This window comes from Ruegeria sp. CE12 (assembly GCF_056537525.1).
Map to the genome: position 1 here is coordinate 110,939 of NZ_JBQFRS010000008.1, position 55,723 is coordinate 166,661.

Here is a 55,723-nt window from a genome sequence, read left to right on the forward strand (position 1 = left end):
AACTTGTTGTCCCAACGTTTGAAACGACTGATGGAATGGGGATTGGTCGAGCGCGAGGCCTATCAGGACCGGCCTGTTCGCTATCGATATCAGCTTACACCCCGGGGGCGAGAGTTGGAGCCTGCCTTGTTGCAGATTATGCGCTGGGGTCATGCGCATTTGGGTGGCGGGCTTTATGATCCGGACGAAGGTGCCACAGTGGCAAATGCTTCCAACTAAGGTCGCTTTGTACGGCTATGACAGCCTGACAGCCTCTGGCGCGGTGTAATCAGCTGACAGTGCCACTGGAACCGACAGTTCTGATTGCAGCGCGCGTACCTCATAGGGTTTCAGGACCGGCAGCACAGTCGGACCGTAACTCTTTGCATTCAACGTCAATTCGGGGAAAAGCTCGAAAAGCTCGCGCCTGGTTGCAGGTGAAACCGCACTCATCGTGGTGTCACCGGGATAGAATGACTCAGACCAGACGCCTTCAACTTTGACCAGCTCGTGACTGTCGAACAGCAGATGGATGTATATGACATCCTGATCGGGCGGCATCTGCGTGATATCCCGGCCATCGACCATGCCCTTTGCAGGGGCCAGCATCATGCTGTCGGCATAGTACAACTCCATCGACGCGGATGTGACCGCGATCCGATGTTGAGGCGAGACAAGCAAGTCGCGCTGGGGGCAGCCTTTGGAAAAACTGTTTGCCCGAATGCGAATGGGGCAAAGATGAGAGTCGATCTTCAGCTCCTGTGCTGACAACCGGCGTTTGCCGACCCAGCGCAGGGGTTTGCAGCTGCCATCAGCGGTTACCACGTGGTCACCGGGTTTCAGTGTTTCTATCCGGCGCAGACCTGTCGGGGTCAGGATTCTTGAGCCAGCAGTGAAACATACGAAGGTGGGTATGGTGTCGTATTCGGTTGGCGGCGCAGTAACGATCGAGTTGTTGGTATTCGCAATCGTGTCCCCAACCGCCACTTCGCCAGAAGTGACGACGACATATTGGGGATTTGAGAACTGAAGCAGCGTAAAGGTAACCGGATTCCCGCCGACGTTGCCGCTGTAGGTCTCAAACACCTGAAAGTTCGTAGAGTTGCCGATGAACCCGGGAACACCGCTGACATCCAGCTGCGGGTTTCCATCCGCATCCGGGTCTTCGAGGCTGCTATCAGTATCGATGATTTCGACCTGATAAGCGTTCAGCACCACGACATTGGTGTTACTCAGTGGATCGCTGTTGATCTCGTAAATTGTGATAAATTCCATGGCTGAAAGTCATCCAATCACAACAAGAGGTTAAATCTATAATGAAATGATACACTTTTTGCGTGTGTCTTCCTAGGGACTTTCACGGCTCGTTGGGTGCGGCGTGATCTGCAGACGTGCAGTACAGCTAAGTCGCGAAAGGTCGTGCTGGCACAAAAAAGGCCCCGGTGGATACACCGGGGCCTCCGTCAGTCAAAGGGTGGGCAGATTATTCTGCGCCTTCCTCTTTCTTTTCTTTCTTCTCAGGAATGATCTCTTCGCCGGTTTCCTGATCGACGACTTTCATCGACAGGCGGACCTTGCCGCGATCGTCAAAGCCCAGCAGTTTGACCTTTACTTCCTGACCTTCTTTCAGAACATCCGACGGATGGTTCAGGCGGCGGTTCTCGATCTGGGACACGTGGACCAGACCATCGCGCTTGCCAAAGAAGTTCACGAAGGCACCGAAATCGACGATCTTCACGACTTTGCCGGTGTAAACCTGACCTTCTTCTGGCTCGGCCACGATCGAATAGATCATGTCATAGGCCTTCTTGATCGATTCACCGTCAGGCGAGGCGATCTTGATGACGCCGTCGTCGTTGATGTCGACCTTGGCACCCGAGGTTTCCACGATCTCGCGGATGACCTTACCGCCCGAGCCGATCACTTCACGGATCTTGTCGGTCGGGATGTTCATGGTCTCGATGCGCGGCGCGTGGACCGAGAATTCATTGGTCTCGGACAGGGCTTTGCCCATCTCGCCCAGAATGTGCATCCGGCCTTCTTTGGCCTGTGCCAAAGCGGTTTCCATGATCTGTGGCGTGATGCCTGCGACCTTGATGTCCATCTGCAGCGAGGTGATGCCGTTCTCGGTACCCGCCACTTTGAAGTCCATGTCACCCAGGTGGTCTTCGTCACCCAGGATGTCGGTCAGAACAGCGTAGTCACCGTCATCTTCAAGGATCAGACCCATGGCCACACCGGCAACCGGTGCTTTCAGCGGTACACCCGCATCCATCATCGACAGCGAGCCGCCGCAGACAGAAGCCATCGAGGACGAGCCGTTGGATTCAGTGATCTCCGACACCACGCGGATGGTGTAGGGGAAGTCGGTCGGTGCGGGCAGAACAGCCTGTAGCGCGCGCCATGCCAGCTTGCCGTGGCCGATTTCGCGGCGACCGGGCGAACCAACGCGGCCAACTTCACCAACCGAATACGGAGGGAAGTTATAGTGCAGCAGGAAGTTCGATTTGAAGTTGCCGTGCAGTGCGTCGATGAACTGTTCGTCGTCACCGGTGCCCAGCGTGGTCACGGCCAGTGCCTGTGTTTCACCACGGGTGAACAGGGCAGAACCGTGCGTACGCGGCAGCAGCGAGGTTTCAGCATCGATGGCACGGACATCGGTGGTCGAGCGACCGTCGATGCGCTTGCCGCCTTTGACAACGTCGCCGCGCAGGATGCCGGCTTCCAGCTTTTTCATCGCCGAACCCAGGTTGCCGTCTTCCAGCTGTTCCTCGGTCAGCGCTTCCTTGATCGCTTCACGGGCAGCGGCAACAGCGGCGGTGCGCTCTTGCTTGTCGGTGATTGCGAAAGCGGCGCGCATCTGCTCTTCACCGGCGGCTGCAACGGCAGCGTACAGTTCCGAGTAATCGGGCGCTTCAAACTCAAACGGCTCTTTGGCGGTTTCTTCGGCCAGATCGATGATCAGGTCCAGAACCGGCTGGATCTGCTCGTGTGCGAAATTCACGGCGCCCAACATCTCTGCCTCGGACAGCTCGTAAGCTTCGGATTCAACCATCATCACGGCGTTCTTGGTGCCAGCGACAACCAGATCCAGACGCTGTTCAGGGTTCAGTCGCAGGTCCTGCATGTCGTCCACGGTCGGGTTCAGGACATATTCGCCATCCACGAAACCAACGCGGGCACCTGCGATCGGACCACGGAACGGTGCGCCCGAGATGGTCAGGGCAGCCGAAGCGGCGATCATCGCAACGATGTCAGGGTCGTTGACCAGATCGTGGCTCAGCACGGTGCACATCACCAGAACTTCGTTTTTGAAGCCGTCAACGAACAGCGGGCGGATCGGACGGTCGATCAGACGCGCGGTCAGCGTCTCTTTCTCGGTCGGGCGCGCCTCGCGCTTGAAGAAGCCACCCGGAACCTTACCGGCGGCATAGTATTTCTCTTGATAATGCACGGTCAGCGGGAAAAAATCCTGACCGGGCTTTTGTTGCTTGGCAAAGGTTACGTTCGCCATGACGCTGGTTTCGCCCAGCGTGGCAATCACGGTGCCGTCGGCCTGGCGCGCAACTTTGCCAGTTTCCAGTGTGAGCGTCTCTTCGCCCCACTGCATCGATTTCTTAGTTACATCAAACATATGCGTATCCTAGATGGGAGCACTCCCGGCCCTCCGGGTCTCCCGTTTGCATGGCGGCCCCATTGCCGCCGACCCCAATTTATCTTCCATTCGAGTGCCGGGGTCAGGGCACAACGTCTCAGATACCGCGCGCATACATGAGAATGGGCCGAATTAAAAGAGGTCTCACTTTCGTGGGCGATCATCAGCCTCGACAGATCGAAAATCAGCCGAACACCTGCCCAAACTCAAAACGACCGCTCGCGAGATTTGCGCAGCGCGCGAATGTCAGTCTCAGTTTCAGGGCCTGTGGGTGGCACTGGTTTCCTCTGGGCCTCTGGGCTTCCGTCAAACTTCAACAGGGCCAGAGCCGATGCCGACCAGATCCACGAATTCAGCCATAAAAGCCCGGCTAAGGCGGCTATGCCTTGGAGTATGATATCCAGGTCAAAATCCGGCAAAGCCTGCCCCGTAACGATGGAAATTATGGATACGACGAGTGGTAGAACCGCGAACAGAAGCGTTAACAGTTCAAAATAGAACTGCAGGAAGAAAGACACGAAAAAGATGCAGAACAGCGGCAGAAAGCTGCGTCCGAGGCCATAAAAGAAACCATTGCTTGGCGTTCTGTGGCCCGCTTCTCTGGCAGCATTTGCCAGCGGCACCGCCATGATGGCGTAAGTAACCGTCAGAACCACGACGACGACGGCTATCTTGATGCTCACCGCGATCAAGGCAAAGGCAACTTGGGTGGATTGCGGTGTGTTCTTGAACGCATCCAACGAAATGGGTACGCCGACCTGCCACATGGCGACCAGAACAGCGATGGCGTTAGCAAGCAAGACCAAACCGCCCACCACGACAAAAAAGAAGACCCCGTACATAAACGAGTTCAGTGCCAGAATCTTGAAGTCAGTCTGGCGTAAATCACCCTTTACTGCCAACGCCACGCGAATGCCGAACAGGCTGATGAACATGGCTGTGACTGGTCCGCTGACGTAGCTTGCGAAGCCGAGTGTAACGATACCCAGTACAGCCCAAACCACAAACGAAGCGGCGCTGATCAGGATCACGGGAACAACCATTCGCGCAAAAACGCCAAATGACAGAAGTAACGAACTGAATATAAGGGTCATTGGTAGGCGCCTTTGAAAGAAGGGTGGTACGCGCGCCAGACAGCAATCCGGTCCGGCCGACGGTTTTATAAGTTTTGAGTAATAGCCTGAGTGATCGAATTCTTGTTTTGCGGGAATCTACCTAAAGGAGATTTGTTTGCAAGATCAACCAAACCCGAAGTTGGTGAAGAAGCTACCCTTCTCAACAGTAAAATTAACATATGGAATTTTAAAAATATGATCTACCATCCGATCAGGGATCGGAGGGAGTTAGATGAAAGCACGTGCAATCGGACTTGCGTTTGGCCTTTTGGCATCCGCCGCTGCGGCACAGGATGCGCCTGAACAAACATTGTTTACCAATGTCCATGTATTTGATGGTGTAAATGAGCAACGGATTGAGAATGCAAGCGTTCTGGTCGAAGGCAACCTGATCAAGACCGTTTCGACAGATGCGATCGATGCGCCGGATGCCACGGTGATTGATGGTGGTGGGCGCACCCTGTCACCGGGTTTTATCGAAACACACGCTCATCTGATGCTGATGGGGCCAAGCATTCCCGCGATGGAGGCAAACGCCACTTGGGAAGATTTCGGCATCCACGGTACCCGCATGGCTGAGATGTATTTGATGCAGGGTTTCACGACCGTGCGGGATGCCGGTGGTGCAAACGGCGGATTGCGACGGGCAATTGACGCAGGCCAGATCCTCGGCCCACGCTATTATCCCTCTGGCGCATTTCTGGGCACGCGTGGTGGTCACGCTGATTTCGCCAGCTTCACCTCGCCACCCGGCGCATCGACCAATTTCGGACGCCTGAATATGGCGCAGGAGGTGGACAGCGTTGCGGATGTTCAGAAGTTCGGTCGCAACAATTTCCGCATGGGTGCAACCCAATTGAAATACATGCAGTCAGGTGGTGTGGTCTCGGCCTTTGATCCGTGGCAACTGCTGGCCGGTTCCCCCGAGGAAATCGAGGCCGCCGTGCAGGTTGCGAATGAGTATGGCAGCTACGTGATGGCCCATTCCTATCGGAAAGAAGCGATCATGAATGCCCTGAATGCGGGCGTCAAAAGTATCGAACACGGGTTCTCTTTCGACTGTGAAATCGCGGCACTGATGAATGAGAAAGGGGCTTATATCACAACTAATCTGACGGCCTTTGATCCCGGTCTTCTGGAAATCCCCGCTGTAGCAAGCGTTCCTTCGAGCCTTGCCAAGGCCAAGTCCGCGTCCGAAACCTTTGCCGGGTATATCGACAACATGCGCGAATGCCCCGTCAAACGCGGTTTCCAGACGGATTGCGTCGGCTCGGTCGAGGCGTGCAATATTCAGATTGCCTATGAGAAGAAGCTCAACAATGACTTCTTCGGGCCTCTCACTTCGATGGTCACTTTGACCTCTACAGGGGGTGAAATCGTTGCACTGTCCGGTGACTTCATGAACCCTTATCCCGCAGGCAAGCTCGGCGTGATCGAAGAGGGGGCTTATGCGGATATCCTGCTGATCGACGGCAACCCGCTCGAGGATTTCTCGGTCGTGGGAACAGGCGATCAGTGGTTTGGTGCCGATCCAAGACCTGAAAGCCCGGAAACGATCCGGCTGATCATGAAGGATGGCGTGATCTACAAGAACACGCTGCAATGATCTAAGGTGGAACTGCCGCTATACGCGATGCGACGGAGAATGCAGATGAATACCCTGTTTCGGCTGATTACGGTGGCTGCGCTGCTTTTGGCGGGGCAAGCCTCTTTTGCCGCGCCAGGTGTCGCGCTGGACTGGTCCGATCTCCCGGACCCGTCAGTGCAGGTCTTTGAGGATCCGTATCGCGACCTCAGTCCGGAACAGTTTGATGATCTGCTGTTTGTCGTCCGGCTGCGGGGCAGGTTGGCTCAGGATACCGGCAGCGCGGAAGAGCGGCAGAAGTGGCAGGAGTTGCTGACTGAGACCGAAGAGGCGCTGGCGGCGGATAATATCGATGTCGACTGGCTGTTGGACCAGCGGCAGGTGGTGACCGAGCGCCGCAAGAAAGCCGGAACCGCAGGTAACCCGGAATTTGATGGTCAGACCATTACGCTTGCGGGATTTGCCATTCCCGCCCCGCCTGATCCGGATGGTCAACCGGTCGCCTATCTGGTGCCCGAACGTGGCATGTGCAGCCACATGCCACCCCCACCACCCAACCAGATGATCCGGGTGCGTCTGAACGGTGACTGGGCGCCCGCATACTTCCACGAACCCGTGCGTCTTACCGGGCGGCTCACCATCGATCCCACGGATCAGAAAATGGTCGTCGTTGACGGGCTGATGCCGATGCGCGCGACGTTTCAACTTAATGCGGACAGTGTCGAGACACTGGAAACCCGTGGGGATCAGCTCGAGTGGACTCAAAGCGTTGCTGATCGCATTCGCGCTGCGGGCAATCGTAAAACCGGTGGCCCTAAGGTTTCTGAATGATCAGATCTCTGGCCCTTGCACTGCTGTCGTTGGTGTTTCTGGACAAAGCGGTTGCGCAAGGTTTGTCCGGCCCGTCCTCGGTCGAAGCTGAACTTGAACCCGGCGATGGGCTGACCGATCCGCAATACCGTTCCAATTTCCCGCGCAATATCGCCCCCGGTTGGTTCGCTTGGAAAGATCGGCTGGCTGAAAGCGGGTTCCGTTTCAACATCGACTATCTGGCGCTGGGCCAGACTACAAATGCAGATCTAGGCACTGGTGAGGCTGCCAGCGGTATCGCCCGGTTCTACGGCAGTTGGCAGGCCGCCGAGAGGGGTTCATTGACCTTCAAGATCGAGAACCGGCACAGCTATACCGAGGTCGCACCGCAATTTCTGGGTCTGAACGGTGGCGCACAATCGATCACCGGAACGGCTTTTAACGACAACGGGTTGCTGCTGACCAACCTGTTCTGGACCCAGCGGGCTGCGGACGGATCCTGGACGTTGCAGTTTGGTCAGATCGATGTGACAGACTTTGTCGATGTTTACGGTCTGGTCAGTCCCTATAGCGGGTTTCAGAACCTCGCATTCAACACCAACCCAACGATCAACGCTCCGAATCCGGGGCTGGGGATTGCGGGGGGGCTCAAGCTCAGAAGTAATTTCTACGCTGTGGCCAGCGTCGCGGATGCCAATGCAGATCCTTCGGACCCGAATTTCGATGTCTTCAGCGACGGAAACCTCTTCAAGTCACTCGAAATCGGATACACCTCGGGTTTTGATCGCATCTATTTCGACAACGTGCACCTGACGCTCTGGCATGCAGATGCTGCCAATGATGGCAGTCGCCCCGAAGACTATGGTGGTGCATTTTCTGCCGCGTGGTTCGTGGACAACAAATGGATGCCCTTCTTTCGTGCAGGCGCAGCCAAGGGAACGGCTGCTCTGTATCAGCGCTCGGTTTCGGCCGGTTTGGGATATTACGGGCGCAATACCGACCTTGCCGGGCTGGGCCTGAACTGGGCAGAGGCACGCGGGGTCGATGGGGATCAGTTTACGCTCGAGGCGTTTTATCGATTCTCGATTTCGCCCGGCTTGCAGATCACGCCGTCGGTACAACTCATCTCAAACCCGTTGCTCAATCCCGATCAGGACAGTATTGCCCTGTTCGGATTGCGGACCCGGATCGTGTTCTGAGCCCGCCTCTCACATCGCCAGCTTACGTAATTGCTGCCACAGCAAATCTACGGCCGGCTGATCCAGATCGGTTTTTCGGGCAGCGCAGATATTCCATGTAATCTGCGGCTCGGTTTCGATCAGTTTTACCGAACCGGAAGAGGTCAGTTCGCTGAAAGTCTCAGGCATTCCACCAACCACGAAAGCACTGTCATCCAGCAGCGAGGCCAGAAAGGCATAGTCGTCACTTTCGATCTGGGGCAGGGTTCTGACCTTTTGTGCTGCCTCTTCGTTTCCACCCAGTGCCTTGGTCAGTGCCGCGCGCCAATGTTTGTGCAGATGCGGTGAGGCAAAGGGATACTCAAACACGTCACGCAATTTGCGAACGGGGGTGTCGTGCAGCGGATGACTGACATGCGCAGCAAATACCACGGCGCGTTTTTCGAACATCATCAACTCGATGTTTTCGGTTTCCGGCGTATGGGTCAGATCACCCACATAGATATCGATTTCGCGGTTCTCCAGCATTTCGATCGGCGCCTGCCGCGCGCTGACCGACACACTGACCCGCATTCCTGGAGAAACTTGCAGCGCTGCTTGCATCGCAGGTTTGATCAGGGTCCGGGGTGTCAGCGGCCCGCACCCGATCCGCACGGCTTGCCCCGCATCTGATCGGATATTCGCAATCTGCAGCTCGCAGGTCTGAAGTTCCGACTGCAGTTTTCGGGCAATGGGCAGAAATTCCTGTCCCTTGCGTGTCAGACCACTGTTGCCACGCTTTCTGTGAAACAGGGGAAACCCCACCTGGTCTTCCGCCATTGCGACATAGCGTGACAAAGACGCGTTCGACACGCCCATACGTTTGGCAGCGTCCTGAAAGTTACCGGTATCGGCAAGATTCAGGAAGGCGGACAGGGATTTCTCATTCAGCATCGCGGTCTCGCAAATTTCAGATTTCGCGTATTACGTTTCAAAATTTGCAAAAATGTAAACCCGCATTGCGAGATGAACGAGCCTGCCGCTAGGAAATATCTAATCTGGCCGTTTGGTCATTTTTCATCGTTCTCAGGAGTTTAACCCGGTGCTTCAGATCAAATCGATAGCGTATACCGCTGCTGCCGCATTCTGTGCGCTCGCGTCGGCAGCCGTTGCAGAAACCGAAAAACCAAACATTCTCGTCATCATGGCCGACGATGTCGGCTGGGCCAGTCTTGGCAGTTATCATCAGGGCATCAAAAGCATCCAGACCCCCAATCTTGATCAGCTTGCGGCTCAGGGTGCGCGTCTGACTGATTACTATGCGCAACCCAGTTGTACGGCGGGCCGGTCAGCCTTTATCACCGGCCAATATCCTGTTCGAACCGGTATGCACACCGTTGGTCTGCCGGGTGATCCGGTAGGTCTGAGCGACGAAGACCCGACACTGGCCAATATCCTGAAATCTTTGGGTTATACGACCGGGCAGTTTGGCAAGAACCACCTGGGTGACCTCAACAAGTTCCTGCCAACGGTCAAAGGCTTCGATGAATATTGGGGCTGGCTCTATCACCTCAATGCAATGGAATACACGTCCGACCCGGATTGGCCCAAGGACCCGGAATTCGAACAGCAATTTGGTCCGCGCAACATCATTCATTCTTTTGCGACAGACACCGTGGACGAAACCGTCGATCCCCGTTGGGGCGTGGTTGGCAAACAGCGCATCGTTGACGATGGTCCCGCCCCACCGGAGCGCCAGAAAACGCTGGATGACGAGGTCACGGCCCATACGATCGACTTCATCGATCGTGCGGTTGAAAGCGAAACACCGTTTTTTGTCTGGATGGCCCCGGCACGCGCGCATGTCTGGACCCATCTCAGCCCCGAATACGAGGCGATGCTGGGCGATGGTCGTGGGCTGCAGGACGTCGTGATGAAAGAGCTGGACGATAATGTTGGCAAGGTCACCGCTCATCTCGAAGAACTGGGGATCGCAGACAACACCATCGTCATTTTCACTTCGGATAATGGTCCCGAAACGATGACATGGCCCGATGGCGGTACCACGCCGTTCCACGGCGAAAAGGGCACGACGTGGGAAGGCGGATTTCGCGTGCCGGCCATCATTCGCTGGCCCGGCAAGATCGCGGAAGGCCAGGTTTTGAACGGTATCTTCGACGGCATGGACTGGATGCCTACACTGGTCGCCGCAGCCGGTGGCCCGCAGGATTTGCCTGCTGATCTGCTGGACGGGTTCGAAGGCTACAAGGTGCATCTGGACGGCTACAATCAGCTTTCCTATCTGACCGGTGACACGACAAGCAACCGCAAGGAAATTGTCTATTATGAAGGCACGGATCTGCAGGCAGTGCGCTACAACGACTGGAAGGCACATTTTACCATTCAGGAAAAAGGCTGGGCCGGCCCCAAAGAAGAACTGAATGCGCCGCTTCTGTTCAACCTGCGCCGCGACCCCTACGAAAAGGCAGCCGAGGAATCCGGCATGTACACGCGCTGGATGGGCAACAAGATGTGGGCATTTGGCCCCGCAGCCCGTCTGGTTCAAGCGCATCTGGGCACCTTTGCAGAATTCCCACCGCGTGGCGCCACCGTCGGCAACGAGACGCATGTTCAGGAACAGGTCAGCAGCGAAGGCGGGATGTCTCAGTAGCGGCCGACTTAGAACCTACAATGCAGAAAGCGCCCGTCGAAAGATGGGCGTTTTTTTCTTACTTATTCTGTAAAACGAATGCATTTGGTGAAATTATGCTGTCAGTGTAAGCTGTTACCACAAAGCCCGCGGTCGATATGACGGTAACGCGCCAAGGGGGTAATACACTCATAACCGTCCGCTGACCGAATACCTTGGCGTTTGCACTTGGCGAACAGAAGGGCAAACGAATGGCGGAATCAAAGAAAATGCTGGATCCGGACCCGCGGATCTATGACTTCGAAACGGAATATGAGCTGGGGCAGGATAACGTCCGGCCTTTTGGCTTGGACATTCACAATCCGGTTTTTCTGATCTCGAGTATCGTGATCTTTGCATTTGTGCTTATCGCGCTTGCAAATCAGGAAGCGGCGGCCACATTCTTTGGATGGCTAAGACCTTGGCTAACCAGCACTTTTGACTGGTTTCTGGTGCTTTCGGTGAATGCAATCACCTTGTTCTGTCTGGTCCTGATCGTGCTGCCGGTCGGCAGCGTTCGGATCGGCGGCAAAGACGCTACACCGGACTATTCCTATCCCGGATGGATCGCGATGATGTTCGCAGCCGGTATCGGTATCGGTCTGCTGTTTTTCGGCGTGATGGAGCCTGTCTATTACAACTTTGCCGAAGATGGCGGTGCGCGGCCTCTGGGTCTGGATATAGCGGTGCCCGGCAATGAATATGTGGGTGTTGTCGGTACCATCCACCACTGGGGTCTTGAGGCATGGGCGGTCTATGCCGCAGTCGGTCTGAGCCTTGCGATATTCGCCTACAACCTTGATCTTCCCCTGACATTGCGCTCGGCTTTCTATCCAATCCTCGGCGAGCGGGTCTGGGGTTGGTGGGGCCATATCATCGACACGCTGGCCGTATTTGCCACGCTGTTTGGCCTGACAACCTCACTGGGTCTGGGTGCTCAGCAAGTTGCGGCAGGGCTTTATGAAGTGTTTGGTATCGAACCCAGCCCGACGGTTGTTGTTCTGCTGATCATCGGCATCACCATGATTGCATTGGGATCGGTGCTGATGGGTATGGATGCAGGCGTCAAGCGACTGAGCGAGATCAACATGATCATGGCGGTGGGATTGTTCATCTTCGTCATCGCAGTGACAGGAATTGGAACAGCAGTTAGTCGCTATTTCAGCGTAATGGCTGATTATGTGCGCCACCTGCCAGCCCTGTCCAACCCGTTCGGTCGTGAAGACACCAGTTTCTTCCACGGCTGGACGACGTTCTACTGGGCATGGTGGATTGCATGGTCGCCCTTTGTGGGCATGTTTATTGCGCGTATCTCGCGTGGTCGCACGGTGCGTGAATTCATCATCTGTGCGTTGCTGGCTCCTACCGCTGTCTGCGCCCTTTGGATGTCGACATTCGGTGGTGCGGCGATCGACATGTTGAACGCTGGCGGTGCCGAAGGCGTCCGCGCAACGGTCATCGATAGCTATGCACCCGAAGGTGCCTTGTTCGGCTTCCTGAAAGAGCTGCCGCTCTATGGCATCGTCGCCCCAATCGCGCTGATCCTGATCGTGGTGTTCTTTGTGACGTCGTCAGACTCGGGCTCGCTGGTCATCGACACGATCACGGCAGGCGGCAAGATGGATGCACCGGTCGTGCAACGCGTGTTCTGGTGCACCCTCGAGGGTCTGGTGGCCATCGCCTTGTTGCTGGGTGGCGGGCTTAGCGCGCTACAGGGTGCTGCGGTCTCGACCGGAATTCCGTTCACGCTGGTTGTTCTGATCATGTGCTATTGCCTCTGGCTGGCGCTGAGGTCGGAACGGTCGAAGATGTAGCTTAGCGGCAGAGAAACGCGAAACACCCGCCTTCGGGCGGGTGTTTCCATGCTTATGAGATTACAGGCCTTTGATTGTTTGAATCTGCAGGCAATCAGCGGACCACCACCCAAATCTTCGTTACACAATGAATATCGTGCGGTTTTGAGCTTCTCCCGCAACACTAGGCCCCTGCTTTTCACGTTCTGTAAGAGCAGAGCCTAAGTAGATATTGAAACAGGAAAAAACTCGGTTTACGCAAAATGAAATTGATCTGTACGAGCCAGTTGGTTCTGTTCGCAGCGGTCGCAAGTATATTAGTGATTGGATGGATAAATGGTCGCAATAAACTTCGTTACACTGCTGCAAAATGGCTCGCAAACTGTTGTTGACGCGGATGGTGACACGGTTGTTGTCACCGCAACTTTCACAGGCGATTTTTTCGTCAACGGGTCCGGTGCTGTTCAATCCGACAATGCTGTAGATACGAGTGCAGACTCATTTACCCTATCGTTTTCAAAACCTGTCGAGGACTTCACATTTACGGTCGGTGACGTCAATTCCAATGGATTTGCGGGCGGGTTCAATGATCGCATTGTGGTTGAATCTACGCTTAATGGGACACCGGTTGTCACCAATCTGAACTTCGGGACCAGCGGCACCACGGCAGAATATGAAGCGCCCTTTAACACCAATGTCACCGAAACCGTCACGGTGACAGGGCCCTTCAACCAAATCACACTGACGAATTTCGACCCGGACCGGCAACACGGCTGGCTGTTCCTGACAACCGGTGATATCGGCGATGTCGTCTGTTTCGTCAGTGGCACGCAGATTGAAACGGAAACCGGGTTGAAAGCAGTTGAAGATCTTTCGTCGGGGGATCTGATTTTGACCCGCGATAATGGCTACCAGCCGCTCCGATGGATCGGGAAGAAAAAGGTATCGGCCGCACGTCTCGGCGAAAATGAGAAACTGCGCCCCGTCCGGATCAAGGCCGGGGCACTGGCATCTGGGTTGCCGCATCGTGATCTGGTTGTTTCCCGCCAGCACAGGATGCTCGCCGTTTCCGATGTGGCCAAACGCATGTTCGGAAGTTCGGAGATTTTGGTTCCCGCTCACAAACTGACCGCGCTACCTGATATCGAGATTGAAACCGCGGAAGAGCCAGTTACCTATTACCATCTTTTGTTTGATGATCATGAGATCATCTATGCCGAAGGGACACCAACCGAAAGCTTGCATACGGGTCCGGAAGCCCTCAAGACGCTTTCATCGGACGCGATAGAAGAAGTTCTGATGCTGTTCCCGGAATTGGCCGAGCGTGGCAATTCACAGGATCTGGCGCGCTATACCCCGCCTGGGCGTCGCCAGAAGAACTTCATTGCCCGACTCGGAAAGAACAATCGACCGTTTGTCGCGCAGAATTGAAACACCCACACAGGCCGATACGCTCTCCTCAAGGGTCGGCGAACTCGGTCTGGAGAGCTTTGCCACCTGCGAAGTTGCGCTGCCGTTCGTATGAAGGGCAATTGAAAGCCTGTACTCAAAATAGGTGAACGCTTTCAGAATTCGTCGACAACCCGGATCGGTCGCGAGAAATGGTTGTTGGCGATCTGCAAATAAATACGCCCACCAAAATGGCGGGCGTACAAAGACGTACTAATTGTACAAACTGGGTTTCAAACCCGGTACAAATCACACAAAGGCGCTTAGCGGCGGATGCCCAGCTTTTTGATCAGGTCCTGGTAACGCGCTTCTTCTTTGCCCTTCAGGTAGTCCAGCAGCTTACGACGCTGGGCAACCATCTTCAGCAGACCACGACGACCGTGGTTGTCTTTTTTGTGGGTCTTGAAGTGCTCGGTCAGGGTGGTGATGCGCGAGGTCAGGATTGCAACCTGTACTTCAGGCGAACCGGTGTCGCCGTCTTTGGTTGCGAATTCTTTCATGACGCGTGCTTTTTCAGCGGCAGTGATCGACATCGGGGTCTCCTTTAAAGGTTAGAGTTGATGGCGCAGGCCGGGATGTCGTCCAGCACAGGCCCATGGAGAAAACCGCACCGATTCCGATGCGGATGCGCGCGTATAAGCGTATTTCGGGTAAATGGCAAAGGGATTCTGTGTCCCTAACCCTACACGCTAAATCGCGCAAGTTCTGCCTGAGTGATGAGTTGGATGTCGTCGAGCGTCATACCCTCGGCCCCGAAAAGATGCGCCACCTCATGACCATTGACCGTCACCCGGGTGAGGGTTTCGTTTTCGTCGTCCCGTTGGATGCTGATTTCCGGATCAGCCTCTTCTTCCCAAGTGATCAGCAGTTTGTCTTCACCCGGCTGGAAACCCATGACGGTGACTTCTTCGTCGTCGGTGTCGGTATCCAGAATAATATCGTCAGCGCCCGCACCGCCCGTGGCCACATCTCCGCCATTGGCAATTATAGTGTCATCGCCGGAACCCCCATTCAGGAAATCTCTCGTCTCGGTTCCGTCGCCGTCGTCACCCGACAATGTGTCATTGCCATCTCCGCCGAACACTGAGTCCGCGCCCTCACCGCCTGCCAGAATGTCGTTACCTGCGCCCCCTTGCAGGGCATCGTCATCACCGCCTCCTAGCAAGGTATCGTCGCCCTGCCCGCCAAACAGCTCGTCTTCGCCTTCACCGCCGTTCAATTCGTCGTCGCCAGAATGGCCGAAGAGTTGATCATCCCCGGTTTCGCCCGCCAGCAGGTCGTCACCTGCCTCTCCGTGCAATAAGTCATTGCCGGTGCCACCGGTCAGTGTGTCCTCGCCATCTCCGCCATGCAGGATGTCATCCCCAGCGGCGCCATCGATGGTATCGTCACCGCCATATCCATTGATTTGATCGTTCCCGTCCTGTCCTGACAGAGTGTCTGCTTCATCCTGCCCAACCATGACGAGATTTCCGTTACATTCCGAGATCACATGTCCGGTGTCATCGGCTGTAGGTTCATCGACATTCTCATCAATTTCGAGAAACTGACCGTTTGAAAAACCGTCCTCTGGCGCATCGTCGTCTACGTCGTCAGAATCGCTTTCATCAGTGATGAAGACATCGCTGAGTGCGTAGGCCGCGCCACCAACAGCGGCCAGACCAAGAAACCCGATCAGAAACATGGAACCCCTCCGAAAGCACAGTGCTTCTTGAGTAAAATGTTCCATGTGTTCAGTGGGTTGGTCAAAGCCAACCTGACTCTGTGGTTAACCCTTTGTCACCCGTCCCAGCGTTCGGGTTGCTGAGTGTATGCGATATAGAGGGGGTGCTTGGGGTGGCCATCCTTGGTCAGTCCAAGATGGTATAGCGGGTGCCCCGTTTTACGCAACAGATGCTCTACGGCAGGACCGCGATCCAGATGCGCACCATGGGTGCCCCATGCTGCGATGACCTGATCAGCCCATTCGACACCGTCCAGAATAGCCGTGTCATTCTCCGGCCCAACCGGATCGCCGGCGGCACGCATCTTGCGGGGGTCGGTGTCGCGCCATGCAAAGATGTTGGTCACCTGAAACGCGCCAAATCCCAGCGCACGCGCGCGGCGTTCGCAGCGTTCGACCGTGGGGTCGTTCTGCACCTCGGTCGCGGTGGAGGGGTTCAGCATGACGAATAACGCCTTGCGCCCGGCCGGGTCCCAGATGCGGGTCAGGCTATAGCGATAGTTCTCGCAATCGGAGTATATGGCGGTCGAGGGCGCGTCGCCCTTGGTATGCGTTCGGGTGATCATGCCCTTCGCCTAACACGCCGTTTAATCGACGAACACCCGGTTGGGATGCAATTCGCCGGATTTGTAGATACCTACAGCAACGGCCTTGCCGTCCAGCGAGGCCCAGGCCTCGTCGCCGTATTCCACGTTCGAAGCCAGGACCATACCGGGATTGCCATTACGCAGACGGGTGGCACCTTCGGGTGTGCATTTCAGTTCCGGTAAATCTGCAAGCCCGGTTTCCAGCGGGTGCAGATACTCGTCCAGCGCAGTGGTCTTGGCCATCTCGTCGATCTGTTCGATGCTCAACCCGTCTTCGACTTCGAACGGGCCGGACCAGATACGGCGCAGTTCCCTGACATGGCCGTGGCACCCCAGCGCCGCGCCCAGATCGCGGGCGATAGATCGCACATAACCGCCTTTACCGCAGGTCATTTCCAGCACCACGTGATCTTCGTCGGGGCGGTCAACGAGGATCAGCTCTTCAACCCACAAGGGCCGGGCGGATAGCTCAATATCCTCGCCATCGCGGGCCAGCTTGTAGGCACGCTGCCCATCGATCTTCACGGCCGAGAACTTGGGCGGGACCTGCATGATGTCGCCCAGAAACGGAGTCAGCGCCTGTTTGATATCGTCGTCCGATGGGCGCGCATTGCTTTCCGCAATAACTTCACCTTCGGCATCGTCAGTGTTGGTCGCCTGACCCAGCCGCACAGTGAAGGTGTAGGCTTTCAAGGCGTCAGTGATATAGGGAACGGTCTTGGTCGCCTCACCCAAAGCCACGGCCAAAACACCGGTTGCCTCGGGGTCCAGCGTGCCTGCATGGCCTGCTTTCTTGGCGTCCATAGCCCAACGCACCTTGTTGACCACAGCGGTCGAGGTCATGCCCGCGGGCTTGTCCACCACCAGCCAGCCTGAAATGTCACGACCCTTGCGTTTGCGTCCCATCTTGCACCTTGCCCTTTGCTGAGGCGCGCGAGTTAGCGGATCACCTTCGCCCTGTCAATTTCAGGGTGCGTCTTCAACCACGCCCACGATTGGTCCCAGCGAAAACCCGACATCGGACCGGTTGCTCGCACGGTCATACATACGAGAGATATTGCCATCAAAGAACAGCGCATTCGGAGTGTTGAGCACGTCGCGGAAAAGGCTGCCGAACTCGTGGAATGTGACGTAGTCCTCTGAGATCGCGAACACGGCGCGGGTGCCGTCGTTGCTGGTGCCTACCCCGTTGCGGACATAGCGCGATGTCGAATCGGGCAGAAAGCGCGGATGCAGTTCACCATCAATGACCAGCATCGGGCCAGATTGGGTGGCAAAGCGGCATTCGGGCGTCTGGTCGACAAAATTCAGCGTTTCGAAGACGTCAGCGCGACCTTCCCGGATGCAGAACACCCCGTTCGGCAACAGGCCGAAATTGCCGGGGCCAGGGTTCGGGATCACTCGCATGACCTCCTGACCATTCTCAACGTAGTGGCCCACAGGCGAGCGGTCGTCGTGATACATTCCCGCGTTCATCGCAAACGCCAGGCGTTTACCTCCAGGTTCAAGCGCCTCGTTTACCGAAGAGAAATGTCCTAACAGGTCACCGTTTCCATCGTTGAGAAACAGTTGCAGGTCTTCGTTGGCGGCATCCACCTCGCAGACAGTGTACCGCTTGTCCTCATGGGTCAGCTTTTCACAGGTGACCGCAGAAGCTTGCGCAGCCCAAAGGACCGCGCCCAAAGTGACAAATGCTCGGATCACTCGTCCAGATCGCGGCGCACCGCGTCCTGATTGAACATGCGTCGCGTGTCGTCCAGACGGTCAAACGTGTCATCCAGACGGAATCGCAGATCGGGTGAAAACTTCAGGCCGACCTTTTTGCCAACCATGCGTCGCAACTCGCTCTTGTTTCGGGCCAGCAGCTCGATCACGTCCTCCTGCCCTTTGCCGCCCAGCGGCAGCACATAGGCGGTGGCGATTTTCAGATCGGGCGAGGTGCGCACCTCACCCACGGTGATCGACATACGGTTCAGGTCGGGGTCGTGGACATCTCCGCGCGCCAGAACCTCGGACAGGGTGCGGCGGATCAGTTCGCCGACGCGCAGCTGTCGTTGGGACGGGCCGGGGCCATCGTGGAATTTGTTCTTTGCCATATCCCCGATCTAAGCCCAAAGCAGGGCTTTGCCAAGCGGGCGCGAACGGGGTAGGAGGCTTTGAGCCGACTTATACAAAAAGGACCAGCGCAATGACCCATATTCCGGGGATCGTCATTACAGGGGCTTCGGGCCGCATGGGCCAGATGCTGATCAAGACCGTCACGGACAGCGATCAGGCACGTCTGGTGGGCGTCGTCGAGCGCAAGGGCCACGACTGGATCGGGCAGGATGTCGGCGAAGCGATGGGCGGTCAGGCGCTGGGCGTGAAAGTCACCGATGACCCGCTGGAGGCGTTTGCGCAAGCGCAGGCGGTGATCGATTTCACTGCACCCGAAGCGACGTTGGAATTTGCCGCTCTGGCTGCGCAGGCGCGTTGTGTTCATGTGATCGGGACGACTGGCATGACCGAAGAGCAGATCGCCGCGCTGGAACCGGCTTCGCGCCACGCTGTCATCGTGCGGGCAGGCAATATGAGCCTCGGCGTGAACCTGCTGGTGCAACTGACCAAAAAGGTCGCGGCTGCACTGGATGAGGATTTCGATATCGAAGTGATCGAAGGGCACCATCACCATAAGGTCGATGCTCCGTCGGGCACCGCATTGATGCTGGGCGAGGCCGCTGCCGAAGGGCGCGGCGTGAAGCTGGAAGATGTATCCGACCGGGGCCGTGACGGCATCACCGGCGCGCGTCAACGTGGCAATATCGGTTTCCATGCTATTCGTGGCGGCGACATTGTGGGTGAACACGATGTCCTGTTCGCCGCTCCCGGAGAACGCATCGTTCTGCGCCACCTGGCCACCGATCGAGCCATTTTTGCCCGCGGTGCGCTGAAGGCGGCACTGTGGGGACAGGGGAAAGCACCCGGTCAGTATGACATGGTGGATGTGCTGGGGCTGTAGTCTGTAGTCCCTGCTACTGGAACGCAGTAAGGCCAGGCGGCTCTGCGCCGTTTTCCTCCGCCGTCGAAAAGAGCAGCCCTAACCGCTGGTCCCAAGTCGGAAACTTGCCGGTCACCGCAAAGGTCAGGCGCTCGGCCCCGATTGAGATGCCAAGAGGCGCGGCGGTGCCCTCGATCACGATCTCACCGATCTCGGTCCAGTTGGATGACGGCGGATAGACCGTCGGCGCTGGCTCATCGGTTTCGCCGACGCGGTAATAGACGCCCATCGTTACGATGTAGTCTTCGCCAAACGGATCAGGAAAGAAATAGCCCGAGGCGTCGCGGGCGGCCAAAGCCTCGGCCTCATCGCGCAACAGGACTTTTTCCGCGAAAGGCAGGCCCATCTCGTCCAGCACCGGGCGCATGGTGTCGGCTTGCGGCACGCTGACAAAGGCTATGCGGGATGGATCGAGACCAAAGCTTTCGGTCAAAAGCCGTATCATCAGGCGGGTTGTGGTTTGGCCATTGGCGTCACCCTCCGGATGGCAGCCAACTTCATGAAACAGTGGTAAAACATCTACTCGGGATTTTTCACCGACATCTCCTACTCGGGCCAGCGGCTGGATCACGAAGGCATTTGTGGGGAGCGCGTCTTGATCAAAATCGTGCCGCAGGCCTCCGTTATAGCCGTCGGTGCCGGTCGCAATTGAAAGCGGCGCGGCTTCTTGTAGCCCAAGTTCGGAAAATGCGGATTTCAGACGGTCCAACGTTTTCCTGAACTCCAGTTCAAACGCCTCATGTTGATCTGTTGCTGCGATTGCAATCCGGGGCAGCATTGCCCCAACCGAAGCAGCGGTTCCAAGTTGCACAACTTTGCGCCTGTTCAAGCCCATAAGATGCCTCCCTGACATGACGTTCGCGAACGATATGTCGAGAGTAACACAGAAGAACCGGTCAGGGGTTAAGGGATTCTTAAGTCCGCGCGGCCAGCCCTGCGAGCAGGTAGTCAGTTGCCGTTTCAGCGTAGATTGCCAGTTCCTCTTCGGTCGGGATGCCGCGCCCCAGCATTGCGGCTTCTTGATGCGCAAACAACATGGCCGTCCACAGGCGCATCGGGATTTCCGGTTGATCTACACCAAGCCTGTTTTTGAAGAATTCGTTCAGACGTTCCTTGGTGTCGCTCGGTCCCATCGCAAAAAATGAACGTACGATTCCAGGTGCTTTTGGGGCCTCGGCGATCAGCAGGCGGATTGTATCCAGATGCTCTTGTCTCAGGTGCGATCGCATGAAACCGGTGGCGAATCCGATAAGGGCTTCACGCGTGTCTGGCACTTCCAGACTCTCCAGAAAATCCGCCTTGGGTCCTGGGCCCATGTGCCTGAGCGTTGCTTCAAACAGCTCAAGTTTCGATGGAAAGTACCGATAGATCGTCTGTTTCGTGACCTGCGCCCGAGCTGCGATCGTGTCCATGCTGGCCAGAACGTAACCTTCTGTCAGAAAGACAGATTTCGAGGCATTCAGGATTGCTTGGCGGGTCTTTTCTTTGCGTGTTTCCTGCTTGCTCATGCTTGCACCCTAAAATCATACTATTTGGTATGATAATCTTGAAATCTTCGCAAGCGGGTAATAATCATACCGATCAGTATGATTCTATTCGGTGGCTATCATGAAACCTTCCTCTACCCTCGCTCTGCGATCCCAAAACCCACGTATGACCGGCATTGCGATTGCCCTTCTTGGCGCTTTGCTGATGAGCTTTGATCCCATTTTTATCCGCCTCTCGGGTGTCAGTGGATTTGACACCGCCTTGCTGTTCGGATTGTTCACGGCGATCTCGATGACGGCGTTCATTCAATTGCGGGGTGAGCGTGGATTGTTCGAAGTCCTTAAGGCCGGCGGCTGGCCAATCTTGCTGTCGGGCCTGTTGATGCTGGGCAGCGCCTCGGCCCTTGTTCTGAGCATCAAGAACACGTCGGTCGCCAATACGTTTGTGATCCTCAGCACCTCGCCCGCGCTGGCCGCGCTGTTTAGTTGGTTCTTCTTGAAAGAAATCACACGACGGTCAACGTGGATCTCGATCGTGTTCGTCATGCTGGGGATCGCGATTGTGGTGTCGGGGTCTTTTGGCTCCGGGAACCTCAAAGGCGATTTGCTCGCGTTCTTTGCGGTAATCTGCCTGTCGCTGAATCAAACTCTGTTGCGCAAATATCAGGACGTCAGCCGCATGGCGAGTGTCGGGCTGGGCGGGTTGTTCCTTGCACTTGCGATGGCGACAGTGGCGGAACCTTCGGGGTACAGCCTCAGCACATGGCTCATCATGGGGGTCATGGGACTGTTCACCGCGCCGTTTGGCCGTGTGATGTCAGCGGTTGCGACCCGCTATATCACCGCGCCGGAAGTTGGCATGATCCTGATGACCGAAGTGGTCTTTGCGCCGTTATTTGCCTTCGGGTTCTTTGGAGAAATTCCGCCTGTCGCAAGCTTTATCGGGGGTGCAATCATTCTTGTGACTGTGCTGATCTATGCCGGGTTGTCCGCTAAGCAGGAATAATAATCGGTCAGTGGATATCCGATCGTTTGCAGGGCCGGTTCCAAGTGGAGTCGGCCCTGCCAAGACTTTGTCTTGTCAAAGATCCCGAACCTTGTCCGCGCGCAGCGGACAGGCGAGGTAAACTCCGAATTCCTTGCCGATATCGGCGCTGACCCGGGCATGCACCCGGCCTTGCCGGTCAAGGAAACGTTGATTGTCTTCGACGGGGAAAATCCCCTCATGCCAGATGCCGGGATGAATATAGAGACCGCGTGAGCCATCACACCAGAACGCCACAACCTTGTCCGGGGTCAGGTTGTCGCCGGGTAGCGCAGCGGGCACGATGAACGGCTTGTTGTCCAGCGGCCAGAACATTTGCCCACCATCGGGGTGGTAGTTCATATGCCACAGCAGCACCTGATCGCGCGGTGCAGATTGCCTGTCTGTCTGTGCCTTTTGCGGATCGGCAGACCAACCCAGCACATAGTGGCCTTTGACTGCTTCATTCTCTCCATAAAGCATGTCACCCTGCCAGTCGCATTTGAACGTACCTTCGACCCAGCCCGCTTCGTCGCCGGTGCCTTCGTCAATCGGCCGCCAGCCCTGTTGGGGCCAACGGACGATTTCGATTTCCAAGCTGTCAGGATCATCGACCAGACAGCCATAGCCTTTGACCGACTCTTCAGTGGCCCGGATCAGTGGAACCTCATGCCACGGTAGAGATGGTTTTGAACTGGCTTCAAAGATGTACTCTGGCGCGCTCATGCCGACCCCAGATGCTTGTCCACCATACGCTGCACCATTGGTGCGAAATGGGCAAAGTCCGGGGTTTCCATGTCCGCGCGTTTGCCTGCCTCGTCCAGATAGCGGACCTGAATGATCTCTTTCAGGTTCGGGTTGCTTTCGAACTCAGCGACTTCTTCGTCGCTCATCGGCCCACCCTGCAGTTCAAGTGTATGGACTGAAGCAGTGGACAAGCGTTTGAAGTACTCGGGCTTGGTTGCGCAGAGATAGCGTTTGGCTGCCACGTGATATCGGCAGCAGTCGGTGATGACCGAGGGGAAGAACTGTTCCAGTACTTCCGCGCCCGCATCCTCGTGATGACGGTCTTCAGTATCATCCGGATGGTACGTGCCAAACTCGGATGTGAAATGACCGATGTCATGCAGCAGGGCACCAACGATGATCTCTTCGGACTGACCGTTCTGCTCGGCAATGGTGGCGCCTTGCAGCATGTGCTCGGCCATGGTGACGGGTTCCCCCAGATATTCTTCACCGCCACGGCGGTCGAAGATATCTCCGATGAAGGCAACTATGTTGTCTCGGTTCAGGGTCGAGAAATCGGGTTTCATTCCGCCGCCTCCGGCTGGGCCATTTCCATCGCGGCCAATGTGGACAGCAACCCGTCTTTGTCGGCATAGCAACCCTGCAGCCAGCGTGAACCCGCGCCGGAATAGCCCAGACGCGCATGCAGAACACGGGTGTTGTCGACGATGAAGCTCTCACCCGGCTCCAGCTTGAACGAAACACCCATGGCTGGATCGTCGATGATTTCGCCCAATTGGCGATAGGCAGCGTAGTAGGCCTCCATCTGGTCGAAGGGCACATCTACGAACGGCGCGGAAGAGCGGTTGTTGAAACGGATGCCAATCAGCTCACCATCCGGCGACAGTTCGATCATCGGGCGGCGCGAGCGCAGGCACACGCCATCCGAGCCTTTGTATTCGAAACGTGCGGGATAACCTGCCAGAAGGGCAAAACCCTCTGGGTTCTGATCACGTAGCTTTTCAGCGGCTCGGAATCCATCCACTACGATCGAGTCACCACCCTCGGCACTGTTTTCCAGGCAATAGAGGATTTGCAGCGTTGGCACCGGATCGCGATAGGGATTGTCAGTGTGGGCCTGCAAACCAAGGCCGGTATAGGCGAGGTTGGTCGGGTTCACTTCGGTCCGAACCTCAAAGTAGGGGCCGTAGTTTGTTTGACGGACATAACCGAACAGATCAGCCACCTTCAGCAAAGACTCCGGCTCGGTTGGGCCATTGGTAAGCTTGGCAAAGCCAAACTCTGCGACAGCAGCCAGCCAATCGCGTTTGGCGGCAGGATTTTCATGAACCTGTGTCCAGTCACCGCTTGGGGCGTCGATGCCGCGCTCCCATGAAGTGATACCGGGCGCAAGCCTGCCTGCCTGCTGGGTGTGATCGCGATCGTACACGTGACCTGCCAGCCAATCGGCCGGGAAGGTGACGGTTTTGTCTTCGGGTGCAAAGGTGATTTGCAGATCGCCATTCACGACCTCAGCAGCGCTGACCGAGATATCTGTAGGGATATCGCCGATGGTGATCAGGCGCTGACCGTTCCCCGTTGCGCGGGTTTCGGGGTCCAGCGCGTTATCGCGCAACCAGATTGCATGGAAACGAGCCTTCGTGCCGTCGCTGAAGTCTACGGTGACGACCGACGAGTCATGGGTGGCGAGGCGCAGCATGGGGATTCTCCTGTTCAGCGCGAGCTTTGATTGAGGAGATACGCTGGTTGTGGCATTACGACAATTAATCCTTCTTTCTGCTGAGGCTTGGAAAATCTAATGGCTAAGAAAAAGGTCGGACTGCCCCCGCTGGATTGGTTGCGTGTATTTGAAGCCGCTGGGCGGCTTGGTGGCTTTTCCGCGGCCGCGCGCGAGTTTGGTCTGACACAGGCGGCGGTCAGCCAGCGCATTGGAAACCTCGAGGTCTGGCTGGGCCGGTCGCTGTTTGTCCGCGAGGCGCGTGGTGTGTCGCTGACGGTCGAGGGCGAAAGCTATCTGCCGCTGGTTCAGGACAGTCTGCAGGCGCTGGAGCGAAATACCGAGGATCTGTTCGGTAAGTCGCCGCGTGAGTTGCGGGTGGCGGGTTTGTCTTCGCATATCCACGCGCTTGTTCTTCCGTGCCTTGCGGCGTTTCACGCGGAAAGGCCAAATGTGCAGGTGACAACGGATTCGGTCGCCCGCCGGACGTCATTGGATGAGGAACGCACATGGTTGCAGTTACGGTATGGTCGCGGGGCGTGGTCGGGCCGGGATTCGGCCCTGATCGCGCCTGAGGTTCTGGTGCCGATGGCTGCACCCGGTATCGAATGGGGGACGCCCGTGATTGACCTGCGTGGTGAGCGGCCTGGCTGGCGCGAGTGGGCGCGTCAGGCGGGCGAAGGCGAACCACCTCTCACCAAATTCAGTTTTGACTCGATGGAGCACGCGATCACTGCGGCGCGGCATGGGCTGGGTATTGTTCTGGGGTCTATCCCGCTGGCTGCAGGTGATTTGCAGACGGGCAGATTACGCAGGCTGGATCTACCGGAGCTGAAAACGAAGGACGGATATTGGCTGACCTGGCCAGAGGAACGCGCGCAGTCAAAGAGACAACACGCCCTTTTAACGGATTTTCTAAAGACCCTGCGAGAGGTTGCCTGACAGGTCAGAAATCGATCGCGATTCCCTTTTTTTCCCAATCGCCAAAGCGTGCTGGATCCGGGCCATCGCGACCGCCGAGTTCTTTGGGTAACGCCTTTGCATCCGCTTCGGCCTTGCGACGACGTTCTTCCGCTTCGGCAAGTGCGCGCTGTGCGGCAGGTGGCAGGTCTTTGCGGTCGTCACTCATGACTTCGGGTTCCTTTCCGTGCACAGCCTTGATATACGCCCCCGTCCGCCAAACGCAATGCGGGCACAAGTCACAAAGGCGGTTTCATGTCCAATAACGCAACAGCAGCACGGCGCAGCACAGTATATCTGCTGGATCAGATTCTGGGCGAGGGGCGACTGTTGTCCGAATGTCTGGCTGCGGGTGCGCTGGATCGACTGACGCCCGAGGATCGTGCCCGAGCACAACGCCTGACCCTGGAAACCCTGCGTGGTCTGGAACGAGCGGACCGGCTGCTTGAAAGCCACCTGAAGCGCACCCCGGCATTGACTGTTCAAAACGCGCTGCGCCTTGGCACTGTTGAGCTATGCCATGGTGAGGCTGCGCATGGCGTAGTGAATTCGATGGTCGAGATCGTTGGAAGGTCGCGCAAACACGGTCGGCTTAAAGGGCTGGTGAATGCCGTGCTGCGCAAAGTGGCTGACGAAGGCCCGGACGCCTGGCCCAAAATGCGTGTTCCCCGCTTGCCGGAATGGTTGCGAGAGCCTTTGATCGCCGCATGGGGTCAGGATGCCATCAAAGGGATGGAACAGGCGCATTTCACAGGCGCACCATTGGATGTCACGCTGAAGCCGGGCGCCAAGGCTCCGGGAGGAGACGCCCTACCAACAGGTTCGGTCCGGTTGCAGGACGCAGGCCAGGTTTCTGCCTTGCCCGGATACAAAGCTGGCGATTGGTGGGTGCAGGATGCAGCGGCCGCCTTGCCGGTTCGCATTCTTGGGCCACAACAAGGCGAGCAGATTTTGGATCTATGCGCAGCGCCGGGTGGCAAGACGCTGCAATTGGCCGCTGCAGGTGCCGATGTAACAGCACTGGATGTTTCCGAGGCCCGAATCGCCCGGGTGCAGGAAAACCTCAAGCGTACCGGCTTGAAGGCGAATGTAGTCACTGGCGATGCGCTGGAGCATCAGAGGCAATACGACGCCATCCTTCTGGATGCGCCTTGTTCTGCCACCGGCACAATTCGCAGGCACCCGGATCTTCCTTTTGCCAAGGACGGGTCCGAGTTTGGTGGACTGATCGAGTTGCAGGCCCGGATGCTCGCCCACGCATGGTCCCTGTTAAAACCCGGCGGGAGGCTGGTTTATTGCACCTGCTCACTGCTGCCGGATGAAGGCGAAGTGCAGATCGAAGAGGCGCTGGAGATGTATCCGGACATGCGGGTAAACCGTGAAGCTCTGGATGTTCCGGGTGTCGAAAGTGACTGGATCACCGAAGAAGGAGGCCTGCGTCTGCGGCCGGACTATTGGCCAGAACGCGGTGGAATGGATGGGTTCTATGTCGCCTGTCTCAACAAATCGGTCTGAGCAGGCCGCTTTTCGGTGACTTGACCTTCGTCGCTCGCTATCGTTGGTTCAAGCGCCAGCAGAGCGTTAGGGGCAGAGTAACGAGCGTCATGTCGAATACGGACACCATGGCCAGCCGGTGGATACGGTTTCAGAACCGTCTTTATGCGCGGCTTAGTCAGCGCCGAAAGGCGGTGACGGGGTTCGTTGGACAACCCGAACCGCGCACAATTGGTTCCTATGCCCGAGGACGGCAGCTGGTTGCAGGAAACTTGCTGTTTGCGGGGTATCTGGTCGAGGCTCAGGATACCGATCTTTGGGATGTCATAGCTCCAAACGCCCCTTTTGATGATGAACGGCACGGTTTTGCCTGGTTGGATGATCTGGCCGCTGTTGGAGACATGCGTGCGCGGGAAAAGGCGCAGCGCTGGGTTTGGGGCTGGATTGAGACGCATGGGCGAGGGCAGGGCCCTGGCTGGGCGCCCGATCTGACAGGCCGGCGGTTGATCCGCTGGATCAATCACGCTCTTTTTCTGTTGCGTGGTGCGAACGATGCGCAAAGCAAACTGTTCTTTCGTTCGCTAGCACAACAGACTTGGTTTTTATCCAAACGCTGGAACGCGGCGACACCAGGACTGCCCCGGTTTGAAGCCTTGACCGGGCTGGTACAGGCCGGACTTGCGCTCGAAGGGCTCGAAGCGATGTCAGATCCGGCCTTGCGCGCACTGGCCCGGGAATGTGACCGGCAAGTGGATGAACAAGGGGGGATACCGACGCGGAACCCCGAGGAGTTGCTTGAAGTATTCACCTTGCTGGCGTGGACCTCTGCAGCGTTGCACGAGGTGGGCCGGGGAACGCCCGCAGCCCAGACCAGAGCGATCAAACGGATCGCCCCAACCTTGCGCAGCCTGCGTCATGCGGATGGCGCACTGGCTCGGTTTCATGGCGGCGGCCGAGGTGTCGAGGGACGGTTGGATCAGGCATTGGCGCAAAGCGGTGTGAAACCGCAACTGTCGACAGGGCTGTCGATGGGGTATGCCCGATTATCCGCCGCGCGCACAACTGTGATTGTCGATGCCAGTGTTCCGCCGAAAGGGGCAGCCTCGTATAATGCACATGCCTCGACTCTGGCTTTCGAACTGACGTCGGGACGCCGCCCGCTGATCGTGAATTGCGGATCAGGCGAGAGTTTCGGGTTGGACTGGCGTCGGGCGGGTCGGGCCACACCCTCACATTCGACTCTATGTCTTGATGGCTATTCCAGCGCTCGTTTGACCGAGCCGCTCAAAGGTACGGCGCATGAGGCGCTTGTGGATGCGCCGCAAGATGTACCCCATGAGTTTGAGGAAGCCTTTGAGGGCACCCGCTTTATGGTGGGGCATGATGGATATACCACGGTCTTTGGCCTGACTCATGCCCGCACATTCGAGCTGCGCTTTGATGGGCGTGAACTGGCGGGCGAGGACATTTTGTTGACCGCCACTGAAAAGGCGAAGCGGCAATTTGACCGGGCAATGGACAGCTCGGGCCTGAAAGGCATCGCCTTTGACATCCGCTTTCACCTGCATCCGGACGTGGATGCGGCCATCGATTTGGGTGGTGCGGCCGTGTCGATGGCGCTCAAAAGTGGTGAGATATGGGTTTTCCGCCATGATGGTGTGGGAAAATTGTCCGTTGAACCAAGCGTTTATCTTGAAAAAGGTCGATTAAAGCCCCGCGCGACAAAACAGATCGTTCTATCCGGGCGCGCAATGGAGTATGCGACCCGCATCCGGTGGACGCTGAGCAAGGCTCAGGATACAGCCTATGCCGTACGCGATCTGCACCGGGACGAGCCCGAGTTTGACTGACGCCAAAAGGACCTTTGGACCCATGACCGATCTTCACCCCGTGCGCCGCGCGTTGCTTTCCGTTTCCGACAAGACCGGGCTGATCGAGCTGGGAAAGGCGCTGGCAGAGCGCGGGGTCGAGCTATTGTCGACCGGCGGCACCGCCAAGGCACTGCGTGATGCGGGGCTTGAGGTGAAGGATGTCAGTGAGATTACTGGCTTCCCCGAGATGATGGACGGCCGTGTGAAAACCCTGCACCCGATGGTGCATGGCGGCCTGCTGGCACTGCGCGACAACGACACCCATATCGCAGCGATGGACGAACACGGCATTGGCGCGATCGACCTGCTGGTGGTGAACCTCTATCCGTTCGAGGCGACGGTGGCCAAAGGCGCGGGCTATGACGAATGTATCGAGAACATCGATATCGGCGGTCCCGCGATGATCCGTGCGGCCTCGAAGAACCATGCCTTTGTAAACGTGGTTGTGGATGTCGAAGATTACTCTTCGCTTCTGGATCAGTTGGAAGAGAATTACGGCAAAACCTCTTATGGTTTCCGCCAGTGGCTGGCGCAAAAGGCTTACGCCCGGACCGCAGCGTACGACACCGCGGTTTCGAATTGGATGGCCGAGGCACTGCAGCTTGAAGCGCCCAAGCGCCGCGCCTTTGCCGGTGAGCTGAAGCAGACTCTGCGCTATGGTGAGAACAGTCATCAACAAGCGGCTTTCTACACTGACGGAACCAACCGTCCGGGTGTGGCGACCGCCGTTCAGCACCAGGGCAAGGAGCTGAGCTATAACAACATCAACGACACCGACGCAGCGTTTGAACTGGTGGCTGAGTTCGATCCTGCAAAAGGTGCGGCCTGTGCGATCATCAAACACGCCAACCCCTGCGGCGTTGCCACAGGCGCGACCTTGCTGGACGCGTATAAGTCGGCATTCGATTGCGACCGGACTTCGGCCTTTGGTGGGATCGTGGCACTGAACCAACCGCTCGACGCCGAAACTGCACAGGAAATCACCGGGATTTTCACCGAAGTCGTGATCGCTCCGGGTGCATCGGATGAAGCAAAGGCGATCTTCGCGGCCAAGAAGAACCTGCGCCTGCTGACCACTGAAGCTCTGCCGGACGTGACCGCAGGCGGTAAGACCGTTCGTCAGGTAGCGGGTGGTCTGCTGGTGCAGGACAAGGACAATGGTTTTGTCGGCATGGACGATCTGAAGGTCGTCACCAAGAAGGCGCCGACCGAAGAGCAGATGCGCGACCTGCTGTTTGCTTGGAAAGTGGCAAAACACGTTAAATCCAACGCAATCGTTTACGTGAAGGACGGTGCGACCGTTGGCGTCGGCGCGGGTCAGATGAGCCGCTTGGACTCTGCCATGATTGCCGCCAAGAAGGCCGAACGCATGGCCGACGCGGTCGGCTTGCCGCAACCGCTCACCATCGGCTCGGCCGTTGCGTCTGATGCCTTCTTCCCCTTCCCTGACGGGCTCATGGAAGCCGCAGAGGCTGGTGCGACCTGTGTCATCCAGCCGGGTGGGTCGATGCGTGATGACGAGGTGATCGCGGCGGCGGATGAGGCCGGGTTGGCCATGGTCTTCACCGGCATGCGGCACTTCCGTCACTGATGCGGTATCGGTTTCTGTTCTGGGCCGGGTTGGCCGCGTTTCTGATCGACCAGATCAGTAAGTATCTGGTCGTTCACGTGATGCGCGTTGCTGAACAACCCGGTGGCATCGACGTTCTGCCGCCGCTGGTCGTTTTCAAATACGGAGAGAATCGCGGTATCAATTTCGGCTTGTTCCAGGGGAACAGCGAGGCCGCGCGTTGGGTATTGATCGGTATCTCGATAGCCATCAGCCTGGCAGTATTGATCTGGCTCCGCCGTATAGCGGCGTCCAAGTTTATGCTGATCTGTGGCGGATTGTTGATCGGTGGCGCATTGGGCAACGTGGTGGACCGCCTTTTATATGGATATGTTCTGGATTTCCTGAACATGTCCTGCTGCGGGATCAACAACCCGTTTGTGTTCAATCTGGCGGATGTCTTCATATTTGCAGGCGCTCTCGGTCTGGTGCTATTTGACAGCAAAAAGGCCTCGTGACGCGCCCGATGATATGCGATAAAAGCGCCTGAAACAGGCTGGAGACGATAATGCGGATGCCGCGTGCCCTATTTGCTCTGACACTCGCTGCTTTGGTTGCGGGATGCTCCGATATCGGCTTGCGCAATTTGGAACCGCCCGGCGCGGGACCGGATGAATTCTCGGTTCTGCCAGTCAAACCGCTGACAGAGCCCAAAGATTATCAGTTTTTGCCGGCTCCGACGCCAGGCGGCGCTAACCTGACGGATCCTAATCCGAAAGCAGACGCTGTGGTGGCCCTGGGTGGAAACGCTGCAGCTCTGAATCCAAACACCTCTGTCCCATCCTCGGATGCGGCGCTGGTTACAGCATCCAGTAGATATGGCGTTCCGGCAAATACCCGCCAGACCGTCAATCAGGAAGACGCTGATTTCCGCGACCGTCAGAGCCGTTGGACACGCCTGCGTTTGTTCAAGATCGACCGTTATGCAGAAGTCTACAAACGTGACGCGATCGACCCCTATCAACAGACCGAAGCGTTCCGTCGCCGCGGGTATGAAACACCGTCCTCCCCGCCGGATGAATAATATTTAACTTTCCGTCATCTCTCTTGAACCCGGCGGGCGCCACCGTAGTTTGAACACTGTAACGAAACGGAGGATGCCCTATGGTTCGGGCTCTGGCCTTGTCGGCCGCCTTATTGTCTGCGACCCCGCTTTTGGCTGAAGACGGGCACGAAGCAGTCACTACATTTACTTTGGATAACGGCATGGATGTCGTCGTGGTCGAAGACCATCGCGCGCCGGTTGTCCAGCACATGGTCTGGTATCGCGCCGGATCAGCCGATGAACCTGTTGGATCGTCAGGTGTCGCCCATTTTCTGGAACATTTGCTGTTCAAGGGCACGGATACCATGGCGCCGGGTGAACTGTCGGCAACTGTTGCTGCAAATGGAGGCAATGATAACGCCTTCACCTCGTATGACTACACCGCCTATTTCCAGAGGGTCGCCGCAGACCGCCTCGAGCTGATGATGCGGATGGAAGCGGACCGGATGCGCAACATCCGTCTGACTGAAAATGATATCGCCACAGAGCGTGATGTGATTCTCGAAGAACGCAATCAGCGCACTGAAAACAATCCGCGATCCTTGTTCGGGGAACAGATGAGTGCGGCCCAGTACCTAAATCACCGTTACGGCGTGCCAATCATCGGCTGGAGGCACGAGATGGAAACGCTGGACATGGAAGACGCGCTGTCCTTCTACCAGACCCATTATGCCCCCAATAACGCCATTCTGGTCGTTACCGGTGATGTGGAGCCGGATGAAGTCAAAGCGCTGGCTGAAGAGTATTATGGTGTGATCCCCGCCAACCCGGACCTGCCAGAACGTGTGCGTTCGCAGGAGCCGCCGCAAACGGCCGAACGTCGCCTGACCTTTAAAGATCCGCGTGTCGCACAGCCATATGTTCAGCGCAGTTATCTGGCCCCGGAACGGGACGCTGGTGCACAGGAGAAAGCCGCCGCCCTATACCTGCTGGCGGAACTGCTGGGTGGCAGCACAACCTCATACCTGAATGAGAAGCTGCAGTTCGAACAGCAGAAGGTCGTCTATACCGGGGCGTTCTACCGGGGTGTGTCCCTCGATGACACCACCTTTGATCTGATCGTTGTTCCGGCCGAAGGCGTATCTCTGCAGGAAGCTGAGGATGCAATGGATCAGGCAGTCGCGGATTTCATCGCCGAAGGCGTGAATCAAGAAGATCTGGACCGGATCAAGATGCAGTTGCGTGCGGCCCAGACCTATGCACGCGACAATGTGGATGGGATCGGAAACCGTTATGGGCGGGCCCTGACCAGTGGCCTGACGGTCGAGGATGTGCAGGCGTGGCCTGATATCCTTCAGGCTGTGACGGCGGATGAAATCATCGCTGCCGCGCGTGAGGTGATACAACCCGAAACGTCGGTGACCGGATGGCTGATGCGCGACGATGAGGTGACGCAATGAAACGGATTTTTGCGACGCTGATTGCGTTTGTCATCGCACTGCCTGCTTGGGCTGAGATCGAGATTGAAGAGGTCACCTCTCCAAGCGGCATCAAGGCCTGGCTGGTCGAAGATCACTCGATCCCCTTTACCGCGCTGGAGTTGCGTTTTCGCGGAGGCACCTCACTCGATGATCCCGACAAACGTGGTGCAGTCTACCTTATGAGCGGCCTGATCGAAGAAGGTGCTGGTGATATGGATGCCCGCACCTATGCCCGTGAGTTGGAAGAACTGGCCGCCTCGTTCAGATACAACGCAACTGATGATACGGTTTCGATTTCCGCTCAGTTTCTGACAGAAAACAGGGATGAGGTTATTGATCTTTTGCGTACCACAATTCACGAACCCCGGTTCGATCAGGATGCGGTGGATCGAGTACGCGCTCAGGTGCTGTCTGGGCTGAAATCTGACCAGACTGACCCGAATGATATTGCAGGCCGAAACTTTGCCGAAATGGCATTTGGTGATCATCCATACGGGTCAGAGGGCAAGGGTACGATCGAAAGCGTGTCGGCTTTGACCCGCGATGACGTGATCGCGGCCTATGACGGCGTGTTTGCCAAAGATCGCCTTTATGTTGGTGCGGTCGGGGATATCACTGCAGAGGAACTGGGTGTTCTGCTGGATGAACTGCTTGCAGAGCTGCCGGATACCGGCAAGCCGATACCTGATCGGGCCGATGTGACGATCTCTGGTGGCGTCAATGTTGTGGAGTTTGATACGCCTCAATCCGTTGCAATGTTCGGACAGAAGGGCATCGATCGTGACGATCCGGATTTTTTCGCTGCATACATCCTGAACCACATTCTCGGCGGTGGTGGTTTTGAAAGCCGTCTGATGCACGAAGTCCGGGAAAAGCGTGGCCTGACCTATGGCGTGGGAACTTACCTCGTGCCCAAGGATCTCGCTTCGGTTTATCTGGGGTCCGTTTCATCAGCCAATGACCGTATTGCCCAAGCGGTTGAAGTGATCCGCGATGAATGGGCCCGCGCCGCGACCGAAGGCGTGACCCAGAAAGAGCTGGATGACGCCAAGACCTACCTGACCGGTGCCTATCCGTTGCGATTTGATGGAAACGGGCAGATTGCGGGAATTATGGTCGGGATGCAGATGGAAGACCTGCCTATCGACTACATTGCCACCCGTAATGACAAGGTGAACGCGATAACGCTGGAAGAGGTCAACCGGGTCGCTGCAGAATTGCTCGACCCGGAGGGGCTGCACTTCACCGTGGTCGGCAAACCTGTGGGTCTGGACACCACGAACTAAGAAATTGGGGCTGAGCGCTGCTCAGCCCTTTTTCATGCTGCGCAGCATTTGCCCCATCATCTGGCCGAACTTGCCCGACCCGCGCTGATAAAGCGCGCCATCAACGGCCAGAACAGTGCCGCTGATGTAACTGGCCAGATCAGAGCTGAGGAACAGGCAGGCGTTTGCCACGTCCTGTGGCTGACCCCAGCGGCCCAACGGAACGTCCTTGCGCAAGGCCTCTCCTGCATCTGGAGTTGGGGCCAGACGTTTGGCGCCCTCAGTGCCCTCGATAAAGCCAGGCACGACCGAGTTCACGCGGATGCCTTCGACGCCCCATTCCATCGACAATGTGCGGGTAATCTGATCGACGCCCGCCTTGGCGGCGCAGACATGAGCCTGCCCTTCGTATGGCAGATAGGATTGCGGAGCCGAGATGTTGATGATGCTGGCTCCGGGACGCTTCAGATAGGGATACGCCCCCTTCATCACATGGATGGTGCCCATCAGGTCGATATCGATCACGGTCTTGAACGCATTGACCGACATTTCCGCTGCCAATGCCGGGAAATTGCCTGCTGCGCCAGACACCAGAACATCGAAGTCACCGAATGCGTCGTGGAATTGCTTAAGGCCCTCGGCCACAGCCTCAGGGTCACGCACGTCAAACGCCGCACCGATTGCATCCTGTGCGCCCGCAGCTTTCAGTGCGGTAACGGTGTTATCGACCTTTTCCTGTGAACGGCTGGCGACGGCCAGTTTGGCACCCGAGGCCGCAAAGGCCTCGGCAATGCCGCGATTGATACCGCTGGTTCCGCCAATGACAATGACGGTCTTACCTGAAAAATCCATGTAGGCCTCCCTTGGTGGGAGCCCTACTCGCCGTAGGGCACCCAGATGTTCTTGATCTCGGTCGAAGCCTGAAGGAAGCGGCGGGAATGGTCCATGCCCCAATCGAATGCCGTCGCGTTATTCACCCAGGTCCGTTTCAGGTTCCCGGCCGAGACGACCTCAATCTCTTTCGACAGGTCGGTGGATGAGAACGACCAGACCGCATCAACGTTCAGGTGTGAGGCCAGCGGTTTCGCCAGTTCCGCATGGCTGCCGGTCAGGATGTTGACCACGCCATCAGGCACGTCCGAGGTTTCAAGGATCTGGAAGAAATCGGTAGCCGCCAGCGGGTAGGGCTCCGAAGCCACCAGAACCGTCCGGTTGCCCATCGCAATCGCGGGCGCCATCGCCGAAACCAGCCCAAGCAGAGGTGCTTCGTCGGCGCAGAGCGCTCCGATGACACCAACGGACTCTTTCATGGCAATCGCCACGCCGCGGATCGGAACGCCGTGTACCTGACCGTCATACTTGTCTGCCCAGGCGGCGGCGGTGAACAGGCGCTGGATCGAAGCCTCAACCTCTTTCGCGCCGTCCTTTTTGCCGGTCATCGCGTCGATGCGAGCGGCAAACTCGTCGGCGCGGGCCGAGAGGTTTTCGCCGATGTAATACAGGATTTGCGCCCTCAGGTGGCCAGTGGTCTTGGACCAACCTTTGGCGCCCGCCGCAGCCTCAACCGCATTGCGGATGTCCTTGCGATTGGCGAGGCCCACGTGGCCCAACAGCCCGGACTTGCCCCAAACGGGTTTCGAATAGCCGCTATCGGGCCGCGCCTGCTTGCCGCCGACATACATCTTGGCGGTGCGATCGATGGGATCGACCGGAGCCCCTTCACCCATCGTTGCCTCGACCTTGGCCAGCGGCTTAGCTTTGCCCTTGGGCTTGGTGTACGCAGTCAAGCCTTCCCAGCCGCCTTCACGGCCAAAGCCGCTTTCGCGCACGCCGCCGAATCCGGCTGCCGCGTCGAACAGGTTGGTGGCATTCACCCAAACCACGCCCGCGACCAGCTTGGGCGCGATATCCAGCGCGAGGTTCACATTCTCGGTCCATACAGTCGCAGCCAGCCCGTAGCGGGTGTTGTTGGCCAGCTCGACCGCCTCTCCCGGTGTGCGGAAGGTTGAGGACACCAGAACCGGGCCAAAGATCTCTTCCTGCATCAGCGGGTCGGAAGTCTCGAGGCCCGAGATCAGCGTCGGTGGGTAATAACAGCCGTTCGCAGGCAGATCGCAAGCCGCCTGATGAACATGCCCAACCGTGTTGCTTTCGACCATGCTCTTGATGGTCTGCAGTTGCACGGGGTCCACAACCGCACCGACGTCGATGCACTTGTCCAACGGATCGCCGATGCGCAGCTTGTCCATACGGGCACGCAGCTTGTCATGGAAGCGGTCCGCGATGCCCTCTTGCACCAAGAGGCGCGAGCCCGCACAGCAGACTTGGCCCTGATTGAACCAGATCGCGTCGACCAAGCCTTCGATCGCTGAATCAATATCGGCGTCGTCAAAGACGATATAGGCAGACTTGCCGCCCAGCTCCAATGTCAGTTCCTTGCCCGATCCAGCGGTCGCCTCACGGATACGACGGCCCACGACGGTCGAGCCGGTAAAGGCGATTTTATCGACGTCCGAAGACACGATCATCTCACCCACAGCTCCGTCACCGGTGACAATGTTGACAACGCCTTTGGGCAGCCCGGCCTGTGTGCAAATGTCAGCAAACAGAAGTGCGGTCAGCGAAGTGTATTCGGCTGGTTTCAGAACCACGGTGTTGCCCATCGCAAGAGCCGGGGCAATTTTCCACGCCAGCATCAGCAACGGGAAGTTCCACGGGATGATCTGCCCGCAGACACCCAACGCCTCAGCATCGGGCAGTTCGCTGTCCATCAACTGCGCCATGCCCGCGTGATAGTAAAAATGCCGCTGCGCCAGCGGGATGTCGATATCACGTGACTCCCGGATCGGTTTGCCGTTGTCGAGGCTTTCCAGCACGGCAAACAGACGCGAATGCTTCTGCAACAGGCGCGCAATGGCATAAAGGTAACGGGCACGGCCTGCGCCGCCCAGCTTCGCCCACTTCGGTTGCGCTTTACGTGCGGCAGTAACAGCGGCATCCACATCGGCCTGTTTCGCCTGTGTGAGCTTGGCCAGAACCTCTCCAGTCGCTGGGTTGCGGCTTTCGAACCCCTTCCCCGGCTTGGTAAAGGCACCGTCGATATAGTGACCGAACTTGTCGCCCTGATCGACCAACCAAGCAAGCGCTTCCGCGGCGCTTTCGGGGGCAGGGCCATAGTCCATGGTTTCAAAAATCTCTTTGACTGTCATTTTAGTTTTCCCCGCAGTTGAGGGTGAGGAATCGAACTGTGGTCTGATCTTGGGGAATGCGTACAACTTTAAGTGGTTTGGATTTCACGTTTTCTGTGGAGTGTGTACGATTCAAGTAAGCGAAGTAGACTTCGCCGTGTCCCGCAAAGATTTGACCAAGTGGCGTTTCATCGACCATTGGAGCTTTGAACTCGATGTGTCCGTCGGTCCAAGTGAGTTGTTGATCGGTTATGTCGATACTCACGGTATTGCCGTTGCTTTTGCCATCAACGATCCACGGACTGCATTCCATTGCCTCAGAATAGACAGGGCCAAATTGCAATAGAAGCAACGAAGTGGTTGTGGCTAGTTTGAACATTGAAACTATTCAGCCCATGGAGTGACGGTAGCCAGCCGAGTAGGACCCGGTGACATAGTGTTCCAACTGCCGTTCGATATCGCCCAGCAACGACGACGCGCCAAAGCGGAACAGGTCCGGTTCCAACCAGCGATCGCCCAGTTCGTCCTTGATCAGCGACAGGTAGACAAGCGCATCTTTGGCCTTCGAGATACCGCCTGCGGGCTTGTAACCGACCCGATAGCCAGTGCGGTCATAGTAGTCGCGGATCGCGCGGATCATCACCAGCGATACGGGCAGGGTGGCGTTGACGCTTTCCTTACCGGTCGAAGTCTTGATGAAATCAGCGCCCGCCATCATGCAAACCAGTGAAGCACGCGCGACATTACGCAGGCTGCCCAGTTCTCCGGTGGCGAGGATGGCTTTGACATGGGCATCGCCGCAGGCGACGCGGAAGGCCTTCATTTCTTCATACAAAGCCTGCCAGTCGCCTGACAGGACGTGACGGCGCGATATGACGATGTCGATCTCTTCGGCCCCGGCCTTAACGCTTTCTTCTATCTCTGCCACGCGCAGGTGGAACGGAGACAGGCCTGCCGGAAAGCCCGTCGACACGGCCGCAACCGGAATGCCGGTGCCGTGCAAGGCGCCCACGGCGGTTTCGATCATGTCGTGATAGACGCAAACGGCCCCTGTGGTGATCGGCGGCATGTCCAGCGCCTGCAGAACCGAAAGCGCCACGGGTTGCCGGGCTTTGGCGCAAAGGCGGCGAACGCGGCCAACCGTGTCGTCACCTGACAGTGTGGTCAGGTCGATCATCGTGATCGCCTTCAGCAGCCACGCGGCCTGATACTCTTTCTTCACCGACCGACGGCCGGGCAAGGTCGCGGCGCGCCGTTCTATGGCCGAGGTATTGACCTGCACTGCGCGTACCCAGTCCAGATCGAGGTCCATGCCGGGGTTTCTGGGCTCGGTCACTTGCGGCAGATGCGCGGTGCGCACGGGGCTTTCTGAGCTCTGCGTTTCCATCTTCACATCCTTTGGGAGGTTTGCGCCAAAATCGCACGGGACGCGGCCAAATGGAAGATGTGTAACATTCTTCAGGTCACATTTTTTGACCATTTGGACAAATATAATAGGTTTTCTTGCGAATAATTCTCAATAGCGTTGACTTAGTTGCGAATGGTTCGCATATTCATTCTCAAGTGGATACCAAAATGGGGTCGGAAATGATTCGTCGCAGTTTTCTTGCAGTAATCGCGTTTGCCGCGGCTATGCCTTTGGCGGCGTGGGCTGAAGCACCTCTGAAGGTAGTTGCCACAACGGGTATGATCGCTGATGCCGCGCGTCAGGTGGGTGGTGATCAGGTTGAGGTCAAAGGCCTGATGGGGCCTGGTGTTGACCCGCACGCCTATCGTCAGACCCGCAGCGATATCGTGGCGATGACCCGCGCCGATCTGGTGCTGTGGCATGGTCTATATCTGGAAGCGCAGATGGAAGAGTTCTTTCATGATCTCGAGCGCAAACGGAACGTGGTCGCCGTGGCAGACGGTGTCGATAAATCCAAGTTGCGTGCGCATGACGATTATGCAGACAAATACGATCCGCACCTGTGGATGAGCCCGGTTTTATGGAAAGATGTGGTGGTTCAGGTACAGGAAGCACTAACCGAAGCCCGCCCCGAAGCAGCCCAAACCTTTGCCGCCAATACCGAGGCATTCCTCGCAGAAATTGATCAATTGGACGCCTACGGAAAACAGGTTCTGGCTGCGGTGCCTGAAAACAGCCGTGTACTTGTCACCGCGCACGATGCGTTTGGATATTTTGGCGAGGAATACGGTTATGAGGTTCTGGGTATTCAGGGTATTTCAACCCAGTCCGAGGCTGGCCTGAACCGGATCGGCGAGTTAGTCGATACGCTGGTGGACCAGCAACTGACGGCTGTGTTTGTCGAAAGTTCTGTCTCTGACCGCTCAATGCGCGCCCTGATCGAAGGGGCTGCGTCCAAAGGTCATGACGTCGGCGTCGGTGGAGAGCTGTATTCAGATGCCATGGGCGAGCCGGGATCATACGAAGGCACTTACGTGGGTATGCTGGATCACAACATTACCGTGATTGCAGGAGCGCTGGGCGCAGATGTGCCAGAGCGCGGCATGAACGGCAAATTGTCGGCGGGGTTCTGAGACCATGTTGGAGCTTGCGGCTGATCAGGGTGTATCGGTGGAAGAGCGGGGCGTGGAAAACAGCCCGCTCGCCATTCGCGGCCTGACCGTTTCATACGGGCAAAAACCGGCAGTGTTCTCGGTTGATATGACTGTAGAGCCCGGTGCGATGACCGCGATCATCGGCCCGAATGGGGCGGGTAAGTCAACCATGCTCAAGGCGGCGTTGGGAATAGTCGCGCCGTTGTCCGGACAGGTCACAGTCTACGGAAAGCCGTTGGATGATCAGCGCGCCCGTATTGCCTATGTTCCGCAACGTGCCAGTGTCGATTGGGATTTCCCAACCCGCGTTATTGACGTGGTGCTGATGGGATTGTCGCGAGAGCTGGGCCTGTTGGGCCGCATCCGGGCGCGCCACATGTCACGGGCAATGGATTGCCTGAACCGGGTCGGAATGCGCGATTTTGCTGATCGTCAGATCGGCCAACTCTCAGGTGGTCAGCAGCAGCGTGTCTTTCTGGCGCGTGCATTGGCACAGGATGCAGACCTGTACCTGCTGGATGAACCGTTTGCCGGTGTTGATGCGGCAACCGAAAAAGCCATTATTGCTGTTCTGAAATCGCTGAAAGAGGCCGGTAAAACCGTGGTCGTCGTACATCACGACCTGGCAACCGTTACCGACTATTTCGACCATGTATTCCTGATCAATACCCGTAAGGTAGCCGAAGGTCTGGTGGCCGAGGCCTTTACTGCCGAGACCCTGCAAGCTGCCTATGGTGGTCGTCTGGCTACGGCGCAGATCGATCAGATTTCACGCGCATTGGGGTAAATCATGCTTTGGGATGCTCTGACGCTGCAGCTTGGCTATAACGCCACGCTGGTGGCGGTTGGTGCCACGTTGCTTGGTATTTCTGCTGGCGTGACGGGTACATTTCTTTTCCTGCGCAAGCGGGCTCTGGTCAGCGATGCCATCAGCCACGCGACGTTGCCGGGTGTGTGTATCGCCTTCATGATCCTGGTCGCACTGGGGGGTGACGGGCGCAATCTGCTCGGGTTGCTGGCTGGCTCTGCAATCTCGGCCTGGATTGGTCTGGTTGCGATGAACTGGCTCACGCGCCATACGCGTCTGGCCGAAGATGCCGCGATAGGCGCGATCCTGTCGGTGTTCTTTGGTTTAGGCATCGTGCTTCTGACAGTGATCCAGACAATGGGCGTGGGCCGTCAGGCCGGCCTAGAAGGTTTCCTGTTGGGGTCGACTGCGGGCATGCTCTGGGCTGATGCACTGATCATCGCATTTGGTGGTGCAGCTACGCTGGTTTTGGTCATGATCATTCGGCGCCCTATGATGATGGTGGCCTTTGATCCCGAATATGCTGCCGCACGCGGTTTGTCCGTACATCGCATCGATCTTGCCATGATGGGGCTGGTTATGGCCGTGACGGTGGTTGGCCTGAAGATTGTAGGTCTGATCCTGATCGTGGCGCTTTTGATCATTCCACCCGTGACGGCACGCTTCTGGACCCAGCGCGCGGATCGCGTTGTGCTGCTCTCTGGTCTGGCTGGTGGTCTTGCAGGATATATTGGGGCGGCGCTGTCGGCCTCGGCACCGAATTTGCCGACCGGCCCGATCATCGTCCTGGTCAGTTTTGCCTTCTTTGCCCTGTCGCTGTTCTTTGCACCCGTTCGTGGCGTATTGGCGGCGGTTCTGCGCCATTTGCGGTTTCAACGCCGGGTCCATATCCGGCAAGGGTTGTTGGCGCTGGCACAAGGCCAAAAGATCTATGAGCCTTTGACCCTGCGCCTGTTGCGGCGTGAGGGGATGGTACGCGCCGATGGCGTGGCGACTGAAACCGGAAAAGCACGCGCGGCCAAAGCGCTGCGCGACGAAAAACGCTGGGAGATCGTGCGCGCTGATCAGGCCCATGAAGCCACCGCAGCGCTCTATGACGGTCTACGCGATATCGAGACTGTTCTGACCCAAGACCAGATCACGGAAATCGACCGCCGCATTGGTGGCCCGCAGGAGGTTCGGCCATGAGCGGAGAAGAATTTGTCCCGCTGTCCCTCACACCGATGCTGATCGGGACTTTTGCGGCCATCGCCTGTGCTTTGCCCGGCAACTTTCTGGTGCTGCGCAAGCAAGCGTTGATCGGGGATGCGATCAGTCATGTGGTGCTGCCTGGTATTGTCGTTGCTTTCCTGCTGACCGGCGCAATTTCAACCTGGCCCATGATGCTGGGCGCTGCAGGGGCCGCTGTGGTTGCCGTCGTTCTGATCGAAGCCATTCGCAGGCTGGGTCAGATCGAACCGGGGGCGGCGATGGGTGTTGTATTCACCACAATGTTTGCGGCAGGGGTCCTGCTGCTGGAGCAAACCGATACCTCGACCGTCCATCTGGACGTGGAACATGCGTTATACGGTAACCTCGAAAGCCTGATCTGGCTGGATGCAACGGGCTGGCCCTCTTTATGGGACCTAGAGGCGCTGGCGGGCCTTCCGCCAGAACTGCCTCGAATTGCGTTGACGCTTGCAGGGGTAATCCTGTTCACTTGGCTGTTCTGGCGGCCACTCAAGATATCAACCTTTGACGAAGGCTTTGCCCGCACCATCGGGATCCGGACGGGAGCGTTGGGCATGGCGTTGGTTATCGTCGCGGCCATTGCTGCAGTTGCTGCCTTCGACGCTGTGGGCTCGATCATCGTGATCGCCATGTTCATTTGTCCACCTGCGGCTGCGCGCATGATGACCAACAGGCTTGAGGCGCAGATTGCGTGGAGCGTTGTGTTTGCCATTGTCTCGGCCGTGTCGGGTTATGTACTGGCGGGCTATGGACCCTTGTGGCTGGGCGGGGCCGATGCAGTGAGCGCTGCGGGGATGATCGCCACGATGTCCGGGCTTATTCTGGCTACAGCGGCGGTGTTTGGTCCGTGTCGAACCCGCGCTGGCGCCCCATCCGGGGCTTGACGTGGCGCTTTCTTGCCACCCCGTCTCTGCGGAGATAGGCCGATAATTGCCAAGTTTGAACTGCGGTGAAAGCTTAACGAGATTTGTCGATCTGCTCGTGTTATAACTAGTTCAATTGTTAATGAACGACCACCACTCACTTCGGATCGTTCGGATGATTGCGGAACTGTGAGCCTACGATTTGTTGGCCTGCCGCAATCATCCGGACGCCCCCCTCCCGCTAAAATACAGTCCTCAAACCGGTGGCAGAATCGCGTCGGGTCGTGCTAGGTCTAGCGGTATGGTGCAGGCGAACCCCAATATCAGCGAAAAACGACCGGTAATCCGGCAACTCGACGATGCGGCGATCAACCGTATCGCTGCCGGTGAAGTCGTGGAGCGCCCGGCATCCGCCGTCAAGGAGCTGGTGGAAAACGCCATAGATGCTGGCGCGACCAGAATCGCCATCGATATCGCTGATGGCGGCAAAACCCTGATCCGCGTAACCGATGATGGATGTGGGATCGCAGCAGCAGATTTGTCGCTGGCCTTGTCGCGCCATGCGACCTCCAAGATCGATGGCTCAGACCTTCTGAACATTCACACTTTCGGATTTCGTGGAGAGGCCTTGCCATCACTGGGTGCCGTCGGTCGATTGACGATCACAAGTCGCGCTGCTGGGGGCGAAGCCGCCTCAATCCGCGTGGCAGGTGGCAAGATGGAAGCGGTGAAACCCGCCGCGCTGCGCAGCGGAACGGTGGTTGAGCTGCGCGATCTGTTCTTTGCCACACCCGCCCGTTTGAAATTCATGCGTACGGATCGGGCCGAAGCGCAGGCGATTTCGGATACCGTTAAGCGTCTGGCTATGGCGGAACCCTCTGTCACCTTTACCCTGCGCGATGTCTCGGGCGGAGGAGAAGGGCGGGTCGTCTTTCGGGCCGATCGCGAGAATGGAGACCTGTTTGATGCGCTGCACGCCCGGCTAGCCCGTGTGCTGGGCCGCGAATTCGCCGAGAATGCCTTGCAGATCGACGCCACGCGCGAGGGCATTCGCCTCTATGGCTATGCTGCATTGCCGACCTATTCGCGTGGCGCGGCAGTGGCACAGTACCTGTTTGTGAACGGGCGGCCTGTACGGGACAAAATGCTGACCGGAGCTTTGCGCGCGGCCTATTTCGATTTCCTCAGCCGGGACCGCCATCCGGCTGCCGCCTTGTTCATCGATTGTGATCCGACTCTGGTAGATGTGAATGTCCACCCTGCCAAATCCGAGGTCAGATTTCGCGATCCCGGGCTTGCGCGTGGATTGATCGTTTCAGCCCTGCGGCACGCATTAGCGGATGCGGGCCACCGCGCGTCTTCGACCGTCGCCAATGCAACGCTCGGGGCGATGCGGCCCGAACCAGCCACCGCCGGTCCGGCGCGGGTGTATCAGATGGATCGCCCTTCGCCCGCAGCTCGACAGGTCGCGTTTCAGGCGCAGTCTCCGGGATTTGCCGAATTGTCGAATGACTACAGCGGCAGAGTGATCGAACCGGTTCCTGCCCCCGATGCGATCGCTGAGGTACCCGAACCTACGGCCAGCGACCTGCCGCTTGGTGCTGCACGTGGGCAGGTTCATGAGAACTATATCATTGCCCAAAACGCAGACGGCATGGTGATCGTTGATCAGCACGCAGCCCATGAACGGCTGGTCTATGAAAAGCTCAAAACTCAGATGGCTGAGAATGGTGTCGCAGCGCAGGCGTTGCTGATCCCAGAGATTGTCGAGCTTTCCGAAGACGATTGCGCGCGGCTGATGGCAGTCACGGCTGACCTGACCCGCCTAGGATTGACCATCGAACCATTTGGAGGCGGCGCGGTGGCAGTGCGTGAAACCCCCGCCATCCTGGGCGAAGTTGATTCGCGCGCTATGGTCTTGGATATCCTCGACGAACTTGCCGATCAGGGTGAAAGCCAGACGGTGCAGGCCCGGATCGAGGCGATCCTCAGCCGGGTGGCCTGCCATGGCTCGGTACGTTCGGGTCGCCGAATGCGAGCCGAAGAAATGAACGCCCTGTTGCGCGAAATGGAGGCAACGCCCCATTCCGGTCAATGCAACCACGGGCGACCTACATATGTGGAATTGAAACTGAGCGATATCGAACGGCTGTTCGGGCGCAGTTGATCCAATTTCCTTACCCGGCTAAGAAGGGTAAAACAAAACAAGAACAAATGGGCTGACATGATCGAGATTGCAGGCAACCAGTATAGTTTGAATGACCCGGTGGTCATGGCGGTTCTGATCGGGGCCGGTGTGCTGCTGCTGATTCTGATGTTGCTGTTTCTGTCCCTGCGCGCGGCCAACAGGTCTGCGCGAATGGCCGAACCTCTGGCACGGCAGATGGCACATCTGGGACAGCACGTTCAGCAATTGGGTCAGGGACAAGATCAGTTGCGCGGTGGGTTGCAGCAGGTTTCAGATACACAAGCCAATGCACATGTGCAGGTGATCCAGACCGTCGAGTCGCGGCTGTCCTCGGTGCAGCAGCAGATGAATGATCGTTTGGCAGACAACGCGATGAAATCGGCGCGCGCGCTGGCCGATATGCAGGAACGGATGAAGGAATCCCTGCATGGATCCTCGAAGCAGACCGCTACTTCTTTGACGCAGTTGCAGGAGCGACTGGCCGCCATCGACAAAGCGCAGGACAACATCACCAAGCTGTCAGGCGACGTGTTGTCCCTGCAGGATATCCTGTCCAACAAACAGACCCGTGGTGCGTTTGGCGAAATCCAGCTGAACGATATCGTGTCCAAGGCTTTGCCGACAGACAGTTTCTCGCTTCAGGCGACACTGTCAAATGGCCGTCGCGCCGACTGTCTGATCCATCTTCCAAACCCGCCCGGGCCTATCGTGATCGACAGTAAGTTCCCGCTTGAGGCGTATGAGGCACTGATCGGGTCCACAAATGACATGGAGCTGAAAGCAGCGGTTCAGATGTTTCGCAGTACCGTTCGCAAGCACATCACCGATATCTCGGAGAAATATATCCTTGATGGGGAAACAGCCGATGGTGCGTTGATGTTTTTGCCATCCGAGGCGGTCTATGCCGAGCTGCATGCCAAGTTTCCGGAACTGGTTCAGGAGAGCTTTGCCAAACGCGTCTGGATCGTTTCACCCACCACTTGCATGGCAACCCTGAATACGATGCGCGCGATCCTCAAGGATGCAAGAATGCGGGAGCAGGCGGGTGCAATCCGCAAGGAGCTGGGGATGTTGCACAAAGATGTTGACCGTCTCGGCGATCGTGTCAGCAATCTTGATCGACATTTTGGGCAGGCGGCCAAGGATATTTCTGAGATCAAGATCAGTGCGGAAAAGGCTGGCCGCCGCGCTCAGCGTCTGGACAATTTCGATTTCGAAGAGCTTGCCCCCGATGAACACCCGAACGTGGTTCCGCTGGGTAAAACCGAGGGCTGATTTCGAACTAAATGCCCGGATTAGAACTTTAATGCAGCGGTCGCCGCATTGGTGACATTTGCCATGGCTGCCAGATAAGGCGCAGGTCCATGGCTGATCCGCGCGACGCCGAGATCAGCAAGAGTAGCGTGATCCGGAGACTGCCCGATCTGCATGATATTGACCGGCAATGGGGCCGCTGCACAGAATTTGCCGATCAGTTCGGGTGTGATCAGTCCGGGGACGAATATCCCGTTTGCTCCTGCATTCGCATAGGACTGGGCGCGGGACTGTGCCTCCTTCATTAGATCAGCGTGCTCTTCGGGTTTGCTGCCCTGGAAGAAAACATCGGTTCGGGCATTGATGAATAGTGGGATGCCCTTAGCGTCGGCCACACGACGCAAGGTTGCAATGCGATCGGCCTGATCTGATGCAGAGCGCAATCCGGTTTCACCGATCAAACGGTCCTCGAAATTGACACCAATCGCGCCCGTGGAAATGACCTGTTCAATATTGTTAGCCAGCGTGTCGAGGTCCTCTGCAAAACCAGCCTCAAAGTCAAAGCTGACTGGGAGAGCTATCGAACCAACCATGCGTTCGAGGATTTGCGTGGCAAAAGAAAGCGGCATGTCCTGGCCATCCTTGTAACCCTGTGCCGCTGCCAGTGACCAACTGCCCGTTGCGATAGCCAAAGCGCCGGCTTTGCTGATGGCTTGCGCACTGCCCGCATCCCAAGCGTTGTAAAGGATCAGCGGTTTTCCAGGCTGATGCAGCGCTGCGAAATCGCGCGCCTTGTCGGATTGAGTCATGCAGGATGCCTTTCTTTCGGGGCGTAGTGCCGTTCCAGTTCGATGAGTTTTTGTTTGCGCCAAAGGCCGCCGCCATACCCGGTCAGCGTACCGTCAGCCCCTAAAACACGGTGACAGGGGATTATGATCGCGATCTGATTTGCCCCGTTTGCGCGCGCTACAGCCCGAACCGCATCAGGTCGTCCAAGACGGCGCGCGATATCCGAATAAGACTGTGTCGTCCCAGCAGGCAGTGTTTGCAGAATGCGCCATACCGCTTTGGTGAACTCAGTGCCGTGCAGTGCAAGTGGTAGATCAAACTGGGCTGAGCGGCCCTGAAAAAAAGACTCTAGCTGCGCTTCGACCTGATCGGTTGGCGCGAAACGTCCAAAACCCAGTGACCCTTTGCAGGCCTTGTGGATCCGTTTCAGCTCGGTAGGCAGTGCTTTGCGATCGGCAAATTCAAGCAGGTGAAGGTGAACCGGATCGCTGATCGCAATCATAGATCCCAAGGGCGTGTCGAACCAATCGGCCCGCAGCATCGCATTGGCTTTGAAAGCACCGGGCGGCAAACCCAGCAGCTTTGCGAAGGCCACGCGAAAGGCTGCCGGAGAGTCAAATCCCGCCTCAAGTTGCGCATCGATGACTTTTCCACCCTGTGCCAGAGTGGTCAGACCTGCCTGCAACCGAGCTTGTCGTGCCATGTCCAGAAAGGTGGTGCCGAAATGGCGTTTAAAGGCACGGCGGATGGTAGAAGGGTCATGCCCCATTGCAACGATGTCGGCTTCGCGCCAGCGACGGGTAGGATCGGCCTCGAGTTTCGCCAGAAGCGATGAAATGGCCGGGTCAGATTGGGCGGCCGGTGCCGTCGGGCAGCAGCGTTTGCAGGCTCTGAACCCCGCATTCAGGCAGTCTGCGATGGTCGCAAAGAACTGGCAGTTCTCACGTTTCGGTTTGCGGGCCGGACAGGTCAGTCGGCAAAACACACCGGTCGAGGTAACGCCCACGTAAGCGCGCCCATCCCAAGAGGGATCGCGGGCCATCAGGGCAAAGTAAAGCGTATCGTCATCGGGCAGATCAAATCTCATGCCCGGAGGTTACCCGAAACCGACGCCATTGCGACGACGGTTTTCGGGCGTTTATTCAAATTTCCGAGAAACTCAGATCCGAAGGAATGGCTGGAACAAACGCGGCATGAGTTTGGTGAACTTCAACGGCGCGTCAGTCACTGCCAGACAGATGCAGTCTTCTGAGATATCAGCGACGGGCATATGCTCCAGATCCTGATCCGCAATCTCGACATCACCCCGTGCGAAATGATCAACCTCATCCGAAAACGCACCCTGCAGAACCATGGTCATCTCGATACCGCGATGACTGTGATCCGGTACGGCTGCGCCCGCAGGTATGAACAGCAACCGGGCAGTTGCCTCATTGGTCGTTGGCAGGATCGCTTGTTTGACGCCCATACCAACCGGCCGCCACCGAATGTCGTTCACATCTCCGCCTACATAGTCCTGCAACGGTGCGGGCAGCACTGCACATTTCTTACGCGCAGGTTTGGGTGTCGGAGCACCTTGCGAGATCAAAGCCATTGTTGCCGCAAGCGCGTCCGATCCCATCTGCGCCGTGTGGGTCTGGTCTTCCAGAACCTGTCCACCCACGGCCTCAAAGCTCTCGGCCCGTGCGCGGCAGTGGTCGCAGAGCGACAGATGCGTAGCAACCATCAGGTCAAACGCCTCGGGCAGATTGCCGGCAGCGTAGGCCATCAACAGGTCATCCGTCAGGTGATGTTTTATACTCTTGCTCATCGTCGTCATCTCAGTTCATCGCGTGGCGCAAGCGATCCAGCGCCAGCCTAATTCGTGATTTGATCGTTCCCAGCGGTAGCCCCGTCTGGGAGGCAATTTCCCGGTGACTCAGGTCTCCGAAATATGCCTTTTCGATCAGTTCTCTTTGTGCTTCGGGTAAAGCCAGAATGGCCGTTCGAAGCTGTGCAGTTTCCTGCTGCAATGCGATTACGTCATCCTGTTCCGGTTCCGCTTCCGGACCCCAGTCCAGTTCTTCCGGTTCCGGGCGTCTTTGTTTTCGGATTACGTCTATTCGTTTATTCCGCGCGATCGTGAACACCCAGGTGGCCACCGTTGCACGGCTTGGGTCGAACAAATGCGCCTTGTGCCACAGGGTGGCCATGACTTCCTGCGCACATTCCTCAGCCGTTGTCGCGTCAGATCCGGACCGGATCAGAAACGCCTTAACGCGTGGGGCGAAGTGCTGAAACAGCTCGGCAAAGGCCGCCTGATCCTGAGCGTCCCTTATGCGCTTGATGTGGTTCACCCACTCGGCTCTGGTGTCGCAACTCTTTTTTGTTCCGTTCACCGGTTTACCCTTGATGCGTTTATTTGTGCGCCAAGGTTGCGGAGGCACTGAATCCGCCGCAGGTTCATCCATGGTCGCGATGTCAATCTCGGTAAACATAACCGCATTACGGGGCCTTGCCCAAGCCGGATCACTTTGAATGCGAATTTTAATCCGGATTGCGATATTCTTCGTAGTGCACCGTAAGGTGTTGCGGAGAAAAGAATGCCATTTGAACAGTTTGAAAGCACACATGCAGAGGGTGCCGTTATCGGCAACCCCGAACGCTTTCATGACTATGGTTTGCGAATGGACCGCGTCCAGCATATCGCGGCGCATACCTACCATGGACGTAAAGGCAATATCGAAAACGCATTTCGCTATTCCATCGACTACATCATGCTGGATCCGGAGGATCGACCTGCAACCCCGTCTCTGTTTTCACTGGATCGCGCAAACATCATGGGATGGCGGACCCGTGATCATGGAGGGCATCCAAAGCATGGGCGCGCTGCAAAATGGTTGCGTGAGTGTTTTGATGAACTCGCATTTCCCCAACCTGACCGTATCGAGTTGCTGACGCAGCCCCGGGTATTTGGATATGTTTTCAATCCGGTCAGTTTCTGGTTCTGCTTTGACAGTGATGATCAGCTTTACGCAGTGCTTGCTGAGGTCACCAACACCTACGGAACGCGACATAGCTATCTTTGTTGTAATCCCGACATGTCGCCCATTTTGCCAACAGACCGCATCATCGCCGATAAACTGATGCATGTATCCCCGTTTCAGAAGATCGAGGGCACATATACGTTCCGCTTCGACTATCGCTCCGACCGCATCGGTGTGTGGATCGACTACGGTCGTGCGCGGGGGGGGCTGATCGCAACCCTGACAGGATCGAGGTCCGAACTTTCAAACCGCACAATTCTCTGGTCGCTTATACGTCGTCCTTTTGGAGCTAGGCGCGCATTTGCTTTGATCTTGTGGCAGGGCCTGCGGCTTTGGATAAAAAAGGCGAAGTTTCGGCCTTTCAGGAAGGCCCCGGTTCCCAAACAGCCTGTTTCACGATCCCATCGTTAAGATGTATGCGATGCCCCGATTTGTTTGAGTGAGATCAAAGACGCGCATCTGCTTAGCTGTTTGTGATAAACTGAAATCGCGGACAGAGGAGTTTGAACGCATGTTGGAAATCTCGGCAAGAAAAGTTGCCCAGGTCGCCATGATGGGGCGCGAATTAAATCGGGCCGAAGGTGAACTTCGAGCCTTTGTCGACCGGATGAGCGAAGACGAACAGGCCGAACTGGTGGCGATCATGTGGATTGGCCGCGAGAGCTTTTTCGCCGAAGATCTGGCCGAGGCCATAGCAACGGCTAAATCCGAGGCTTCGACCCCTTGCGCCGATTACCTGATCGGAACACCGCACCTGTCAGATCATCTCGAAAACGGGCTGGATGCGCTGGGCATCTCAGCCGAGGACGTCGAAAACGATCTGATGTAGTCAACCATCAAGGTTTTGTTGCGAAGTTCCATAAAACGGACCTAAGCGCTTCTCGTACTCAAATTTGTCGCCGTAAACGCTTTGTCGCGCTATCCTTACGCTGATGCAAAGCGGTTTGAAGGCCATTTTTGTTGTAGCCATGTTGTTGGCGCGAATTCTGGATCCGCGCCCCGCTGATGCCTGTGTCGTTTGTATCTCGTTGCCTGAAGCATCGCTTGGGGATCATCTGCTTTCAGCAGATGTAATTGTTCTGGCACGCCCGTCGCCCGACAACGCATTCAGGTACATACCTGCCGAAGTTCTCAAAGGAACCAAAGAGCAGGTAGAGAACTTGCCCGAGATACCGTTTCTGATCGATTCAACAACGCGAAAGATGTTTCTGTCAGATCCAGATCGGACAGTCTTGTTTGTCTACGGTGCTGAAAGTCAGGATCGGGCCGGGCGTAAACTGTCCAAAGGCTGGAGAAAGCTGTTCCTGATGTCGGCGGAACGGTCACAGTTCGTTGAAATCCTGCAAAGTCACGGTGTTCACTGGAAACTAGGCATAGGTGGAACGTCCGAACGTATACAATTCTTCGCCAACTATCTTTCGAGTGAAGATCGAGTTTTGCGGGATACTGCGTTGGTAGAGGTCTACCGCGCTCCGTATGCGTTGGTCCGGCAGACGAATGTTTCAACGCCCACAGATCAACTGCTCGATGATATCGGCAGCATTCAGAGGCTGAACTATGCTCCGGCCACCATTCGGCTTTTGGGTCTGCAGACTGACCCGGATGCAATTGAGTTTATCCGGTCCCGCTATCTGACGAGGTTGAAGACAGCAGGGCCGAACCTGCATGAGTGGGCATTGGCCGGTATCGAGGTGGATGGCACTTTCGCAATTACCGCCATTGATGGGCGGGTGACGCAAGCTGATTGGCCAAGTGAAGACAAGCTGATCCTGATCCGAGCACTATCGGACGCCGGGTCAGCGATCCCTAAGTTTCGTCCGCAAATTGCTGAAGTCTATGAACGTGTACTAGGGGCCGATGTATCTTTCGCTGGGCAGATCGCCTTTGCAATGCGCGACTGGAATGATGACAGGCTTGATCCGTTGTTTCGGGAATTGCTCGCGCGTGAAGAGACGGAACCTGCAACAAGATTTGTTCTTCAACTGGTGCTTGAGCCCGAGGACTAGGTGCCGGTTTCAGTTGTGACGGGCTTTTTGCAATATCTTCTGACGCAGATGCGTATTCTAAACATAGCTTAATGAAACGGCCCGATTTCGTTAAGCAAGCGTTCCTTTATCTGATCTTACAACCGCAACGAAGATCAGATCAGGAGGAGCACGAAAATGGAAAACGTTCAGTCAATCAAGACGCAAAAAGGTTTGTTTGGTGGCCTGTTTGCCAATTATGCCGAGGCCAGAGTCGAGAGCTTTCGTCGTCGGATCTACACAAAAACAGTTCGCGAGCTGGAGCAGCTTAGTGATCAGCGCCTGCAGGATATCGGTATTCCACGCAGCGAAATTCACCGGCGTGCGTATCAGAGCGTCTATCACCATGAGCCCATTCGGCAGAATGTACACTGACCGCTTTTGATTGGCTCATTGAACGCCAATCAACGGGTTATTAGGAGGTACGGGAATTGGACACATATCCGATGCTTGAAACGGTCCCATCCGCCAGCGCTTTAGCGTTGTTTGACCGGGCCATGAGAATACGCGCAATCCGGAAAGATATTGTTGGTGCAGCTCAGGAGCTTGGCCGCTTGTCAGACAGCGAGCTTTCTGATCTTGGGATCAACCGCAGCGATATCGATGAAACGATCGAAAGATACATTTGAATACTGATGTCATTTGATCAGCGATCCGCGCCAGACGTAAAAGCAAAGGGCCATTCCGTCAGTTCAGGAATGGCCCTTGCTTTTTCAGGTATCAGACGCGGCAAACAAGAAATCCAACAGCGTATTCCTCTCGTCCGAGTTTCGTCATTAGGTGTGATCGACGATCTGAAGGTGTTGTGCCAGCTTGTCGATCTCTGCCATCCAGCCCTGCACCAGTTTCGGATCGCTGGGGGCGGCGTGCACGCCAGCCGGGATCTCTCGGTTCAGTACGGCCTCAACCGCAAGTGAAACGGGAATTGAAACCAACCGCGCCATGGCGGTTCCGCGCTCGTCACCCCATGCATCCATCACATAGGTTTTGTTCCAGACTTCGCGGCCTTCGTTCTCTGCCTTAAGCCCAACGCAAAGGACAACCCGGTCCGGCTCGCCTTCGTCATAGGCGTTCTCATCCCAGAACTGATCCGACATTTCCTTCAGCCGGGCATCACCTTCCGGGCCAGACAAGGTTTCGATTTCGCTGAATACGCCGGACCATGCATCGGACCACCCGTTCAACCGCAATGTGCCCCGGACGAATTCCTTGACCGGCCAGTGCTTTTCGAAATGATATTGTTGCATGAAGGGCAGTGAATCCCGGTTCGGATAAACTTCAAAGCTTTCCGGGGACGGTAGCGGGGCGATGTAGGTGCTGATCGCATCCCAAGGGCGCGCCACGTCAAGCGGGGCGTAATTCCGGATCGATCTGGACGGAGACCGCAAAGCCTTGAGTACGCCGAGTGGTGACCAGCTGAACTTGTAGCGGAACGGATTGGGGTTCTTGGGGATGCCGCCGCAGTAAGAGATAAAGCTCAGATGGTTTTCCGGATCAAACGCATCCGAGGCGCGGTAGTCATCAACCAGTGCATGGGCCATCAGGTGGTCGATGCCTGGGTCCAGCCCGACCTCGTTCACCAATGCCACACCGGCCTCAAGTGCTTTGTCATCCAGCGCACGCATCTCGGGCGCGATGTAGGAGGATGAAACGAAATTCGCACCTTTCGAGATGGCAAGTTCAGCCAGAGGTACATGCCAATCTCCGGGCAGCATCGAGACGATCACGTCGCCAGGTTTCAGAACCTTAGCAATCGCATCAATGTCGAAGGCATGGATGTCATCCGTCAGATCACCGATTTCAGCCTTTGCCTTTTCGATAGTCCGGTTCCATACGGTAACCTTGTGATCCCCCTCGATCAGGCGGCGAAGGCCGGGGATGGCCGACAGGCCGGTGCCACACCAATGAATCGTCATCGCTCAGATCCCTTCGATATGAGTGTTGTAGGTAGCCGCTGCCCGGCCCCAGACGCCGTTTTCCAGAGCAGTCAGGGTCAGGAGCGAAGGTAGTAATTGCGCTGCGTAATCTTCGGAGCTTTCGACTGGCAGCATCGACGGTAGGTTGTCGATGGCCGTCACATCCAGAATAGGATCAGTGGCGACACGCAGGGCAGGATGGTCCCAGGTGGTGGCCCGGTCATAGACAGGTACCGGGTTATAGTCGCTGTCCGGATCGCAGGCGACGTCGCCAATGGCAGTCAGATTGCGCTGCGCAGTAAGTGCTTCGCGCGGGACAAAGACCGGCGTGCCGGGACGGGCAAAGATGCAGTTCAGGAACAGATCATGTTCAAGGATCTCGGGAAAAGGCCCGCCGCTTGCGGTTTCTGCCATGTCCCATTTCGTGACGCTGACGCCCATAGCCTCGCATAAATCCGCTGCACCGGTGCCAACACGTCCCAGCGCACCGATTACAATGGCGCGCGGGCGCGCTTGCCCGGTCGCATCCAATTCGGCCAACAGTTCGGCGTTCAGAACATCCTTGCCAGGGTAGACGCCGACGGGCGGACATTCTTCACCCCGTTGCTGAGCGGCCCAGGTCTTGAGTGTGACTGCCGCGCCTGCATATCCGGCCCAGTAGCCAAAGGCGGCGACGCGTCGGCCATTCTCTTCCACAAGGTATTCCAGATCATAAAGGGTGCCGCCGCCAGCCTTAAACCGCTCTAGCAACGCACGGCCGGAATGTTGGCCCTTGTAGGCATGACCAAACATGATGTGGCGGTGAGGCAGGGGTGTGCCATCTTCGGGCAGCTCCTTGAGGCCGAAGATGATGGCATCGGCCGGGGCCTCAGGCCACGAGTTTTCAGCCGCGATCTCACACCCGGCATCCTTGTAGCCATCGATCGGGATTGCCCGGACGTGGCTTTCCTCGACCGTGACACGAATACCCGCGGCGATCAGTGCCTTCGCGCCTTCGGGCGTGAGGCCCACCCGTTCTTCGTTCGGGCGTTGTTCTGCCCGGACCCAGAGATGTGTCATGTATATTCCTTTTGTCAGAGCATTCCGGCGGCACGAACCGCCTGAACCGAGGCGCGTGCCTCCATCGCCTCACGGAAGGCGAGAATTTTCGGAAAGGTCGGGACATCGACACCGTCGCCTTCCAGCCAGCTGCAGACCACATACAGGTATGCGTCGGCCAGCGAGAACGCCTCGCCCAGCACAAACGGACCGCGCAGACCGTTCAAACAGATGTAGTCACAGGACGCTGTCATGGTCTGTGCTACCTTTTCCTTCATGTCTTTCCAGCTGGATTTCTTGTCGGCCCAGCGATGTCCGCGCATCTTATGTGCGTGGTTCACGTGCATGGTCGATGCAAGGTAGTACATCACTTCCCGCATCCGTGCTGCCATCACCGGATCGACGGGAACCAGACCCGCCTGAGGTGCCTTTGCGGCTACATACTCCAGTAGGGCGCCCGTTTCCGTTAGAATACCGCCATCGACAACCAGTGCCGGAACCCGTCCTTTGGGGTTGATCTGCTTGTAGGCCGGTTGCGTTTGCTCACCGCTTGCGAAATCCAGACGGATTGCTTCGTATTCCAGACCGGCTTCTTCCAGCGCGATGGCCACGGCGACC

The 55,723-nt window shown here is 57.0% G+C and carries 55 protein-coding genes (2 of these 55 cut by a window edge); 28 read left to right on the plus strand and 27 right to left on the minus strand.

Annotation, left to right across the window (positions count from 1 at the left end):
- Positions 1-219 carry the 3' portion of a winged helix-turn-helix transcriptional regulator gene (locus tag ACR0IO_RS17405; RefSeq protein ID WP_480743077.1) on the plus strand. Its footprint begins 159 nt before the window's first position, so 219 of the gene's 378 nt are visible here — the last part of the coding sequence; its start codon lies off the left edge, out of view; its stop codon occupies positions 217-219.
- A 15-nt stretch (positions 220-234) separates the two neighbouring features.
- Here the strand turns inward: ACR0IO_RS17405 and ACR0IO_RS17410 are convergent, their stop codons facing one another.
- The 3 genes from ACR0IO_RS17410 to ACR0IO_RS17420 all read right to left on the minus strand — a co-directional run bounded on the left by ACR0IO_RS17410 (position 235) and on the right by ACR0IO_RS17420 (position 4,728).
- Positions 235-1,254 (minus strand): Hint domain-containing protein, encoded by a 1,020-nt coding sequence (locus tag ACR0IO_RS17410; protein WP_480743079.1) that lies wholly within the window; start codon positions 1,252-1,254, stop codon positions 235-237.
- A 208-nt stretch (positions 1,255-1,462) separates the two neighbouring features.
- Positions 1,463-3,613 carry a polyribonucleotide nucleotidyltransferase gene (pnp, locus tag ACR0IO_RS17415; protein WP_480743082.1) on the minus strand — a complete coding sequence of 717 codons (2,151 nt, stop codon included), beginning with the start codon at positions 3,611-3,613 and terminating at the stop codon, positions 1,463-1,465.
- Positions 3,614-3,840: 227 nt separating this feature from the next.
- On the minus strand, positions 3,841-4,728 hold the full coding sequence (locus tag ACR0IO_RS17420) for a hypothetical protein (RefSeq protein WP_480743085.1): 888 nt from the start codon (positions 4,726-4,728) through the stop codon (positions 3,841-3,843).
- 253 nt (positions 4,729-4,981) lie between these two features.
- On the opposite strand from ACR0IO_RS17420, the gene ACR0IO_RS17425 reads away from it, so the two are divergent.
- Genes ACR0IO_RS17425 through ACR0IO_RS17435 form a run of 3 tightly spaced genes read left to right on the plus strand, consistent with a single transcriptional unit; the run spans position 4,982 to position 8,343 of the window.
- A complete protein-coding gene (locus tag ACR0IO_RS17425; protein ID WP_480743087.1) occupies positions 4,982-6,355 on the plus strand; it encodes a metal-dependent hydrolase family protein in 1,374 nt (457 codons plus the stop codon).
- 45 nt (positions 6,356-6,400) lie between these two features.
- A complete protein-coding gene (locus ACR0IO_RS17430) occupies positions 6,401-7,165 on the plus strand; it encodes a DUF3299 domain-containing protein (RefSeq protein WP_480743089.1) in 765 nt (254 codons plus the stop codon).
- Entirely contained in the window at positions 7,162-8,343 is a 1,182-nt protein-coding gene (locus ACR0IO_RS17435) for a carbohydrate porin (RefSeq protein WP_480743091.1), read from the plus strand. Before ACR0IO_RS17430 ends, ACR0IO_RS17435 begins: the two co-directional genes overlap by 4 nt.
- Before the next feature lie 9 nt (positions 8,344-8,352).
- On the opposite strand, the gene ACR0IO_RS17440 is transcribed toward ACR0IO_RS17435, so the two are convergent.
- The gene (locus tag ACR0IO_RS17440; protein ID WP_480743093.1) at positions 8,353-9,255 is read right to left on the minus strand and encodes a LysR family transcriptional regulator; all 903 of its coding nucleotides are present in this window, start codon (positions 9,253-9,255) and stop codon (positions 8,353-8,355) included.
- Between the two features lie 148 nt (positions 9,256-9,403).
- On the opposite strand from ACR0IO_RS17440, the gene ACR0IO_RS17445 reads away from it, so the two are divergent.
- The 3 genes from ACR0IO_RS17445 (at position 9,404) to ACR0IO_RS17455 (ending at position 14,214) form a co-directional block, all read left to right on the plus strand.
- Positions 9,404-10,972 carry an arylsulfatase gene (locus ACR0IO_RS17445; protein WP_480743095.1) on the plus strand — a complete coding sequence of 523 codons (1,569 nt, stop codon included), beginning with the start codon at positions 9,404-9,406 and terminating at the stop codon, positions 10,970-10,972.
- Between the two features lie 230 nt (positions 10,973-11,202).
- The gene (locus ACR0IO_RS17450) at positions 11,203-12,804 is read left to right on the plus strand and encodes a BCCT family transporter (protein ID WP_155146346.1); all 1,602 of its coding nucleotides are present in this window, start codon (positions 11,203-11,205) and stop codon (positions 12,802-12,804) included.
- 315 nt (positions 12,805-13,119) lie between these two features.
- On the plus strand, positions 13,120-14,214 hold the full coding sequence (locus ACR0IO_RS17455; RefSeq protein WP_480743098.1) for a Hint domain-containing protein: 1,095 nt from the start codon (positions 13,120-13,122) through the stop codon (positions 14,212-14,214).
- A 281-nt stretch (positions 14,215-14,495) separates the two neighbouring features.
- Here ACR0IO_RS17455 and rpsO read toward each other — a convergent pair whose 3' ends face one another.
- From rpsO to rbfA, 6 genes are all read right to left on the minus strand, one after another.
- Positions 14,496-14,765, minus strand: a complete 270-nt coding sequence (gene rpsO, locus ACR0IO_RS17460) for a 30S ribosomal protein S15 (RefSeq protein WP_008757925.1) — start codon at positions 14,763-14,765, stop codon at positions 14,496-14,498.
- A gap of 149 nt (positions 14,766-14,914) precedes the next feature.
- A complete protein-coding gene (locus ACR0IO_RS17465; protein WP_480743102.1) occupies positions 14,915-15,916 on the minus strand; it encodes a calcium-binding protein in 1,002 nt (333 codons plus the stop codon).
- Positions 15,917-16,011: 95 nt separating this feature from the next.
- Complete coding sequence (locus ACR0IO_RS17470) at positions 16,012-16,521, minus strand: DUF1643 domain-containing protein (RefSeq protein WP_155146340.1); 510 nt, start codon at positions 16,519-16,521, stop codon at positions 16,012-16,014.
- Between the two features lie 21 nt (positions 16,522-16,542).
- The gene (gene truB, locus ACR0IO_RS17475) at positions 16,543-17,448 is read right to left on the minus strand and encodes a tRNA pseudouridine(55) synthase TruB (RefSeq protein WP_480743105.1); all 906 of its coding nucleotides are present in this window, start codon (positions 17,446-17,448) and stop codon (positions 16,543-16,545) included.
- A 60-nt stretch (positions 17,449-17,508) separates the two neighbouring features.
- Positions 17,509-18,246, minus strand: a complete 738-nt coding sequence (locus ACR0IO_RS17480; RefSeq protein WP_480743107.1) for a phosphodiester glycosidase family protein — start codon at positions 18,244-18,246, stop codon at positions 17,509-17,511.
- Positions 18,243-18,638, minus strand: a complete 396-nt coding sequence (gene rbfA / locus ACR0IO_RS17485; protein ID WP_155146337.1) for a 30S ribosome-binding factor RbfA — start codon at positions 18,636-18,638, stop codon at positions 18,243-18,245. The genes ACR0IO_RS17480 and rbfA overlap by 4 nt, the downstream gene beginning before the upstream one ends.
- Positions 18,639-18,730: 92 nt before the next feature.
- Between rbfA and dapB the strand changes: the two genes are divergently transcribed.
- On the plus strand, positions 18,731-19,540 hold the full coding sequence (gene dapB / locus ACR0IO_RS17490; RefSeq protein WP_480743109.1) for a 4-hydroxy-tetrahydrodipicolinate reductase: 810 nt from the start codon (positions 18,731-18,733) through the stop codon (positions 19,538-19,540).
- A 13-nt stretch (positions 19,541-19,553) separates the two neighbouring features.
- Here dapB and ACR0IO_RS17495 read toward each other — a convergent pair whose 3' ends face one another.
- A complete protein-coding gene (locus ACR0IO_RS17495) occupies positions 19,554-20,414 on the minus strand; it encodes a hypothetical protein (RefSeq protein ID WP_480743111.1) in 861 nt (286 codons plus the stop codon).
- Between the two features lie 79 nt (positions 20,415-20,493).
- Positions 20,494-21,087 carry a TetR/AcrR family transcriptional regulator gene (locus ACR0IO_RS17500; protein WP_480743113.1) on the minus strand — a complete coding sequence of 198 codons (594 nt, stop codon included), beginning with the start codon at positions 21,085-21,087 and terminating at the stop codon, positions 20,494-20,496.
- A gap of 100 nt (positions 21,088-21,187) precedes the next feature.
- Here ACR0IO_RS17500 and ACR0IO_RS17505 point away from each other — a divergent pair, with 100 nt between their 5' ends.
- The gene (locus ACR0IO_RS17505; RefSeq protein WP_480743117.1) at positions 21,188-22,072 is read left to right on the plus strand and encodes a DMT family transporter; all 885 of its coding nucleotides are present in this window, start codon (positions 21,188-21,190) and stop codon (positions 22,070-22,072) included.
- Positions 22,073-22,147: 75 nt separating this feature from the next.
- Here the strand turns inward: ACR0IO_RS17505 and ACR0IO_RS17510 are convergent, their stop codons facing one another.
- The 3 genes from ACR0IO_RS17510 to tmpA are packed head-to-tail and all read right to left on the minus strand — an operon-like array spanning position 22,148 to position 24,536.
- Entirely contained in the window at positions 22,148-22,816 is a 669-nt protein-coding gene (locus ACR0IO_RS17510; RefSeq protein WP_480743119.1) for an ureidoglycolate lyase, read from the minus strand.
- The gene (tmpB, locus tag ACR0IO_RS17515; protein WP_480743122.1) at positions 22,813-23,403 is read right to left on the minus strand and encodes a (R)-1-hydroxy-2-trimethylaminoethylphosphonate oxygenase; all 591 of its coding nucleotides are present in this window, start codon (positions 23,401-23,403) and stop codon (positions 22,813-22,815) included. The genes ACR0IO_RS17510 and tmpB overlap by 4 nt, the downstream gene beginning before the upstream one ends.
- Positions 23,400-24,536 carry a 2-trimethylaminoethylphosphonate dioxygenase gene (gene tmpA, locus ACR0IO_RS17520; RefSeq protein ID WP_480743124.1) on the minus strand — a complete coding sequence of 379 codons (1,137 nt, stop codon included), beginning with the start codon at positions 24,534-24,536 and terminating at the stop codon, positions 23,400-23,402. Before tmpA ends, tmpB begins: the two co-directional genes overlap by 4 nt.
- A 99-nt stretch (positions 24,537-24,635) precedes the next feature.
- Between tmpA and ACR0IO_RS17525 the strand changes: the two genes are divergently transcribed.
- Entirely contained in the window at positions 24,636-25,496 is an 861-nt protein-coding gene (locus tag ACR0IO_RS17525) for a LysR family transcriptional regulator (RefSeq protein WP_480743127.1), read from the plus strand.
- A gap of 4 nt (positions 25,497-25,500) precedes the next feature.
- On the opposite strand, the gene ACR0IO_RS17530 is transcribed toward ACR0IO_RS17525, so the two are convergent.
- A complete protein-coding gene (locus ACR0IO_RS17530; protein ID WP_155146322.1) occupies positions 25,501-25,683 on the minus strand; it encodes a DUF1674 domain-containing protein in 183 nt (60 codons plus the stop codon).
- Between the two features lie 86 nt (positions 25,684-25,769).
- Here ACR0IO_RS17530 and ACR0IO_RS17535 point away from each other — a divergent pair, with 86 nt between their 5' ends.
- From ACR0IO_RS17535 to ACR0IO_RS17565, 7 genes are all read left to right on the plus strand, one after another.
- Positions 25,770-27,029, plus strand: a complete 1,260-nt coding sequence (locus tag ACR0IO_RS17535) for an RsmB/NOP family class I SAM-dependent RNA methyltransferase (RefSeq protein WP_480743130.1) — start codon at positions 25,770-25,772, stop codon at positions 27,027-27,029.
- Positions 27,030-27,118: 89 nt separating this feature from the next.
- Positions 27,119-28,858 (plus strand): heparinase II/III family protein, encoded by a 1,740-nt coding sequence (locus tag ACR0IO_RS17540; RefSeq protein ID WP_480743132.1) that lies wholly within the window; start codon positions 27,119-27,121, stop codon positions 28,856-28,858.
- A 22-nt stretch (positions 28,859-28,880) separates the two neighbouring features.
- Positions 28,881-30,470 carry a bifunctional phosphoribosylaminoimidazolecarboxamide formyltransferase/IMP cyclohydrolase gene (purH, locus tag ACR0IO_RS17545; protein ID WP_480743134.1) on the plus strand — a complete coding sequence of 530 codons (1,590 nt, stop codon included), beginning with the start codon at positions 28,881-28,883 and terminating at the stop codon, positions 30,468-30,470.
- Entirely contained in the window at positions 30,470-30,946 is a 477-nt protein-coding gene (gene lspA, locus ACR0IO_RS17550) for a signal peptidase II (protein WP_155146314.1), read from the plus strand. Before purH ends, lspA begins: the two co-directional genes overlap by 1 nt.
- A gap of 50 nt (positions 30,947-30,996) precedes the next feature.
- Positions 30,997-31,512 carry a DUF3035 domain-containing protein gene (locus ACR0IO_RS17555; protein WP_155146312.1) on the plus strand — a complete coding sequence of 172 codons (516 nt, stop codon included), beginning with the start codon at positions 30,997-30,999 and terminating at the stop codon, positions 31,510-31,512.
- Between the two features lie 80 nt (positions 31,513-31,592).
- On the plus strand, positions 31,593-32,933 hold the full coding sequence (locus tag ACR0IO_RS17560) for a M16 family metallopeptidase (protein ID WP_480743138.1): 1,341 nt from the start codon (positions 31,593-31,595) through the stop codon (positions 32,931-32,933).
- A complete protein-coding gene (locus ACR0IO_RS17565) occupies positions 32,930-34,240 on the plus strand; it encodes a M16 family metallopeptidase (protein ID WP_480743140.1) in 1,311 nt (436 codons plus the stop codon). The genes ACR0IO_RS17560 and ACR0IO_RS17565 overlap by 4 nt, the downstream gene beginning before the upstream one ends.
- 21 nt (positions 34,241-34,261) lie before the next feature.
- Here the strand turns inward: ACR0IO_RS17565 and ACR0IO_RS17570 are convergent, their stop codons facing one another.
- The 4 genes from ACR0IO_RS17570 to deoC are packed head-to-tail and all read right to left on the minus strand — an operon-like array spanning position 34,262 to position 38,794.
- Positions 34,262-35,071, minus strand: coding sequence for an SDR family oxidoreductase (locus tag ACR0IO_RS17570; protein WP_480743143.1), 810 nt, complete (start codon positions 35,069-35,071; stop codon positions 34,262-34,264).
- A gap of 23 nt (positions 35,072-35,094) precedes the next feature.
- The gene (locus ACR0IO_RS17575) at positions 35,095-37,428 is read right to left on the minus strand and encodes an aldehyde dehydrogenase family protein (protein WP_480743147.1); all 2,334 of its coding nucleotides are present in this window, start codon (positions 37,426-37,428) and stop codon (positions 35,095-35,097) included.
- Position 37,429: 1 nt separating this feature from the next.
- Complete coding sequence (locus ACR0IO_RS17580; protein ID WP_480743149.1) at positions 37,430-37,786, minus strand: hypothetical protein; 357 nt, start codon at positions 37,784-37,786, stop codon at positions 37,430-37,432.
- A gap of 9 nt (positions 37,787-37,795) precedes the next feature.
- Positions 37,796-38,794, minus strand: coding sequence for a deoxyribose-phosphate aldolase (deoC, locus tag ACR0IO_RS17585; RefSeq protein ID WP_170336473.1), 999 nt, complete (start codon positions 38,792-38,794; stop codon positions 37,796-37,798).
- Between the two features lie 200 nt (positions 38,795-38,994).
- Between deoC and ACR0IO_RS17590 the strand changes: the two genes are divergently transcribed.
- From ACR0IO_RS17590 to ACR0IO_RS17615, 6 genes are all read left to right on the plus strand, one after another.
- Complete coding sequence (locus ACR0IO_RS17590; RefSeq protein WP_480743194.1) at positions 38,995-39,948, plus strand: metal ABC transporter solute-binding protein, Zn/Mn family; 954 nt, start codon at positions 38,995-38,997, stop codon at positions 39,946-39,948.
- 4 nt (positions 39,949-39,952) lie between these two features.
- Positions 39,953-40,756, plus strand: a complete 804-nt coding sequence (locus ACR0IO_RS17595) for a metal ABC transporter ATP-binding protein (protein WP_480743152.1) — start codon at positions 39,953-39,955, stop codon at positions 40,754-40,756.
- A gap of 3 nt (positions 40,757-40,759) precedes the next feature.
- Positions 40,760-41,965 carry a metal ABC transporter permease gene (locus ACR0IO_RS17600; protein ID WP_480743155.1) on the plus strand — a complete coding sequence of 402 codons (1,206 nt, stop codon included), beginning with the start codon at positions 40,760-40,762 and terminating at the stop codon, positions 41,963-41,965.
- Positions 41,962-42,891, plus strand: coding sequence for a metal ABC transporter permease (locus tag ACR0IO_RS17605; protein ID WP_155146295.1), 930 nt, complete (start codon positions 41,962-41,964; stop codon positions 42,889-42,891). Before ACR0IO_RS17600 ends, ACR0IO_RS17605 begins: the two co-directional genes overlap by 4 nt.
- Before the next feature lie 280 nt (positions 42,892-43,171).
- The gene (gene mutL / locus ACR0IO_RS17610) at positions 43,172-45,037 is read left to right on the plus strand and encodes a DNA mismatch repair endonuclease MutL (protein WP_480743158.1); all 1,866 of its coding nucleotides are present in this window, start codon (positions 43,172-43,174) and stop codon (positions 45,035-45,037) included.
- A gap of 57 nt (positions 45,038-45,094) precedes the next feature.
- Entirely contained in the window at positions 45,095-46,333 is a 1,239-nt protein-coding gene (locus ACR0IO_RS17615; RefSeq protein WP_480743160.1) for a DNA recombination protein RmuC, read from the plus strand.
- Between the two features lie 20 nt (positions 46,334-46,353).
- Here the strand turns inward: ACR0IO_RS17615 and ACR0IO_RS17620 are convergent, their stop codons facing one another.
- From ACR0IO_RS17620 to ACR0IO_RS17635, 4 genes are all read right to left on the minus strand, one after another.
- The gene (locus tag ACR0IO_RS17620; RefSeq protein WP_480743162.1) at positions 46,354-47,121 is read right to left on the minus strand and encodes an isocitrate lyase/PEP mutase family protein; all 768 of its coding nucleotides are present in this window, start codon (positions 47,119-47,121) and stop codon (positions 46,354-46,356) included.
- On the minus strand, positions 47,118-48,188 hold the full coding sequence (locus ACR0IO_RS17625; protein ID WP_480743164.1) for a bifunctional transcriptional activator/DNA repair enzyme AdaA: 1,071 nt from the start codon (positions 48,186-48,188) through the stop codon (positions 47,118-47,120). Before ACR0IO_RS17625 ends, ACR0IO_RS17620 begins: the two co-directional genes overlap by 4 nt.
- A 72-nt stretch (positions 48,189-48,260) precedes the next feature.
- Positions 48,261-48,911 (minus strand): ChrR family anti-sigma-E factor, encoded by a 651-nt coding sequence (locus ACR0IO_RS17630; RefSeq protein ID WP_480743168.1) that lies wholly within the window; start codon positions 48,909-48,911, stop codon positions 48,261-48,263.
- A gap of 10 nt (positions 48,912-48,921) precedes the next feature.
- The gene (locus ACR0IO_RS17635) at positions 48,922-49,437 is read right to left on the minus strand and encodes a sigma-70 family RNA polymerase sigma factor (protein ID WP_437436578.1); all 516 of its coding nucleotides are present in this window, start codon (positions 49,435-49,437) and stop codon (positions 48,922-48,924) included.
- 330 nt (positions 49,438-49,767) lie between these two features.
- On the opposite strand from ACR0IO_RS17635, the gene ACR0IO_RS17640 reads away from it, so the two are divergent.
- From ACR0IO_RS17640 to ACR0IO_RS17660, 5 genes are all read left to right on the plus strand, one after another.
- Positions 49,768-50,538 carry a DUF1365 domain-containing protein gene (locus tag ACR0IO_RS17640; protein WP_480743197.1) on the plus strand — a complete coding sequence of 257 codons (771 nt, stop codon included), beginning with the start codon at positions 49,768-49,770 and terminating at the stop codon, positions 50,536-50,538.
- 100 nt (positions 50,539-50,638) lie between these two features.
- Positions 50,639-50,956, plus strand: coding sequence for a DUF3775 domain-containing protein (locus tag ACR0IO_RS17645; RefSeq protein WP_155146279.1), 318 nt, complete (start codon positions 50,639-50,641; stop codon positions 50,954-50,956).
- 139 nt (positions 50,957-51,095) lie between these two features.
- The gene (locus ACR0IO_RS17650; protein ID WP_480743172.1) at positions 51,096-52,133 is read left to right on the plus strand and encodes a hypothetical protein; all 1,038 of its coding nucleotides are present in this window, start codon (positions 51,096-51,098) and stop codon (positions 52,131-52,133) included.
- Between the two features lie 156 nt (positions 52,134-52,289).
- Positions 52,290-52,526 carry a DUF1127 domain-containing protein gene (locus ACR0IO_RS17655; protein WP_480743175.1) on the plus strand — a complete coding sequence of 79 codons (237 nt, stop codon included), beginning with the start codon at positions 52,290-52,292 and terminating at the stop codon, positions 52,524-52,526.
- A gap of 71 nt (positions 52,527-52,597) precedes the next feature.
- Positions 52,598-52,780, plus strand: coding sequence for a YjiS-like domain-containing protein (locus ACR0IO_RS17660; RefSeq protein WP_155146273.1), 183 nt, complete (start codon positions 52,598-52,600; stop codon positions 52,778-52,780).
- A gap of 147 nt (positions 52,781-52,927) precedes the next feature.
- On the opposite strand, the gene ACR0IO_RS17665 is transcribed toward ACR0IO_RS17660, so the two are convergent.
- The 3 genes in view from ACR0IO_RS17665 to ACR0IO_RS17675 are tightly spaced (at most 14 nt apart) and all read right to left on the minus strand, a layout consistent with a single transcriptional unit that may run on beyond the window.
- Positions 52,928-54,067 (minus strand): saccharopine dehydrogenase family protein, encoded by a 1,140-nt coding sequence (locus tag ACR0IO_RS17665; RefSeq protein WP_480743180.1) that lies wholly within the window; start codon positions 54,065-54,067, stop codon positions 52,928-52,930.
- 3 nt (positions 54,068-54,070) lie between these two features.
- Positions 54,071-55,126 (minus strand): saccharopine dehydrogenase, encoded by a 1,056-nt coding sequence (locus ACR0IO_RS17670; RefSeq protein ID WP_480743184.1) that lies wholly within the window; start codon positions 55,124-55,126, stop codon positions 54,071-54,073.
- 14 nt (positions 55,127-55,140) lie between these two features.
- On the minus strand, positions 55,141-55,723 hold the 3' portion of the coding sequence (locus ACR0IO_RS17675; RefSeq protein ID WP_480743186.1) for a glutathione S-transferase family protein. 32 nt of this gene lie beyond the right edge of the window; the window shows 583 of its 615 coding nt (coding positions 33-615); its start codon lies beyond the right edge, outside the window; the stop codon is at positions 55,141-55,143.

What these genes read in the sequence shown, in the direction of transcription:
- ACR0IO_RS17625 (WP_480743164.1), bottom strand. Translation starts at nt 48,188, where the DNA reads ATGAGATTTGATCTGCCCGATGACGATACGCTTTACTTTGCCCTGATG.
- ACR0IO_RS17410 (WP_480743079.1), bottom strand. Translation starts at nt 1,254, where the DNA reads ATGGAATTTATCACAATTTACGAGATCAACAGCGATCCACTGAGTAAC.
- ACR0IO_RS17465 (WP_480743102.1), bottom strand. Translation starts at nt 15,916, where the DNA reads ATGTTTCTGATCGGGTTTCTTGGTCTGGCCGCTGTTGGTGGCGCGGCC.
- purH (WP_480743134.1), top strand. Translation starts at nt 28,881, where the DNA reads ATGACCGATCTTCACCCCGTGCGCCGCGCGTTGCTTTCCGTTTCCGAC.
- ACR0IO_RS17595 (WP_480743152.1), top strand. Translation starts at nt 39,953, where the DNA reads ATGTTGGAGCTTGCGGCTGATCAGGGTGTATCGGTGGAAGAGCGGGGC.
- ACR0IO_RS17560 (WP_480743138.1), top strand. Translation starts at nt 31,593, where the DNA reads ATGGTTCGGGCTCTGGCCTTGTCGGCCGCCTTATTGTCTGCGACCCCG.
- ACR0IO_RS17570 (WP_480743143.1), bottom strand. Translation starts at nt 35,071, where the DNA reads ATGGATTTTTCAGGTAAGACCGTCATTGTCATTGGCGGAACCAGCGGT.
- pnp (WP_480743082.1), bottom strand. Translation starts at nt 3,613, where the DNA reads ATGTTTGATGTAACTAAGAAATCGATGCAGTGGGGCGAAGAGACGCTC.
- ACR0IO_RS17425 (WP_480743087.1), top strand. Translation starts at nt 4,982, where the DNA reads ATGAAAGCACGTGCAATCGGACTTGCGTTTGGCCTTTTGGCATCCGCC.
- ACR0IO_RS17430 (WP_480743089.1), top strand. Translation starts at nt 6,401, where the DNA reads ATGAATACCCTGTTTCGGCTGATTACGGTGGCTGCGCTGCTTTTGGCG.
- ACR0IO_RS17420 (WP_480743085.1), bottom strand. Translation starts at nt 4,728, where the DNA reads ATGACCCTTATATTCAGTTCGTTACTTCTGTCATTTGGCGTTTTTGCG.
- ACR0IO_RS17670 (WP_480743184.1), bottom strand. Translation starts at nt 55,126, where the DNA reads ATGACACATCTCTGGGTCCGGGCAGAACAACGCCCGAACGAAGAACGG.
- ACR0IO_RS17535 (WP_480743130.1), top strand. Translation starts at nt 25,770, where the DNA reads ATGTCCAATAACGCAACAGCAGCACGGCGCAGCACAGTATATCTGCTG.
- ACR0IO_RS17630 (WP_480743168.1), bottom strand. Translation starts at nt 48,911, where the DNA reads ATGAGCAAGAGTATAAAACATCACCTGACGGATGACCTGTTGATGGCC.
- ACR0IO_RS17455 (WP_480743098.1), top strand. Translation starts at nt 13,120, where the DNA reads ATGGTCGCAATAAACTTCGTTACACTGCTGCAAAATGGCTCGCAAACT.
- ACR0IO_RS17510 (WP_480743119.1), bottom strand. Translation starts at nt 22,816, where the DNA reads ATGAGCGCGCCAGAGTACATCTTTGAAGCCAGTTCAAAACCATCTCTA.
- ACR0IO_RS17645 (WP_155146279.1), top strand. Translation starts at nt 50,639, where the DNA reads ATGTTGGAAATCTCGGCAAGAAAAGTTGCCCAGGTCGCCATGATGGGG.
- mutL (WP_480743158.1), top strand. Translation starts at nt 43,172, where the DNA reads ATGGTGCAGGCGAACCCCAATATCAGCGAAAAACGACCGGTAATCCGG.
- rbfA (WP_155146337.1), bottom strand. Translation starts at nt 18,638, where the DNA reads ATGGCAAAGAACAAATTCCACGATGGCCCCGGCCCGTCCCAACGACAG.
- ACR0IO_RS17665 (WP_480743180.1), bottom strand. Translation starts at nt 54,067, where the DNA reads ATGACGATTCATTGGTGTGGCACCGGCCTGTCGGCCATCCCCGGCCTT.
- ACR0IO_RS17470 (WP_155146340.1), bottom strand. Translation starts at nt 16,521, where the DNA reads ATGATCACCCGAACGCATACCAAGGGCGACGCGCCCTCGACCGCCATA.
- dapB (WP_480743109.1), top strand. Translation starts at nt 18,731, where the DNA reads ATGACCCATATTCCGGGGATCGTCATTACAGGGGCTTCGGGCCGCATG.
- ACR0IO_RS17615 (WP_480743160.1), top strand. Translation starts at nt 45,095, where the DNA reads ATGATCGAGATTGCAGGCAACCAGTATAGTTTGAATGACCCGGTGGTC.
- tmpB (WP_480743122.1), bottom strand. Translation starts at nt 23,403, where the DNA reads ATGAAACCCGATTTCTCGACCCTGAACCGAGACAACATAGTTGCCTTC.
- ACR0IO_RS17605 (WP_155146295.1), top strand. Translation starts at nt 41,962, where the DNA reads ATGAGCGGAGAAGAATTTGTCCCGCTGTCCCTCACACCGATGCTGATC.
- ACR0IO_RS17505 (WP_480743117.1), top strand. Translation starts at nt 21,188, where the DNA reads ATGAAACCTTCCTCTACCCTCGCTCTGCGATCCCAAAACCCACGTATG.
- ACR0IO_RS17640 (WP_480743197.1), top strand. Translation starts at nt 49,768, where the DNA reads ATGGACCGCGTCCAGCATATCGCGGCGCATACCTACCATGGACGTAAA.
- ACR0IO_RS17600 (WP_480743155.1), top strand. Translation starts at nt 40,760, where the DNA reads ATGCTTTGGGATGCTCTGACGCTGCAGCTTGGCTATAACGCCACGCTG.
- ACR0IO_RS17500 (WP_480743113.1), bottom strand. Translation starts at nt 21,087, where the DNA reads ATGAGCAAGCAGGAAACACGCAAAGAAAAGACCCGCCAAGCAATCCTG.
- ACR0IO_RS17590 (WP_480743194.1), top strand. Translation starts at nt 38,995, where the DNA reads ATGATTCGTCGCAGTTTTCTTGCAGTAATCGCGTTTGCCGCGGCTATG.
- ACR0IO_RS17575 (WP_480743147.1), bottom strand. Translation starts at nt 37,428, where the DNA reads ATGACAGTCAAAGAGATTTTTGAAACCATGGACTATGGCCCTGCCCCC.
- deoC (WP_170336473.1), bottom strand. Translation starts at nt 38,794, where the DNA reads ATGGAAACGCAGAGCTCAGAAAGCCCCGTGCGCACCGCGCATCTGCCG.
- ACR0IO_RS17450 (WP_155146346.1), top strand. Translation starts at nt 11,203, where the DNA reads ATGGCGGAATCAAAGAAAATGCTGGATCCGGACCCGCGGATCTATGAC.
- tmpA (WP_480743124.1), bottom strand. Translation starts at nt 24,536, where the DNA reads ATGCTGCGCCTCGCCACCCATGACTCGTCGGTCGTCACCGTAGACTTC.
- ACR0IO_RS17620 (WP_480743162.1), bottom strand. Translation starts at nt 47,121, where the DNA reads ATGACTCAATCCGACAAGGCGCGCGATTTCGCAGCGCTGCATCAGCCT.
- ACR0IO_RS17540 (WP_480743132.1), top strand. Translation starts at nt 27,119, where the DNA reads ATGTCGAATACGGACACCATGGCCAGCCGGTGGATACGGTTTCAGAAC.
- rpsO (WP_008757925.1), bottom strand. Translation starts at nt 14,765, where the DNA reads ATGTCGATCACTGCCGCTGAAAAAGCACGCGTCATGAAAGAATTCGCA.
- ACR0IO_RS17555 (WP_155146312.1), top strand. Translation starts at nt 30,997, where the DNA reads ATGCGGATGCCGCGTGCCCTATTTGCTCTGACACTCGCTGCTTTGGTT.
- ACR0IO_RS17435 (WP_480743091.1), top strand. Translation starts at nt 7,162, where the DNA reads ATGATCAGATCTCTGGCCCTTGCACTGCTGTCGTTGGTGTTTCTGGAC.
- ACR0IO_RS17655 (WP_480743175.1), top strand. Translation starts at nt 52,290, where the DNA reads ATGGAAAACGTTCAGTCAATCAAGACGCAAAAAGGTTTGTTTGGTGGC.
- ACR0IO_RS17650 (WP_480743172.1), top strand. Translation starts at nt 51,096, where the DNA reads ATGTTGTTGGCGCGAATTCTGGATCCGCGCCCCGCTGATGCCTGTGTC.
- ACR0IO_RS17580 (WP_480743149.1), bottom strand. Translation starts at nt 37,786, where the DNA reads ATGTTCAAACTAGCCACAACCACTTCGTTGCTTCTATTGCAATTTGGC.
- truB (WP_480743105.1), bottom strand. Translation starts at nt 17,448, where the DNA reads ATGGGACGCAAACGCAAGGGTCGTGACATTTCAGGCTGGCTGGTGGTG.
- ACR0IO_RS17565 (WP_480743140.1), top strand. Translation starts at nt 32,930, where the DNA reads ATGAAACGGATTTTTGCGACGCTGATTGCGTTTGTCATCGCACTGCCT.
- ACR0IO_RS17440 (WP_480743093.1), bottom strand. Translation starts at nt 9,255, where the DNA reads ATGCTGAATGAGAAATCCCTGTCCGCCTTCCTGAATCTTGCCGATACC.
- ACR0IO_RS17530 (WP_155146322.1), bottom strand. Translation starts at nt 25,683, where the DNA reads ATGAGTGACGACCGCAAAGACCTGCCACCTGCCGCACAGCGCGCACTT.
- ACR0IO_RS17660 (WP_155146273.1), top strand. Translation starts at nt 52,598, where the DNA reads ATGCTTGAAACGGTCCCATCCGCCAGCGCTTTAGCGTTGTTTGACCGG.
- lspA (WP_155146314.1), top strand. Translation starts at nt 30,470, where the DNA reads ATGCGGTATCGGTTTCTGTTCTGGGCCGGGTTGGCCGCGTTTCTGATC.
- ACR0IO_RS17495 (WP_480743111.1), bottom strand. Translation starts at nt 20,414, where the DNA reads ATGGGCTTGAACAGGCGCAAAGTTGTGCAACTTGGAACCGCTGCTTCG.
- ACR0IO_RS17525 (WP_480743127.1), top strand. Translation starts at nt 24,636, where the DNA reads ATGGCTAAGAAAAAGGTCGGACTGCCCCCGCTGGATTGGTTGCGTGTA.